This is a genomic window from Runella salmonicolor (assembly GCF_024158025.1).
GTDB lineage: Bacteria > Bacteroidota > Bacteroidia > Cytophagales > Spirosomataceae > Runella > Runella salmonicolor.
Genome location: NZ_JAMZEL010000017.1, coordinates 84,150 through 126,832, shown reverse-complemented (window position 1 = coordinate 126,832; position 42,683 = coordinate 84,150). Strand labels below are relative to the sequence as shown.

Annotated in this window: 39 protein-coding genes (1 of these 39 only partly in view); 23 read left to right on the top strand and 16 right to left on the bottom strand. The window is 44.8% G+C overall.

All coding sequences use genetic code 11. The features are described from left to right. Positions 1-204: 204 nt before the first annotated feature. The 3 genes from NCI00_RS26740 to NCI00_RS26730 form a co-directional block, all read right to left on the bottom strand. Positions 205-1,605, bottom strand: coding sequence for an FGGY-family carbohydrate kinase (locus NCI00_RS26740; protein WP_253532751.1), 1,401 nt, complete (start codon positions 1,603-1,605; stop codon positions 205-207). Position 1,606: 1 nt separating this feature from the next. After that, positions 1,607-2,881 carry a sugar isomerase gene (locus NCI00_RS26735; RefSeq protein WP_166556696.1) on the bottom strand — a complete coding sequence of 425 codons (1,275 nt, stop codon included), beginning with the start codon at positions 2,879-2,881 and terminating at the stop codon, positions 1,607-1,609. A gap of 111 nt (positions 2,882-2,992) precedes the next feature. After that, positions 2,993-5,125: a bifunctional aldolase/short-chain dehydrogenase gene (locus NCI00_RS26730; RefSeq protein WP_253532748.1), complete on the bottom strand. Its 2,133-nt coding sequence runs from the start codon at positions 5,123-5,125 to the stop codon at positions 2,993-2,995. A 149-nt stretch (positions 5,126-5,274) separates the two neighbouring features. Between NCI00_RS26730 and NCI00_RS26725 the strand changes: the two genes are divergently transcribed. Next, the gene (locus tag NCI00_RS26725) at positions 5,275-6,243 is read left to right on the top strand and encodes an NAD(P)H-quinone oxidoreductase (protein ID WP_253532746.1); all 969 of its coding nucleotides are present in this window, start codon (positions 5,275-5,277) and stop codon (positions 6,241-6,243) included. Here NCI00_RS26725 and NCI00_RS26720 read toward each other — a convergent pair. Together NCI00_RS26720 and NCI00_RS26715 are read right to left on the bottom strand one after the other, a co-directional pair. After that, complete coding sequence (locus tag NCI00_RS26720) at positions 6,240-7,553, bottom strand: serine hydrolase domain-containing protein (protein WP_253532745.1); 1,314 nt, start codon at positions 7,551-7,553, stop codon at positions 6,240-6,242. The genes NCI00_RS26725 and NCI00_RS26720 overlap by 4 nt on opposite strands. A gap of 38 nt (positions 7,554-7,591) precedes the next feature. After that, positions 7,592-8,866 carry a glycosyltransferase family protein gene (locus NCI00_RS26715; protein ID WP_253532743.1) on the bottom strand — a complete coding sequence of 425 codons (1,275 nt, stop codon included), beginning with the start codon at positions 8,864-8,866 and terminating at the stop codon, positions 7,592-7,594. 198 nt (positions 8,867-9,064) lie between these two features. Here NCI00_RS26715 and NCI00_RS26710 point away from each other — a divergent pair, with 198 nt between their 5' ends. Further along, entirely contained in the window at positions 9,065-10,513 is a 1,449-nt protein-coding gene (locus NCI00_RS26710) for a TonB family protein (protein ID WP_253532741.1), read from the top strand. Positions 10,514-10,528: 15 nt separating this feature from the next. On the opposite strand, the gene NCI00_RS26705 is transcribed toward NCI00_RS26710, so the two are convergent. Both NCI00_RS26705 and NCI00_RS26700 read right to left on the bottom strand, forming a co-directional pair. Continuing rightward, entirely contained in the window at positions 10,529-10,942 is a 414-nt protein-coding gene (locus NCI00_RS26705; RefSeq protein WP_253532739.1) for a hypothetical protein, read from the bottom strand. Positions 10,943-11,066: 124 nt separating this feature from the next. Continuing rightward, positions 11,067-12,500 carry a mandelate racemase/muconate lactonizing enzyme family protein gene (locus tag NCI00_RS26700; protein ID WP_253532738.1) on the bottom strand — a complete coding sequence of 478 codons (1,434 nt, stop codon included), beginning with the start codon at positions 12,498-12,500 and terminating at the stop codon, positions 11,067-11,069. 264 nt (positions 12,501-12,764) lie between these two features. Here NCI00_RS26700 and NCI00_RS26695 point away from each other — a divergent pair, with 264 nt between their 5' ends. Beyond that, a complete protein-coding gene (locus NCI00_RS26695; protein WP_166556704.1) occupies positions 12,765-13,679 on the top strand; it encodes an RraA family protein in 915 nt (304 codons plus the stop codon). 71 nt (positions 13,680-13,750) lie between these two features. Here the strand turns inward: NCI00_RS26695 and NCI00_RS26690 are convergent, their stop codons facing one another. Continuing rightward, on the bottom strand, positions 13,751-15,010 hold the full coding sequence (locus NCI00_RS26690) for a DUF5690 family protein (RefSeq protein ID WP_253532735.1): 1,260 nt from the start codon (positions 15,008-15,010) through the stop codon (positions 13,751-13,753). An 84-nt stretch (positions 15,011-15,094) separates the two neighbouring features. Further along, the gene (gene nadB / locus NCI00_RS26685; protein WP_253532732.1) at positions 15,095-16,678 is read right to left on the bottom strand and encodes an L-aspartate oxidase; all 1,584 of its coding nucleotides are present in this window, start codon (positions 16,676-16,678) and stop codon (positions 15,095-15,097) included. 241 nt (positions 16,679-16,919) lie between these two features. Here nadB and rplM point away from each other — a divergent pair, with 241 nt between their 5' ends. From rplM to NCI00_RS26635, 10 genes are all read left to right on the top strand, one after another. Next, positions 16,920-17,363 (top strand): 50S ribosomal protein L13, encoded by a 444-nt coding sequence (rplM, locus tag NCI00_RS26680; RefSeq protein WP_253532730.1) that lies wholly within the window; start codon positions 16,920-16,922, stop codon positions 17,361-17,363. Positions 17,364-17,418: 55 nt separating this feature from the next. Then, positions 17,419-17,805 carry a 30S ribosomal protein S9 gene (rpsI, locus tag NCI00_RS26675; protein ID WP_114067714.1) on the top strand — a complete coding sequence of 129 codons (387 nt, stop codon included), beginning with the start codon at positions 17,419-17,421 and terminating at the stop codon, positions 17,803-17,805. A gap of 213 nt (positions 17,806-18,018) precedes the next feature. Continuing rightward, the gene (gene rpsB, locus NCI00_RS26670; RefSeq protein WP_166556707.1) at positions 18,019-18,828 is read left to right on the top strand and encodes a 30S ribosomal protein S2; all 810 of its coding nucleotides are present in this window, start codon (positions 18,019-18,021) and stop codon (positions 18,826-18,828) included. Positions 18,829-19,088: 260 nt separating this feature from the next. Further along, a complete protein-coding gene (gene tsf, locus NCI00_RS26665; protein ID WP_253532727.1) occupies positions 19,089-19,925 on the top strand; it encodes a translation elongation factor Ts in 837 nt (278 codons plus the stop codon). Positions 19,926-20,171: 246 nt separating this feature from the next. Further along, positions 20,172-20,771 carry an RNA polymerase sigma factor gene (locus tag NCI00_RS26660; protein ID WP_253532724.1) on the top strand — a complete coding sequence of 200 codons (600 nt, stop codon included), beginning with the start codon at positions 20,172-20,174 and terminating at the stop codon, positions 20,769-20,771. 23 nt (positions 20,772-20,794) lie between these two features. Beyond that, on the top strand, positions 20,795-20,980 hold the full coding sequence (locus tag NCI00_RS26655) for a hypothetical protein (RefSeq protein WP_253532721.1): 186 nt from the start codon (positions 20,795-20,797) through the stop codon (positions 20,978-20,980). A gap of 11 nt (positions 20,981-20,991) precedes the next feature. After that, a complete protein-coding gene (locus NCI00_RS26650; protein ID WP_253532718.1) occupies positions 20,992-21,825 on the top strand; it encodes a mechanosensitive ion channel family protein in 834 nt (277 codons plus the stop codon). A gap of 26 nt (positions 21,826-21,851) precedes the next feature. Continuing rightward, positions 21,852-22,754, top strand: a complete 903-nt coding sequence (locus tag NCI00_RS26645; protein WP_253532716.1) for a DUF3078 domain-containing protein — start codon at positions 21,852-21,854, stop codon at positions 22,752-22,754. Positions 22,755-22,814: 60 nt separating this feature from the next. Further along, a complete protein-coding gene (gene mscL / locus NCI00_RS26640; RefSeq protein WP_166556713.1) occupies positions 22,815-23,153 on the top strand; it encodes a large conductance mechanosensitive channel protein MscL in 339 nt (112 codons plus the stop codon). 257 nt (positions 23,154-23,410) lie between these two features. Beyond that, a complete protein-coding gene (locus NCI00_RS26635; protein ID WP_253532713.1) occupies positions 23,411-23,806 on the top strand; it encodes a LytR/AlgR family response regulator transcription factor in 396 nt (131 codons plus the stop codon). A 77-nt stretch (positions 23,807-23,883) separates the two neighbouring features. Here the strand turns inward: NCI00_RS26635 and NCI00_RS26630 are convergent, their stop codons facing one another. Next, entirely contained in the window at positions 23,884-24,540 is a 657-nt protein-coding gene (locus NCI00_RS26630) for a porin family protein (protein ID WP_253532711.1), read from the bottom strand. A gap of 473 nt (positions 24,541-25,013) precedes the next feature. On the opposite strand from NCI00_RS26630, the gene NCI00_RS26625 reads away from it, so the two are divergent. Then, positions 25,014-26,162, top strand: coding sequence for a hypothetical protein (locus NCI00_RS26625; protein ID WP_253532708.1), 1,149 nt, complete (start codon positions 25,014-25,016; stop codon positions 26,160-26,162). Positions 26,163-26,236: 74 nt separating this feature from the next. Beyond that, entirely contained in the window at positions 26,237-26,743 is a 507-nt protein-coding gene (locus NCI00_RS26620) for a hypothetical protein (protein ID WP_166556716.1), read from the top strand. 2 nt (positions 26,744-26,745) lie between these two features. Here the strand turns inward: NCI00_RS26620 and NCI00_RS26615 are convergent, their stop codons facing one another. The 4 genes from NCI00_RS26615 to NCI00_RS26600 form a co-directional block, all read right to left on the bottom strand. Then, positions 26,746-27,519 (bottom strand): hypothetical protein, encoded by a 774-nt coding sequence (locus NCI00_RS26615; protein WP_253532705.1) that lies wholly within the window; start codon positions 27,517-27,519, stop codon positions 26,746-26,748. A 274-nt stretch (positions 27,520-27,793) separates the two neighbouring features. Next, positions 27,794-29,188: a dihydrolipoyl dehydrogenase gene (gene lpdA, locus NCI00_RS26610; protein ID WP_253532702.1), complete on the bottom strand. Its 1,395-nt coding sequence runs from the start codon at positions 29,186-29,188 to the stop codon at positions 27,794-27,796. A gap of 142 nt (positions 29,189-29,330) precedes the next feature. Continuing rightward, on the bottom strand, positions 29,331-31,460 hold the full coding sequence (locus NCI00_RS26605) for a xanthine dehydrogenase family protein molybdopterin-binding subunit (protein ID WP_253532701.1): 2,130 nt from the start codon (positions 31,458-31,460) through the stop codon (positions 29,331-29,333). 52 nt (positions 31,461-31,512) lie between these two features. After that, complete coding sequence (locus NCI00_RS26600; protein WP_114070295.1) at positions 31,513-31,977, bottom strand: (2Fe-2S)-binding protein; 465 nt, start codon at positions 31,975-31,977, stop codon at positions 31,513-31,515. Positions 31,978-32,208: 231 nt separating this feature from the next. Between NCI00_RS26600 and NCI00_RS26595 the strand changes: the two genes are divergently transcribed. From NCI00_RS26595 to NCI00_RS26565, 7 genes are all read left to right on the top strand, one after another. Next, complete coding sequence (locus tag NCI00_RS26595; RefSeq protein ID WP_253532700.1) at positions 32,209-33,138, top strand: Rpn family recombination-promoting nuclease/putative transposase; 930 nt, start codon at positions 32,209-32,211, stop codon at positions 33,136-33,138. 157 nt (positions 33,139-33,295) lie between these two features. Continuing rightward, positions 33,296-34,543 (top strand): efflux RND transporter periplasmic adaptor subunit, encoded by a 1,248-nt coding sequence (locus NCI00_RS26590; RefSeq protein WP_253532699.1) that lies wholly within the window; start codon positions 33,296-33,298, stop codon positions 34,541-34,543. 151 nt (positions 34,544-34,694) lie between these two features. Next, complete coding sequence (locus tag NCI00_RS26585) at positions 34,695-36,101, top strand: TolC family protein (RefSeq protein ID WP_253532698.1); 1,407 nt, start codon at positions 34,695-34,697, stop codon at positions 36,099-36,101. 3 nt (positions 36,102-36,104) lie between these two features. Then, the gene (locus tag NCI00_RS26580; protein ID WP_253532697.1) at positions 36,105-36,770 is read left to right on the top strand and encodes an ABC transporter ATP-binding protein; all 666 of its coding nucleotides are present in this window, start codon (positions 36,105-36,107) and stop codon (positions 36,768-36,770) included. A 2-nt stretch (positions 36,771-36,772) separates the two neighbouring features. Beyond that, on the top strand, positions 36,773-38,023 hold the full coding sequence (locus tag NCI00_RS26575; protein WP_253532696.1) for an ABC transporter permease: 1,251 nt from the start codon (positions 36,773-36,775) through the stop codon (positions 38,021-38,023). A gap of 6 nt (positions 38,024-38,029) precedes the next feature. Further along, entirely contained in the window at positions 38,030-39,205 is a 1,176-nt protein-coding gene (locus tag NCI00_RS26570) for an ABC transporter permease (protein WP_253532694.1), read from the top strand. Positions 39,206-39,207: 2 nt separating this feature from the next. Continuing rightward, positions 39,208-40,650 carry a sigma-54-dependent transcriptional regulator gene (locus tag NCI00_RS26565; protein ID WP_253532692.1) on the top strand — a complete coding sequence of 481 codons (1,443 nt, stop codon included), beginning with the start codon at positions 39,208-39,210 and terminating at the stop codon, positions 40,648-40,650. 9 nt (positions 40,651-40,659) lie between these two features. Here NCI00_RS26565 and NCI00_RS26560 read toward each other — a convergent pair whose 3' ends face one another. After that, the gene (locus tag NCI00_RS26560) at positions 40,660-41,343 is read right to left on the bottom strand and encodes a 2'-5' RNA ligase family protein (protein ID WP_253532689.1); all 684 of its coding nucleotides are present in this window, start codon (positions 41,341-41,343) and stop codon (positions 40,660-40,662) included. Positions 41,344-41,375: 32 nt separating this feature from the next. Here NCI00_RS26560 and NCI00_RS26555 point away from each other — a divergent pair, with 32 nt between their 5' ends. Further along, entirely contained in the window at positions 41,376-42,659 is a 1,284-nt protein-coding gene (locus NCI00_RS26555) for a sensor histidine kinase (RefSeq protein ID WP_253532687.1), read from the top strand. Positions 42,660-42,671: 12 nt separating this feature from the next. Here NCI00_RS26555 and NCI00_RS26550 read toward each other — a convergent pair whose 3' ends face one another. Next, positions 42,672-42,683, bottom strand: partial view of an SO2930 family diheme c-type cytochrome gene (locus tag NCI00_RS26550; RefSeq protein WP_253532685.1) — the 3' portion only. 1,041 nt of this gene lie beyond the right edge of the window; 12 of the gene's 1,053 nt are visible here — the last part of the coding sequence; the start codon falls outside the window, past its right edge; its stop codon occupies positions 42,672-42,674.

Sequence of the window (42,683 nt, the reverse complement as noted above, 5' to 3'; positions counted from 1 at the left end):
ATACGATAAAATCAGGTAAGAGGTACTCTAATAAAGGCAGAAAACTTTCCAAAACAGATAGGGTTGATTAAAACACAAACCTAAAAAAATCCAACGCTCTCCACAACTTTTGGTTTTGATCCGCTAGTTCACTGTCGTCAATCAAAAAAATCTCTCTGCAAAAGAGACTATAAGCTCTTACAGAGAGATTTTTGTTTTTAGTTGTTACTGCTGAATATAAGTTGAGCCGCTATTGTAAAATCGTAAATCAATGAGGTCAGGGGGGAGGGGTTGGGTGTTCCAATGACGATGAATACTCAGCGCCGCGCCCAACGACGTGGCTTGCGCTACCGACGCCGCAAATATCTCCATTTCGGGGAATGCGGCCGCGAGCAAATTCATGTAAATAGGGTTTTTACCAAATCCTCCGTCCACAAAAATGCGCTTCACGCTTGAGCCCGTCAGGACCAACCCTGTCGAGATAATCTGTTGATTGACAATGTCTAGTATCAGTTGGTGATACGCCTTTTCGTAGGAATCGTAGCCTGCTAAATCGCGCTGCCCAAAAAGCCCTTCGGTCATGGGGGGCTTAGAAAGACGCTCAAAATCAATACCATCGGTTTTTTTCTCGGCTTTCAATTCATTGATAATGCGCGCATCAAACGCAACGGTTTTGTAATAATTGGCTTCTTTTTGAAAATGTTGGGCCAACCGTTTGGTTTGTTGTTCATGTTCGTAGCCAGCAAACAACCGCGACGCTTTGACGGGCTTGCCGTTGTATTGCATATAACAAAGGCAATCGTATTGAAGCTCTTCGTCGGTTAGGGGCGTATGATTGAACGGATTAAGACTGATGCACCAAGTGCCCGTGGAAATCAAGACAAAAGGCTCATGAAAACTAACCAGATACGGAATCAGCGCCGACGAACTGTCGTGCAGGCCAATACCCACGAGTCGGTCGTGGCCGTTAATGGATTTGGTGACTACTTTATCGCCAGGCTCAATCGGGGCTAATTTTTCCAGAATGCCTTCTTGCGCTACCCAAGCGTGGTAGGTGTTTTGGTCAAAATCCCAGAGGTTGGTATGACAACCAATGCTCGTGATATCAGAAGCGAACAGGTTTGTTACCAATGAACTTACATACTGTGGCAAATGCAATGAATACTTGATTTTGGCAAACAGTTCAGGCTTTTCGTATTTCAGTCGATAAATTATCATCGCTGAATTGAGACTTCCCAAAATAGGTGAAGCCGTTTTGCGGGTGAATTCCTGCTCGCCGCCGTAGGCGCTGTAGAATTGCTTTTGGAGCGTTTCAGGGTAAGGTTTGAGGTAATTATATAAGGGTGCCACGGGTGCCCCCTTTTCGTCTACGTGGACCAAACTGGCTCCGTAGGTCGAAAAATTGATGGCTTTGACGTCGTATTCTTCTAACGCAAATACCTCTTGTAGCGAGTCGCTTACCCAAGAGGTGAGGAGTGCTACGTTCTCACACGGGTCGCCGTCTTCGTCGGTAGTTTCGGGAAATTGCCCCGATTTTTCGAGGACAATTTTATAGTTTTCGTCAAAAAGGAAAAGCTTTTTGTTGGTTTTGCCGATGTCTAATACGGCGCAAACGGGAATTTTCATATTACAAACCGGTCGCTACTGTTTTGAGCCCTCTTTCGGCGATGAGGTTCTCGCGTACTTTTTGGCTGCGGTACAATTCTAAAGGATTCAATGCCCCACCCGCCCGCAGACGAGCTTCGGCAACCAAGGCGCGAACGTCGGTTCTGAACGCGTTTTGCAGAATCTCTTGTGCCCGCACCACGTCGTTATTGTTTTGGGCTTCTTCGAGCGCTTTTCTATCTACCGATAGCGCTTGCGCATACGACATCATGATGCCTTCGACCGATTGCAGCAAATCTTCGAGGGGGTCTTTGACGTTGTGTGAGGCATCAATCATCCAACCCAAATCGGTGGCGTGGTTCATGCCGCGTGCGTCCATTCCTTCTACCAATTCGTTGAAAATCAGGAATAGCTGATACGGCTTTATGGAGCCAGCAGTTAAGTCGTCGTCGCCGTATTTGGAATCGTTGAAGTGGAAGCCGCCTAGTTTTCCTTCCATCAACAGCAACGCAACGATTTGTTCAATGTTGGCGTTAGGCAAATGGTGGCCCAAATCTACGAGTGTATAGGCTTTGTTGCCGAGCTTCTGAACGTACGAATACGATTGTCCCCAATCGCCGACGGTGGTTGAATAAAAATTGGGTTCGAAGGCTTTATATTCCAAAAACAGCTTCCAATTATCTGGCAAAGCCGCGTAAATTTCTTGCAAACTTTCGAGGGTATTTTGGTACGCTTTACGGAAATTCAATTGGCCCGGGAAGCACGAACCATCTGAAAGCCACACCGTCAAAGATTCTGACCCGAGCTCAATACCTTGTTTGATTACCTCGATGTTGTGCTCAATTGCCTGTTTGCGGATGGCTTTATTGACGTTTTGCAGCGAACCGAATTTGTAAGTAAGGGCTTGGTCAGGCTGATCTTGAAAGGTGTTGGAATTGACGGCATCAAATTTCAAACCGTGTTGCGCTGCCAAGGCTTTGATGGCTTTGGCATCTTGTGGAATATCCCACGGTATGTGCAGTGAAATGGCTCCGCTGGATTGATTTAAAGAATGCAGCAGACCCACATCTTCAATTTTTTCTTCCAATGTACGCGGTTCACCGCCGCCCGAAAAACGCCCGAAACGGGTGCCGCCCGTACCCAATGCCCACGAAGGAATGGCAATCTGAAAATCAACGACTTTCTGAATGATGGCTTCCGCGTTTTCGATTTCGGAAGTAATATAGCTCAAACGGCGCTCGTGGCCCTTGAGCAGGTCGTCGTTGTGCTGTTGTATCTTGTATTTTTCGAGTTGCATGGTAATGACCGATTTGAAGTTAGGAAATAAACGATTTAAAAAATCTAACGCCTGAAGTCAGACGTTAGATTCGAGTATTAAACTAACCTATGATGAAAAAACAATCTTTAATTAACGAACAAAAGCCATTGCTACACCGCCGTCTACGTTCAACACGTTACCGGTCGATTTACTGAGCAACCCTCCCACGAAGGCGAAGCAGGCATTGGCAATGTCGTCGGGCAAAATAGCCTCGTTCAACAATGTTCGTTTGGCATAATATGCGGGTAATTCTTCTACTGTAATGCCGTAGGCTTTGGCGCGGCCTTCGGCCCAGCCACCAGCCCAAATATTTGAATCGGCAATAACCGCGTCGGGATTGACGGTATTGACCCGAATCTTATCACCGCCTAATTCGGCGGCATTAAGTCGGCTTAAATGCAATTGAGCAGCTTTGGCCGAACCGTAACCTGCGTTGTTAGGTCCTGATACCAAGGCATTTTTACTCACAATATTGATGACATCTCCGCCAAAGCCCTGCTTGCGCATTACCGCAATACCCGCTTGGGTAACGAGGAATTGACCTTTGACCAAAATGTCATATAACTTATCCCAATCTTCAATCGTATGGGCTTCAATGGGTTTAGAGATACTGATTCCTGCGTTGTTGACAATGATATCCACACCGCCAAAGGCCAAGGCGGCAGCGTCCATTGCCGATAAAATGCTCTGGGCATCGGTCACGTTCAGAAGCGTGGTCGACACGGCATCTTTACCGAATTTCTTCACAAACTCTTCTTTGGCTCCCGCCAGACGCTCTTCATTAATATCGTTCAAGACCACTACCGCACCCTCTTCGGCAAAGCGACGAGCGATGGCCTTTCCGATACCTCCCGCACTTCCCGTAATCAACGCTACGCGTCCAGAAAGCGCCTTGGGCTTGGGCATACGTTGAAGTTTAGCTTCTTCCAACAGCCAATATTCAATGTTGAAAGCCTCCTGACGGGGCAATGAGGTGTATTCTGATACTGCCTCGGCGCCTTTCATCACATTGACGGCGTTGATGTAGTATTCAGAGGCCAAACGGGCCGTTGTTTTATCTTTTGAGAACGTAAACATTCCTACGCCGGGGTATAGAATAACCACCGGATTAGGGTCACGCATGGCGGGCGAGTTGGGATGCTTACAGGTTTCGTAGTAATCCGTATATAATTCGCGGTACGCGACAAAGCCCGGCAGAAGTTTTTCTTTCAACGCCGCCACGTCCGACAAATCTTCGTCAGGGGCCAAGGTTAATACCAGCGGGCTGATTTTGGTGCGAAGGAAGTGGTCAGGACAAGAAGTGCCCAAAGGCGCTAATTTGTCCAAATCATTGGAGTTGATAAATTCCAATACGCGTGCGTCGTCCGTAAAATGGCCAACCATGGTGCGGTATGACGAACAAAAACCGCGCAATACAGGGGCTAATTTAGCCGCTTGTTTTTGACGGTCTTCTGGCGACAGGCTTTCAATTTTCTGACCGCCAAATACAGGACGGGTTTTGCCGTAATTTGCTTCCAAATATTCAGCACACTTTTCGATGACTTCGAGCGTGTTGATGTAACTTTCATAAGAAGTATCACCCCACGTAAACAAGCCGTGTGAGCCGAGCATGATACCACGTAATTTGATGCCTTTGGCGGCGGCTTCTTCCAAACAGGTACGAAGTTGGAGGCCCAATTCAAAGCCTGGGCGTTGCCATTCTACCCAGCCCACTTCGCCGTTGAAGAGTTCGTTCGTAATTTTTTTGCCATCCTTGGCCGCTGCAATCGCAATCGCTGCGTCGGGGTGAAGGTGGTCAATATGGGCAAACGGTAAAAATCCGTGTAAAGGAGTATCAATAGAAGGCGCTTTTGACGCTAAATCGAAGATACAATGGTTGAACAACTCCACCATTTCATCTTCAAATTCTAAGCCGCGATAAACATTCTCCAAACTACGCAAACGATCCAGATACAATGCCGCACAACCCGATTTTTTGAGGGTACCAATATCCCCTCCTGAACCTTTAATCCACATTACTTCCGTATCTTTTGCGGTAAGTGGGTCCTTATCCGTAATTTTGACCGATGTGTTTCCTCCTCCGTAGTTTGTTAGGCGAAGGTCGGCACCAAGGATATTGGAGCGGTAGATAAAGAGAGCTACTTCATCGCCCGCCAACTCGGCGGCTTTGGCGTCATCCCAAAGGTAGCTTACATGCTTAAATTGAATGGTTGTCGCTGACATATTTATGTATTAGTAGTTTGGATCGTTCTAAGGATTGTTATAGTAAATACTTCAAAAGTAATAATACAAAGTTAATGGATGTTTATTTTTGGAGTGTCATGTACCTTCATGGATTGTATTGACAATTGTTTATCTAATTTTCGAATATAATGAAAGCAGTTATTGTTTCCCAAACGGGCGGGCCCGAAGTCCTGAATTTGCAAGAACGTGCCTTGCCCGTACCTGTGCTGCAAGACGTACTGATTCGGGTGTATGCGGCAGGGGTCAACCGGGCCGATTTGTTGATGCGTCAAGGGCGTTACGGGGTTTCGGGTCAGGCGCCTGTCGAGCCGTTGGGCTTAGAAATCGCGGGGGTAGTGGAGCAAATAGGCTCTTCGGTGAGCCGCTGGAAAGTAGGCGACCGGGTATGCGCGCTCATTCGCCACGGTGGTTACGCCGAATATGCCTTGGCCAATGCCCATCATTGTTTCCCCATTCCAGAAGGCCTTTCGTTTGAAGAAGCTGCCTGTTTGCCCGAGACAAGCATGACCGTATGGGACAATGTGTTTCGACGGATGCACTTGCAGCCAGGTGAGAATCTGCTCATACACGGTGGTACAAGCGGTATTGGGGTCACCGCTATTCAATTGGCAAAAGCCTTTGGGGCACAGGTATTTGCTACCGCAGGAACGGATGAAAAATGTCGATTTTGTGAAGAATTGGGGGCGGTAAAATGCGTAAATTACAAAACCCAAAATTTTGAAGACGTCTTTAAACCTTTCGGAATGGATGCTATTTTGGATTACATTGGCGGAGAGTACACCTCCAAAAATATACGTCTGTTGCGAACCGATGGTCGTCTGTGTTTTATTGCCAGCTTGGGCGGCGCGCAAACGCAGTTCAATATTTTGGAAGTGATGAGCAAACGCCTGACCATCACGGGAAGCATGCTTGCCCCCCGTGATGCCGAATTTAAGGCGGCTTTGGCGGCCGAAGTAGAAAAGTACGTTTGGCCCCTCATGGGCACGGGTCAATACAAACCGATTCTCTATAAAACATTTCCACTCAGCGAGGCGGCCGAAGCCCACCGATTGATGGAAAGCTCAGAGCACATCGGAAAAATCGTTCTTGTGCCTTAATCATCCAATGACTGATAAATCATCATTTCAAACTTACGGTCTATTTCGCCACCGTAGCTGGTAGGCCACATTTGTTTCATAATAACGGCGCAAATTTTTTCTTTAGGGTCGGCAAAATAGTTGGTACTGAATGCCCCGCCCCAACTGAAGGTGCCCACGCTGCCCAAACCTTTTGAGCGCCCTGCTTCGCTTACGACGCTGAACCCCAAACTGAAGTAGCTGCGTGGGTCGGGAAACAACGTTCCACTTTGGTTGGTGTTGGTAAAAAGCTCCACGGCTTTGCGGCTCAACAGCCGTTTGCCGTTGTACACGCCGCCATTCAGGAGCATTTGAAGAAAAATGGCATAGTCGTATGCTGTGCTTGATAGGCCACCGCCGCCTGAATAAAAGGCTTTGGCTCCCTCAATCGGGTAATTGGGGTTTGCCGATAACGAGTTGGTGGTGCCTTTGACCAACTTCTTGTCTTTATCTTCGGAATACAGCGGCACCAAACGGTCTTTTTTAGAATCAGGCAGATAAAAGTAAGTATCTTTCATGCCCAGTGGGGCAAAAATCCGTTGCTGAAAAAACTGGTCAAGGGTCATTCCGGACGCAATTTCCACCAAATACCCTAGTACATCAACGCTTAGGCCGTAGGTCCATTTTTCGCCGGGCTGATGATTGAGCGGAAGTTTGGCTAGTTTTCGGATGTTATCCCCGATTTTGAGATTTTCGGTGGTAAAGGCATCCACAATTCCTGCTTTGGTATAAATGGCCCGAAGACGCTCATCGCTGGAAATGACATTGTAATTGATTCCCGACATGTGTGTCAGCAAATGCCGCACCGAAATCTCCCGCTTAGCGGGCAGGGTCGTAAAGCTGCTGTCTTTCGGGTTGAATTGGTCGAGCACAACTGGCTTAGCAAACTCTGGAATGTATTTGCTGATGGGATCATCGAGCATGATTTTGCCTTCTTCGTGGAGCATCATCACGGCCAACGATGTAATGGCTTTGGTCATGGAAGCAATTCGGTAAATGGCATCTTTGGCCAACGGTTTATTGCTTTCAAGGTCTGCTTTTCCGAAGGCTTTGTAGTACACAATTTTACCATTACGAACCACAATGGCCGCCACGCCCGGAAAAGCGCCTTTGTCGATATACGACTGAATCATGCCGTCCAGCCGATTGAGCCGCTCTGAGTACATCCCCACCGACTCGGGCGTAGCCGCCGATAGGAGGGGAGGGGCTTGTCGGGTACCCGTTTGAGAAAAAAGTGGTAATGCTGACAGCAGCATCAAGGTCACGGCACGGCAAAAATGATTCAAGGGCATATCGTTAAGGGTTTGAAAATGACCAAAGTTAAGAGAAACTATGGTGCTAACAAATCCTCCGAGAATTGTTGAAATGACTTGATTTGATATTGTGCTTGTACTTGTTTATTGAGTAGACGATACGTGGGGTTGTTCAATTCTTTTAAAATTTCTGTCAAATGACGTTCGGACCGAACGGCATTCTGGGGCGCAAGGTCAATCAAGTGGCGGTCGTTTTGGTATTGGTGAATAAAACTGTACAAACTCAGACCGTCTTTGTTTTTGTAGCCATAATCTAAGATGAACGAAGGCGTATCTGTGAAACATGCTTCCAAGCCCATGGTGGTGCCTAAATGAAAAAAGGCCTCCGCGTGGGCAATCTTCTCAAATTTTTCCAAAATATGTCCATCTTTTACCGACAAATCAACCGTCCGAAAACCATCGTCCATGATTACATTGGGTAGATTACGGAGGGCTTGATACACTTCCCAATTGCCCTGTACTGGATAAGGGCGAACCACTAATGTGAGCTCAGGGCGGGTTTTTGCTAACACCTGTGCCACTGAAATGGCCACACTGACTTCTTCTTTGACCAAATCATCAATGCCGATGGCGCAGCCGAAGTATATATATCGAAAGGGGTAAGTTCGGGGTAGTTGTGCTTGCCGTTGTTGATACTCATGGATGTAAGCAAATTGGCTTGCGCCAACTACTTTTACGTGGGCTGGTGGAACATGTTGTAGATGAACAATGTCTTCTTTGATGCGCTCATTCCAGCAGATATAATGCGCGCGTTCAGAAAAACAAATGTGCTTGCAGGCGTGGTCCCAACTGTATACATATACTTTTACGGGATACTTTTCGTGGAGAAGGCGGGCCAATAGGAAATCGTCGGCAATGGCCGTAAAGCACACAAATTGGTCGATTTCGCTTAAGTCAGTACCTTTCTGATAGTTCAGACCTTTTAGGTAAGTATCGTATGAAATGAACTTGGGCAGTCGCCGGACCCATTGGATGATTTTATAATTTTTTTTTCGAACTGCTGGGTCGGTGGCATGAGAGGCTTTGAACAGCTCCATCAGGAAAAAATTATGACGACTTTTGGGAATACGTTTGAAGAGTACGAACAATTTCATCCAAACGTTATTCCAAAAACTGTTTTTGCGCTCGTTGATGACCCTGAATTCCAGTCCTTCGGGCAGATGCCGCAGAATTTCGTTGCGATTTTCGGGGCGGCCAAAAATGATTACTTCGTGTTGTTTAGCAACTTCGGCCATTACACGCCGCACGTCGTTGCGGAAATCAAAGAAAGAAACGACAAACCCAATTTTCATATTTAGTGGTACAGACGGCCCGTCTGTCGTAAGTAAGCAGCGACAAAATTGCTAAAATCATCCCATCTACCCAAACATGGCATGTGGGGAATGACGTAACGGATAATTTGCCAAAAAACCTTGGACAATCCGTTACTTTTTGTTTAAATGCAGGTCTTTTGATTTTTACACAATACAACCTCAACTACTTACAGCGCCATGAAATTTACTTTGATTCTATGGGTATCCACCCTGCTCTCGCTTACTGCTTACAGCCAGACCGTTTATCCCGAACGTGACGTAGACAAAGCGGCTCAACCCCAAGGCGGGTTTGCGTATTTGCAGCAATTCGTCAAGGATAATTTGCAGATACCTTTTCAGGCACGGCTTAAATCAGTACAGGGGCGGGTATTTATGAGTGGTATTGTAGAAACCGACGGCAGCGTCTCTGGCCTGAAAATCATCAAAGGCATCCATCCACTTTGTGATGCCGAAGCGCTGAGGGTTGTAGGGCTTTATCGGGCGTGGGAACCTGCCCTTAAAGACACAAAGCCCGTTCGTCAGGATTTCAATTTTTTCGTTGTTTTCCCCGATATGCCCGTCACCAATTATGACAGCACCAGCCAACGACTGGTGGATTATTTTAACGAAAAATTCCAGTTTACGCAAGACCCCACCGAGTACCATTTTCGGAGATACATTCCCGTTGATAAAAACGGCCTTGTAAGGGATGATGTGGTTTTTGAAGAGTTGAAGAAAAAAGAATGGAAGCCTTTTTTGTCGGTGCCGTTTAAGAGAGATTCATTGATGTACAAGATTGTCAATGAAACAATGATCGATTCGATTCCAGCTTATCGGTTGACAGTCAGGGATAAAGATTGGAATTCGTACGTGCCCGAAACGATTGTTCAGAAAAATGGACAACTGTTGTCAACCAAAGAAAAACAGGGCAATAAGGTCGTTTCCTCTGCTGAATATTACGCCAACGGTGCCTTGCAGGAACGGCAGATAGTAGACGGGAAAAACGAAAAGATACAGATGTGGTATGATAACGGCCAACTGAAAGAAGTTCGGTTACAGGAGTTGCCCGACCCGACAAAGCCGGCGGGAATCACTGTCATTGATTTGTGGTCTCGGGAAGGTAACGTCTGGGTTAAAGGTGGGAATGGTTGGGGTGTTTATAGAACTAAGGTTCAAAAAGACCAATGGATCATCGAACAGGGCGCTTTTGAGAATGGCAAAAAAGCAGGGAAGTGGCTTGCCAAGCGTCCCGACAGCACGCTCTATTATGAAGAAACCTACGATAAAGGCAAATTGGTACAGGGACGCCTGTTGTTGGACGGTACAGAACATACCTACACCGAAGTACAGGAACTTCCGCAGTTTTCGGGCGGGCTTTCGGCTTTGGCAATGTTTTTAGGGAGAAATATCAACTACCCCAAAGCGGCGGCCCGAAAAAATATTTCAGGAAAAGTCTTCATCTCTTTTGTGGTATGCGAAGACGGCTCCCTGTGCGACTACGAAGTACTCAAAGGAATCGGCGGCGGTTGCGACGAAGAGGCCCTGCGGGTGGTCAAAGGAATGAGCGGTAAGTGGTTTCCTGGCACGGAGCGCGGTCAAAAAGTGAGAGTAAAGTATAATTTGCCCGTCAGTTTTGTTCTTGAATGATAGCAAAGAAACTCTTTACATTTTCACAAAACGGTTGCGACCGCTTCCCTCGCAGTAACTGACAATCAGCTTATCACCCTGTAAATCCATATTCCACGTATCACAAGCTAAACAACTCACCAATGCACATTGGGGATTGGTGGGAAGACTTTCCTTGGGCACAATGGTAAATGTTTTTCCGTTTACACTGAGGTATTTTGGGGCGCAGCAGGCAGGTAAGCCATTTTGGTCAAGGATGACGCCGTCGTAGCGTATTTCAAATTGATACTGGCCGCTTTGGGTCACATCCTCCCATTCGTTTTTGCCCGCTGGTTGAACCGCGCTTAATCGCCACTTACCTGCCAGAGGCTGTAATTCTTCTGGCGAAAGGGCCTTTTCACGGCACCCTACCATACCCACTAAAAACACCAACAACAGGAGATTTTTCATTGCGTAATTCTTTTTTCTATTGGACGAAAATCAAGCCTAAATGGTTGGAAACAAAAAAGCGCCAGACGGTTTTGAACCGCCCGACGCCTACATCACAGGTACTTATTGATAGGTTAAAAATGAACTAGCTCCAATCCCGGTCCCACGAATCTTTGGTGTTCCATTCGTCGGTCGGGGCAAACCATTTCTGGTCTTTCATCAAGAAGCGTTTTGCTCCTTCTTCGTTTAGCTCCACGCCCAAGCCTGGTTTGTTGGGTACGGGGGCAAATCCATTGACCACGAGTGGCTTACTGCCCGTTACAATGTCTTCCCAGCCGGGTACATCTACGCCGTGGTGCTCAAGTGCTACGAAGTTTTCGGTAGCAGCGGCACAATGAACATTGGCCATGAACGAAATCGGACTACCTGCAAAGTGCATTGCCATCGGAATGCCGTGCTCTTCGGCATAATCGCCAATTTTCTTGGTCTCCAAAATACCCCCAGAAGAGGCCAAATCGGGGTGAATCATGTCAACGGCTTTGGCGTTGATGAGTTTAATAAATTCTTCTTTTAAGTAAATGTCTTCTCCCGTCAGTGTGGGCGTGTCGATAGCGTCCGAAATTTGCTTCCATTGGTCGGTATAAAACCAAGGCACAAGGTCTTCGAGCCAAGCCAATTGGTATTTTTCAACGGCTTTGCCAAGACGAATAGCCGTGTTAACGTCAAAGTGTCCAAAGTGATCGGCTGAAACGGGGATTTCGTACCCCACTCCTTCACGAATTTTGCTTACATACTCGGCAATATAATCCAACCCCTTATCGGTAATTTGAATACGCGTAAAAGGGTGTTTGGTAGCGCCATAGTTACCCACGGTTTTGGTTTTATTGTCGCGTTGGTTGAGTTTCCAAACATTTGCCCCCGTCAGCATTCCAGGTTTATCTGCCAACAGACCAATACCAAAATCCATTTTAAGGAAGGTATAGCCTTTATCCAAACGGGTTTCTTTTAGTTTTTTAGCAAAGTTGGTAGGGTCTGTAATTTCGGGCGTATCGGCATACATCCGGATTTCATCGCGGTATTTTCCACCCAACATTTGATAAACAGGTACGTTGTAGGCTTTGCCGGCCAAATCCCAGAGCGCCATTTCTACGCCGCAAACGCCACCAGCGGCCCGACCGTGTCCGCCAAATTGCTTGATTTCTTTAAAAATCTTCTCAACGTTGCAGGGGTTTTGGCCCAGCAAACGACTTTTGAGCATGAGCGCATAGTTGGGACTTGCCCCATCGCGTACTTCCCCCCAACCTATTAACCCCTGATTGGTATCAATTCTGATGATGGGGCTTTTGAACGGAACTCCCTGCAAATGCGCGATGCGTACATCCGTAATTTTAAGATCGGCAGGTTTAGAATCACGCTTTACTTTTTGCGTAATGTATTCCATTTCTTGCTCATGTTTACCATCCAGCATTAACCCTAACGACAACCCGCCCAACATACCTTTTTTTAGAAAATCGCGGCGCTTGTTTTCGGATTGGGCGTGGTTATCAGGGAGTTTGAATCGGTCTAATAGTTTTTTCATTGGGGTTTAGAATTAAAAATGTGAAAAGAAATAATGAAACCGGGGATAACGAATTTGGGCTCCGAACTACTGCTTCTCTGGCGGTCAACAGTACGGAAACACAAGATTAGGTCAATTTTTTCTGAAAATATTTCAAAATTCACCGTTGGAAAAAGATAGAAGTGTAAATGAGGTAATTGTAGGATTTTTGTAAGCCCCCTATCCCCCAGAGGGGGAGTAAACCAAACTTAACATCCTCCTCGGGGGAGGTGGACTATTTTGATTATGAAAAAGCTAATTATACTTTTCTCACTACTCGCTACTCACTACGCACTACTGGCCCAAATCCAAGCTCCCAAAGAGCTTATCCAATTTTACACCCAAGAATGGAAAGGTGAACGCTTTCCCGATGGCCGTCCGAAAGTGCCCGATGAGATTGTGAAACGCCTAGCCAATGTATCTATCGAAGAAGCTTGGGGGATTATGCGCGGCGATGGGTATAACAACCAATTTGAAGGAGGCTTTCAGATTATTCACCCCGAAAAACCACTCGTCGGGCGCGTGCTTACGGCCCAATACATGCCCTCTCGCCCCGACATGGAAAAGCCAATTAAAGAAAAAGGTAAAGCTGAGGGGCGAAAAGGCGCTTCTAATTCTTGGCCGATTGATGCCCTACAGATCAATGACGTATACGTAGCCGATGGTTTCGGAAAAATCGTGGACGGAACGCTCATCGGTGATAACCTCGGCAATTCTATTTACGCCAAATCTAAAACAGGCGTGGTATTTGACGGCAGCGTACGCGATTTGGAGGGCTTGAGCGCCATTGATGGCTTTGTGGGTTTTACGCGTGGCTACGACCCGTCGGCCATCAAAGACATGACCATGACCTGTATCAACTGCCCCATCCGTATCGGTCGGGCGTCGGTATTGCCGGGAGATTTAGTCTTGGGAAAACCTGAAGGCGTGATTTTTATTCCAGCGCATTTGGCCGAAAAAGTAGTGAACAGAGCAGAGTTTATTGCCCTTCAAGATGAATTTGGCCACAAAATGCTCCGTGAAAATAAATTTACGCCAGGCGAAATAGACATGAAATGGTCAGAGCCTATCAAAGCCGCTTTCCGCGAGCACCTCAAAACCCGTTCTGGAAAAGTGTACCTAACGGCGGAGCAGATTGAAGCGTTTTTGGCGAAGGAGTAATCAGTGACGAAATAAGAGATGATTGCCTTGCGTCCTAATACTGCAACTTTACAGTATTAGGACGCAAGTTTTTAGCTGACAACTTCAGGTTGCATGGTTTTGTACTTTCGCTTAAAATACCCAAACGAAACCACCACCAACACCACATACACCACTGCCAAAATGTAGGCTCCGTAAATAAAGAAATCCAGAAAACTGATGTTGGGTTGGCCGAAGTTTTTGTAGAGCAATACGCCCACGGTTCCCAAATAACCCCACCAATCGGCTAGGGTCACCACAAAACTTACCGTGCTTACGTACTTGAACGAAGCCACAAAACGCTCAAAATAAAGGCCGTTACAAGGCACATACGCTAAATACAACCCCACGCCCGTCAGCGTAAACCACACGCCCGGTGACAGCATTCCCTGCTGAAACAGCCACGTGCTGACACCTACCGTAATTCCTCCGGCAATCAACAGCAGATTGATGAGATAAAACGCCTTCCAATTGTCTTTTACCCAACGCAGCGTAGCCATCAGCAGCAAAATAAAGACCGATACAAAGGTTTCGGTTTGGGTAAAAATCAAGGGATTATCTACCCCAGCGAGTTTTAATATTTCAGGAGCAAAATTGTCTCTGAAGTCACGGAAGGCCGTTAGGAAAACGTAGGAAACAATCAGGGTAATCAGGCCCACCGAAAAGGTTTTGATAAAGCGGCTGCGGTCGGCGGCATTCATGGGGGCACGCTCGGTGCGCTCGGCGCGGTCTTCGGCCGTAGGGGCGGGTAATTTTGCCAATGCCCAAACCGCCAATACCAACGGAACGGCAAACAGCAAACCCGTCGTAAACGGCATCCAAAATTCGGATACGCCCGAATTTAACAGCGTTTTGCCGATGGTTTTGACAAATCCTGAAGCAAAAATAAACGACGCAGTAAGCCCAGCCACCAGCGCATCCGTTTGGCGACGGCCCTCCAAAAAGCCTAACACTGTGCCATACACCATGCCCAACGGAAGCCCATTTAAAAATAGAAAAGGAATATTATAAGGGGCTGGAACGAGTGCAAAACCTAACAAAGCTAATTCTGCAAACCCCACAAAAGATAGCAAATAAATGGCGCGTTGGGCAGGTTTCATTTCTGAAACTACCTTAATACCAATAAGTTTGGAAAAAGCATAGCCCAGTACTTGCAGCGTAATCAACCAGATTTTATAATTGATACCCCAAAAAACCAACCCGTCAAACGTGGCGGCCGTAATCCCCCTTCGAAAAGCGTACATACAGGCATAGGCACAAAAAGCAGCAGTAGACCCCCATACCATGAGGCGAAATTCAGAAGGTTTTTTCATAAAAGGGTTTAGTAAAACTAAAAAAAGGGTGTTTGTTGATAAACACCCAAAAATATTAAATTCTACGTTTCGAGAATGTTATTTTTATTTCTTCACGTGGTCTAAATTAAAGTGAAGTCCCACGTTCTCGCGGCGAGCCATGGCCATTTTCAAGACCAAATACGATACGTTAATCATGTTACGGAGTTCCATAATCGGCACCGAAACCTTTGATTGCCAGTACAATTCTTCGTGTTCTTTAAATATAAGCTCTACGCGGTCGTGGGCGCGTTTTAAACGACGGTTGGTGCGCACAATTCCGACATAATTTGACATGATTGCTTCCAATTCTTTGGTCATTTCGGTAACCAAAATGGCTTCTTCGGGATGCGTAGTCCCTTCGTCGTTCCACTCAGGGATGTTGTCAGGGATGTAGGCGTCGGCTAAATTCTCGATTGTTTTCTCGAAAGCCCGATGTGCAAAAACCACGGCTTCGAGGAGCGAGTTTGAAGCCAAACGATTGGCACCGTGCAGGCCCGTGCAGGCGCACTCTCCCGTTGCGTACAAGTAAAAAATATTCGTCTGTCCAAATTCATTCACCTTGATACCGCCGCACATATAATGTTGCGCGGGCACTACCGGAATGTAATCTTTGCGTATATCAATGCCCAGATTGTCTTTGCAGTAGGCGGTAATATTGGGAAAATGCTCAATAAATTTTTCGTAATCGCAGTGCGTAACGTCGATATAAACGTGCTCATCACCGTATTTTTTCATTTCGGAGTCAATAGAGCGCGCTACAATGTCTCGGGGGGCAAGCGAAAGGCGCGGGTCATAATGCTCCATGAATGTTTCGCCTTTTTTGTTGCGTAAAATCCCCCCAAAACCTCTCACGGCTTCTGAAATCAGGAAGTTGGGCTTTTTGCCAGGCTGATAAAGCGCCGTGGGGTGGAATTGAATAAACTCCATGTTGTCGCAGACGCCTTTGGCGCGGTAAGCCATGGCAATGCCATCGCCAGTAGCGATGCGCGGATTGGTCGTATTTTGATAAATATTGCCGATTCCCCCCGTGGCCAGCATGGTTGTTTTGGCCAAAAATTTCTCTACTTTTCCCGTTTTTGTGTTCAAAACATAGGCTCCAAAACATTTAATATCGTCGCGGTGCCGGTAGACAGTTTCTCCTAGATGGTGTTGGGTAATTAAATCTACGGCAAAATAATGCGTAAAAATCTGAATCGACGAATGGCTCTTGACTTCGCTCAGAAGCGCCCGTTCTATTTCGGCCCCCGTGGCATCTTTGAAGTGCAGAATACGGTGGTCGGAGTGGCCGCCTTCTTTGGCCAAATCATACTCGCCGTCGGCTTCTTTGTCAAAGCGCGTACCGTAAGAAATTAGCTCCATAATGCGCTCAGGCGCTTCTTTAACCACAATCTCTACAATATTTCTTTTGCTGATTCCGCCACCCGCCACCATCGTATCTTCGATGTGTTTTTCGAACGAATCTTCCTCGGCCCACACGGCGGCAATTCCCCCCTGAGCGTATTTGGTGTTGGTTTCGTCGGCTTGTACTTTGGTGATAACCGCAATGGAGACCTTCTCTTTTTGCGCATCAAAATGCCGCGCCAATTTGGCGGCGTAGCTCAAGCCCGCGATGCCAGAGCCAATCACTAAAAAATCAAATTGAGGCATATACAACAATAATTTTCAATGTACGAATTGCGATTTATGATTTTCAGGCCCGAAAATCCCCTTGAAAAGGGGGGAGCCTCTGCCACTGCAAGAATAAAGAATAAATCACTAATAATTTAATTTTCAGAATCATTTTGTGATTCAAAAATCAAACCGCTATATTTGCAGTCCGATTTTCGCCTCAAAATGCCCGTTTATATAGTTAATTAATTGATTTTCAACGAAAAAAGTAATAACTAAAGTGGATACACTCAGTTACAAAACCGTATCGGCTAACTCCGCAACCGTCCAAAAGGACTGGATCGTGGTAGATGCTAACGGCGAAATCTTGGGACGTTTGGCCAGCCAAATTGCCAAAATTTTGCGTGGAAAGCACAAGCCTTATTTTACCCCGCACGTAGATTGCGGAGACAACGTGATTGTTATCAACGCCGACAAAGTTCGTTTGACAGGCAAGAAGATGACAGACAAAGAATACGTTCGTCACACAGGACATCCGGGTGGACAGCGTTTCGCTACTCCTCGTGAGATTATGGAAAAACACCCGCACCGCGTCGTTGAGATGGCCGTGAAAGGAATGCTTCCAAAGAACCGTCTGGGACGTCGTATATTTACGAATTTGTACGTATACGCAGGTGGAGAACATCCGCATTCGGCTCAGCAACCTAAAGAGATCACCTTTTAAAAAACGAGTTCATTAAAAGTTAAACCATTAACTTTTAAGTACTAAAAATAAAAAAATGGAAGTTACTAACACAGTAGGTAGAAGAAAAACTTCAGTGGCTCGTGTCTATGTATCAGCCGGGCAAGGCAACATCAAGGTCAATGGCCGTGAGTTTGCTGAGTATTTCCCTGTTGAGACGCTTCAAATCATTTTGAAGCAACCGTTGACCACCGTTAACGTAGCAACCAACTACGACATTAAAGTAAATGTTCGAGGAGGTGGTATCAGAGGACAAGCAGAAGCCACTCGTATGGCGATTGCTCGTGCTTTGTGCGAAATCAACGGCGAGTTCCGTCCAGCATTGAAAAAAGAAGGGTTCTTGACTCGTGACGCGCGTATGGTTGAACGTAAAAAATACGGTCGCGCCAAAGCCCGTCGTCGGTTCCAGTTCTCTAAACGTTAATATTTTCATTGAACAGTTACCATTAAGTACTAACCATTTGAACAGTAAGTCAAGGAAAGCGCTCCCAAGCTCAATCCAAGGTTATTTAATGATAAATGTTAATTGTTCAATGAAAAGTCCAGGCCGCGCTTATCGTGTCCGATGTGTGGTGCTGCACACTTTTAAAATCCTTCGTTGGTAAGGATTATTTCTAACATTTATCAAATCAAAAAAATGGCACAATTAGAGTACAAAGACCTGTTGGATGCAGGCGTACATTTTGGTCACTTGACCCGTAAGTGGGATCCGCGTATGTCTCCGTATATTTTCATGGAGAAAAACGGGATTCACATCATCGACCTTAACAAAACGATTGCTTCATTGGATGAAGCTTGTCACTATGTCAAAAGCGTAGTACGTTCAGGTCGTAAAGTGATGTTTGTTGCTACCAAAAAGCAAGCCCAAGAAATCGTATCGGAAGAAGCGCGTCGTTTGAAGATGCCGTTTGTGACGGAGCGCTGGTTGGGTGGTATGTTGACCAACTTCGCCACTATTCGTAAGTCATTGAAAAAAATGCAGACGTTGGACAAAATGCTTAGCGACGAGTCCACTGCCAGCAATATCGCAAAACGTGAGCGCCTTATCAAAGGTCGTGAGAAAGATAAATTGGAGCGTTTGTTGGGTGGTGTAGCTGACTTGACTCGTTTGCCTGCTGCTTTGTTTGTTGTTGACGTAAAACGCGAACACATCGCAGTTGCGGAAGCAAAACGTTTGAACATTCCTGTCATTGCCATGTGTGATACGAACTCTAACCCTAACGAGGTAGACTTCGTAATTCCCGCCAATGATGATGCATACAAATCAATTTCGTTGATTACACTAGCGATCGGAAAAGCAATTGAGGAAGGCTTACTTGAGCGCAAGCAAGAGCGTGATGATGCTCGCTTGGCAGAGGAAGAAGATGCAAAACGTGCAGTAGATGAAACTGCAGCAGATGTTGTAGAAGCGCCAAAAGCCGCTATTGAGGCAGACACCGAAGAATAAACAACTTCGATATAATATAGACCCGCTTCGGCGGCGGTCCCGCGACAGCGGCCGTGCCTCAGCCGTCTAATCGGATAGCCCGTAGCCTTCTATAAGCTATGGGCTATTCCGTTTAACGATTTCATAAAGTAGAACTTAATTGATTTTAACGACTTTTGTCTTCAGAATTCTTCTACTCAAGAAAATCCCTTTTCAGAATCGTAGAATCAATTAAAATTCCAAAACTAAAACTAATTAAATCTCAAAACTTAATTCATAAAATGGCTATCACAGCAGCAGATGTTAATAAGCTTCGCCAAATGACTGGTGCAGGTATGATGGATTGTAAAAAAGCCCTTACCGAAGCAGACGGTGATTTTGAGCAAGCAGTTGATATTCTTCGTAAACAAGGTCAGAAAGTCGCCGCTAAACGTGCCGACAACGTAGTTTCAGAAGGTCTTGTTCTTGTACACGTTAGTCCAGATGGTACTAATGGTAAAATTGTAGGTTTGGCGTGTGAAACTGAGCCAGTTTCGAAAGTAGAAAGTTTCCAAAATCTGGCTACCAACATTATGAGCCAAGCAGTAGCTGGCAACGCTCCCGACAAAGAAGCATTGCTTGCCACTCCTCAGGCTGACGGCCGTACGCTCGCTGAGCATATTACAGAACTTATCGGTAAAATCGGTGAGAAATTAGAGCTTATCGCTTACGAAAACGTAACGGGAGATGTTGTTAGCTCGTACGTACACTCAAACAATAAGCGCGGTGTACTGGTTGCTTTCACTGGCGTAAACGGTGCAGATCTATCAGAAGTAGGTCGTGACATTGCAATGCAAGTTGCAGCCATGAAGCCAATTGCAGTTGATAAAGGTGACGTAGATGCTGCTACGATTGAGCGTGAAATTGAAGTGGGTAAAGAGCTTGCCCGTAATGAAGGAAAAGCAGAAGCAATGCTTGAAAAAATTGCTTTGGGTCGCTTGAATAAATTTTACAAAGAGAGCACATTGTTGAATCAAGAATTTATTAAAGATGGTTCTTTAACCATTTCTCAATTACTTGATAAAACACAAAAAGGCTTAACAGTTAAGACCTTTAAGCACATTGCAATCGGTGCATAATTAAATAACATATTAAATGAAAACCCCGAAAATCATTTTCGGGGTTTTTTTTGCCTTTTTTATGACAATTATCATATATCACGAACGAATTTATAAATAAATTAATATAAAAGTTTTATTTTTAGCCAATAAAGAGCATAGTTTGTTTTGCTTGTAAGCTACCTGTGAAATTTTTAGCTGAATTATTTCTTTTTTTCGTTACTTAACCTATTTTTTTTCGTCATAATGAACGTACACTCGATTGGAATGAAGAACTATACTGACGAGCAGTTAGTGCGTTTATACGTTGATACCCAGCGTAATCCTTTTTTTGAAGAAATATATGACCGTTATGCTGATAAAGTGTACCGAAAATGCCTTTCCTTCGTCAAAGACCAAGCAAAAGCCGAAGATTTTACGCATGATATTTTCTTGAAGCTTATCGTTCGTTTAGGTTCATTTAAAGAAAATTCAAAATTTTCAACATGGTTATTCTCAATTACTTACAACTATTGTATGGATCAATTGAGAACAGCTAAGAAAATGGCAGAAGATGAATTAACGGAGGGTATTGATGTAATTGATGACTCAGATGATATCCAAGAAATAGAAATGGATGCTAAAAGACTTCGGGAAGTACTTGATGGAATCGCTCCCGAAGAACGTACGATTCTGCTGATGAAATATCAAGATGACTTTAGTATTAAAGATATAGCGGATACTTTTGGCCTCACTGAAAGCGCCGTTAAAATGAGGCTTAAGCGGACACGAGAGAAACTACGTAAAAAATATGCAGAAAGTTTGCTCTTTTCTATACTGTTACTAAGTAAGATACTTATTTTACTTAAATGGTGGGCAAAACATTAAACCTTTGAGGTCTGCATAAAAATATGAATAATCCTTTTTTTGATATTGACCCAGACGATAGCGTACCTGAATCACTGAAAAAAGCATTGGTTTCTGAAATTGATACACTTCGGAATACTTTTGAAATTGTTACATTGTTTGTTAGCCATTTTTTCAGTGCAGCTGAGGTAATGATTAACCCTGATAAGCCAAATGAGGAATCAAAATAAAATGATTACTGATGAAAGAATTACCTAATTTAAAAGAGATATTAATTAGTACTTTAACAAAGTTAATTAACCAATTTGTTGAATTTGTACCAAGATTTATTTTTGCTTTTTTTATCCTATTTATTGGATATGTGGTGGCCAAGATATTGGCTATCCTTACTAAAAAAGTATTAGAAAAAGTGGGGTTTGATAAGATTGGAGATAAGCTCAATGAAATAAGTATTGTAAAACAATTACAAACAGAAATAAAACTAAGCCAAATTGTTTCTAAGGTACTTTATTATTTTATCATGCTCGGCTTTGTGACCGATGCTACCAAGACTTTGGGTATCGGAGCTATTACAAGTTTGGTGGAAAAATTAGTCAATTTTGTCCCTCAACTAATTGTAGCAGCCATCATGCTTCAAATAGGAGTGTTGGTAGCAGAGGCTATTAAAAATGCTGTTGTTTCTATATGTAAGTCGTTTAATGTGCCTTCAGCTAAATTAATTGGTAATGTAATTTTTGCTTTTTTTTTAGTGATTACCCTTATCAGCGCTTTGGGGCAGGCAGGCATCAATACGGAGTTGCTCGAATCGAGTTTTAACTTAATGATTGGCGGAATTATTTTAGCATTTGCCGTAGGGTATGGATTTGCTTCTAGGGATGTTTTAGCAAATATTCTCTCTTCATTTTACACAAAAAGTCGTTACAAAGAGGGCCAAGTTATCAAAGTAGATGAAACAAAAGGAATCATTACAAGTCTTGATAATACAACCCTAACCCTTCAAACGGGTGAAACAAAAACTGTATTTCCCCTTCAGACTTTGCAAGCTAAAAAAGTTGAAATATTTGAAAATGAATAATTATTTTATCAAGCCAAATTATTCTGATGATGAATAAATATTACTATTGCATTCTTACGTTTTGGGTTTCGTGTTTTTTTTCTTTAGCCTCATTGGCTCAAGAAGCTCCCAAAGATACTAGCTATTGGAAAAAAGCGTCAAAGTTTGGTCTCAATCTTAGCCAAGGAACTTTTAATGACGGGTGGCAAGGAGGAGGGCTTAATAATATCGCGCTGGGTGTGTACCTTAACTCAAAAGGAGAATATACCCGCGACCGCAATAATTGGGTTAATGATTTTCAATTTCAGCTGGGAGCAATCAAAAATAAAGGTGATGCTTTTCGTAAAAGCGTAGACCGGCTGTTTTTTGATTCTAAATACGGGCGTAAATTAGGTGAAGTTTCGAAGTGGTATTTCTTTACAAATCTTAACTTCCTTACCCAAATTGCCAACGGACGGGACTTTGGGAATGAGCGAATGCCGTTTATTTCTGCTTTTTTTACCCCCGCTTATTTAACGGAAGCCATTGGTATAGAATGGAAACCCAATAAGTTTTTTAGTATGCAATTTTCTCCTGGGGCGGTTCGGCAGACTATTTTGGGAAATAAAAATCTATATAAAGCCATTGACCTTTTAGCCCCCGAATATAAGTTTTCTAATTACGGTGTTGAGCGGGGAAAATCAGTTCGTAATGAAGTGGCAATCATGCAGCTAGTAATGAATTTTGACAAGGATATTGTCAAAGACGTAAATTTTAAGTGGAGGTATCAGGCGTTTGCGGGGGCAAAAGACTTAAGAGCAATTGATAACCGTTTGGATGCGCAGTTGACCGCAAAATTTGCTAAATATTTCAATGTAAACTTGGGATTAATTGCAATTTATGACCAGGACCAAGTAGCACAAATGCAGCTGGCACAATCAATCAATTTTGGGTTTTTATACAGTTGGTAGTTATATTTAGTTGTATTATATCTATTTTAGGTCTTTCTTAAACCTCAAAACTGTATTGTTATGCTTAAAGAATTTAAAACATTTATTGCACAAGGCAATGTTCTTGACCTGGCGGTTGGAGTACTTATTGGTGCTGCTTTTGGGAAAGTAGTTACAGCCTTTATGGATGATATTATTAATCCAGTATTAGGCATCGCCATTGGTGGGGTTGATTTTTCAGCACTCAAAATAGTTCTGAAAGCGGCTGATCCCGCCACAGAAGCGGCCGAAGTAGCCATTCGCTACGGAGGATTTTTAAACGTAGTCATTCAGTTCCTAATAACGATGTGGGTGATTTTTCTGATTGTCAAAGCGGCTAATAAAGCTAAATTATCTAATTCTCAGGCACCCAAAGAATAGTATTATAATTATTTATATTCACAAAAAGCCCCTTACATACCATTGTGTAAGGGGCTTTTTGCTATACGTATTTCTACGTGTTTTATCAAGTGGTAGTACTGATTTAGTTCATTTGTCTTGTCTATAAGTTGTTGTCTGTTAGGGTTTTATGTCTTTGTGCGTATTTCTACGTGTTTTTGTGACGGTTTTTTTTGTAGTAAGTTTGTTTTGTCAATTCGACGTCCCTACAACTCCTTAATCATAAAATCAACACGATCATGAATACTCAACCTTTATTCAACAGTTATCTTTCTACTAAGACGGTTAGCTCTCCGGCGATACACAGCATTATTATTCCTAACGGAAACCATCAGGTAGTAATTCAAACCGATCAATTGATGTGCATGGAAGGATGCGGTAATTATACATTTTTATATACTAATGATGGCAAAAGATACTTAGTTTCGAAAACACTTAAAAGCTATGCGGCGATTTTGGATGATCAGATGTTTTTAAGGGTACACAAATCGTGGATAATCAATCTGAAGTATTTGCAGGAATTTTGTGAGTATGAGCGTTCACTAAAATTACGCGGAGGAAGAGAAATAGCCATCTCACGTCGTCGTATCCGTGAAGTTTGTGAAGTGCTTACGCCAATTGTCAAGTGCGCTTAGTCAAAAATATTATATTTTAGTGGGTTAATTGGTCATACAGCCGCTCCGACATCGGAGCGGCTTGTTTATTTTAGGCGCTAAAACAACACAAAACCAGCCGTTAATTGCCAAAGAGAGACTTTGCTGTTAAACTGTGCGTTGTTTTGCAGGTTTAGTTGTGAAATATTAGATAAACCACTTTCGTAGCGAAGGTCAATGTTGAAAGAGCGGATGTCCAACCCCACACCTGCCTGAAAACCGAAAGTAGCCTGCTCAATGGTCTTGTTAACATTTTGACTCGTATATACTTTGAGGGCATCGCCAAGCTGACTTCCCTGTGCGATGTTAAGTGATGCCATCGGGCCCGCATTAAACCGCAGAGGGCCGAGTTTAAGCCCGATTAAAACAGGAATATCAATCTGACTGAACTTGACATCTACATTGACAGGCGTAGTGCTGCCGTCCTTGAATATTTCGAATGTGCCCCCTTTGGAGGACAAAAGAACTTCGGGCTGAATAAATAATTTCCGTCCGATGCGCGCATAGGCACCCACTACGTAGCCTGTTCTGTTGGTAGAATTGGTTTTGAAAAAATCAAGGGTTGATGCGCCCGGACGTTTTATACTAAGGTCTTGGGTCTCTAGCCGAGAAAAATTTGCACCACCCCTGACACCGATAAAAATCAATTTGCGATTAAACTGGGCCGTTGCCTGAAATGCCACCAAAAAAGCCAGCGCAAAAAATATTTTTTTCATGGTTGTAAGAGAGAGTTAATTATGAAATAAAAACATGGTAATGACGGATTAACGCCTGTGGCGGGTGGGAGATTGTTTCAGTTTTTTTTTAATTTGGAAAATTCCGCCAATCTTAATTAAAATTTACACTTCTTAAAGCTACGCAACCATTCATACCAATACCCTAAAACGATTTCAGAGAACACTATACCTTTGGTGTATTAAATCTCCGAAAGCAATCCTACCCATGTAGAAACTTGATTTTCAACCTACTGTCGCGTTAAAGGCCGTTAACTAACTGCTTCGCTTTTGACTGAAAGGATTTCTTTAACTTGCACCTAAGTTACTGTTTTCATCTTTGTAATCAATAAATCATCGTTAACAATCATTAACCATTTATCACTTTCTCACTTTGAGTAAGTTTAGGATACCGACGACGAAGATTTCAAACTTAAATAACTATTTTTGAACGCATCAAAACCACTTTTTCGCTCATGGAAAATAACCAAGCTCTAACCAAACTCTCTGATTTGCCGATTCTGAAACATTTGGAAGGCGGCGAAAATAAATTGAAAGTCCTTCCCGAAAATATGGCCAATTGGAAAAAAGGCGAAAAATCCATTGCGTGGTTGGTAGGACTGGTCCTGATCCTTGCCGTGGGCTACGGCTTTATCACGGTGTTGTTGCCGCTGATTACTTCGTTGCTGGTGGGGGTCATTACGCTGGGTTTCAAAATGATTGAAGCCATGGTCGTGGTGGGCGCAGTCCTTTTAGGTTTTATGCTCTCTCCGCTCATTTTCAAAGTCTTCCGTCGCATTGTTCGGAGTTTACACAAGCTTCTCATCAGAATTGACCCATTTGCCGAATTGGATGACCAGCTCGGCAAAATGAAAGACTCTCGGCGAGAATTTGAAACTGTCAAAGCGGAAATAAACGCCTGCAAAATTCAAATGAAGCAAGAGGCCGTAAAAGCAGAAAAATTGGCCAAAGATGCCAGTCAGAAGGTTGTTTACTGCCAAGAAGAAGCTAAGGTGCTGAAAGCAAAATTGGACAAAATGATCGAAAAAGGCGGCGATGCCGCGCGTGAAACCGACGATTTTGTGGAGTTGGAGGGAAAACTAAATGCCGCTATTGGCGATGGCAACCGGTCGGTTTCGGAAGCAGAAACCTATCGGAGGCTGGTCGATACCTTTGGCTCACGGGCCAACGTGTTTGCAAAACTTGACCGTAAATTGGTGGGGTATGGTCATGCGTTTGACGAGAAACTCAAAGACTTTGCCACCAGTATTAACTTATTAAAAACAGAATCACGGGCGATGGCTGCCGCCAACAACGCCACTACTCGTGCTCGTAAGGTACTCGGACAAAATCAGGATTGGCAGTTGGATTATGCGCTGGAAGTGATTTCGGGACAAATTGCCAGCGATATTGCCAATACCCAAGCCAATATCCGCGATTTGGACAGCATCGTCAAAGATTTCAATCCGAACGACGAGCGCGCTTATGCTCGCCTTGAAACTTTTGCGAATCAAATCAAAGGAGGGGAATTTGAAGTGAGCGACCCCAATCGCGTTTCTAACCCCAATTATAAACTTACCCCAGATCAAAAAAATGCGGGTGGTGGAATTACGGATATTTTTTAATTAGAAGTGAGCATTGAGGGGCGAATTCTGAGAATGAAATTCGCTCCTCGTTTCTATCTCATGACTCCTAAACCATGACATTACAACAATTCTTTGATCGTGTAGGTGAACGGCCCGACTGGGTGCTTATTTACTTCGCCTTACTGCCTTTGATGGCCCTTTTGGCAAATCTACTGGGCAAAAACGAAGGGCATCTGTCACCTTGGAATTACTTCTACGCTTTCTTGATTTATTTGGCTTGTATACCAGGTATTTTTGCCGTGGCGCTCAATGTTTACCTTTTTCTGTTTGAACGTCGGAGCATTTTTGATTTTAACATTTATACGCAGATTCTTCCCTTTTTTGCCATGTTGCTAACGCTTTGGCTGATTCGTCGGAATGTCATTTCGTTTGATTATATTCCTGGATTTCAGAAATTAAGCGGGTTGGTACTGATGATTTTTGCAGTCATCTCCCTGATGTGGATTGTAGACCGTACGCGTATTGTGGTCTTCTCTTACCTCAAATTTGAATACGTACTGGTGATTTTTGCCGTTTTACTCGTCCTCCTTTTGTGGGGATGGCGAAAATTATTTAACTGAAGTTACAATTCATCCACCGTACCAGCTCCCAGCTCCTGCAATAAAGTACTCCAATAATGGGTTACGGTAGGGTTATTTTCTTTGGTGCTGCTTGTAGGTTCAAAAGGTAATGCAATTTTGATTTCGGCCGCGTTTAGGGCGTATTGCTGCATGGCTTGGGCATCAGTTTTGGCCCAACTTTCAGCTTGGGTATTGTCCTGAGGAGGAGTTGAATGAAAATCGCGGCGATTGGCGCCTTTCATACTCTCGATCATGTCGCTTAGATAGTATACTTTTACTTCAGCACCCGTTTCGGTGGCTTTGTTGATAACGGGCAGGCTCGCCCAAATATCGGTTTGGCGCTGAGAATTTCCCACGTTTTGGATACCTAACTTGGCCATTAACTGCCGCAGAAATATCATACGTTCGCGCTGAAGGGTGAGGTCGGCGGTGGTTTGAGCCGCTTCGCGGTCGGTCGCGTTCATGTGACTGATATCTTCTACTTCGGTACGGCAGGTAAGTGATAAAGCACGTGCTTTTTGGGTATTTTCATGAATAAAATACACTTCCAATTTGTCGCCTTTTTGACGGATATTTTGCTCAATCAAATCACTTAATATTTGCTGATATTTCTGGGCGACAAACGCTTTATTGATATTGACACTCTGGGTTTTGTCCATAAAAACCAAGGTATAAACTGGCCCAGTAGTAACGGTGGCTTTTTTCTCTTCCGAAAAACAGGAAACTAAGAGGCAACAAACGGAGATAAGTATACTATAATTGAGAATGCGAATCATGGCATTGAGTGAGATTTGACGCGAAGATGGCATTTGATAAATAAATACGCAATCCAAAACGGATAAAAGGCTTGTCTATTGTGACGAAAAGCAATTAAATGGGTTGAATCAGTAGAAATTAGCTTTTTAACTTTGGTAAAAATGTATGCCAGTCCTGAAATAGTATACCGAGCGATGTTTTTGGGGAAAACTGGGTATTTCCAGCGGGGCCTTTAAAAAAAGGCCCGTATCAGTGATTGACGGATACGGGCCTGCAACTATTTTACTAAAAATTTTATAGGTGAATCACCTCACCGTAAGCAGCGGCGGCCGCTTCCATAATCGCTTCAGACATGGTAGGGTGTGGGTGAACCGACTTCACGATTTCGTGGCCAGTGGTTTCCAAATTACGGGCAACAACTACTTCGGCAATCATTTCGGTGACGTTGGTGCCAATCATGTGCGCACCGAGCCATTCGCCGTACTTGGCGTCAAAAATTACTTTCACAAAACCTTCTGGCGTACCAGCGGCTTTGGCTTTTCCTGATGCGGAGAAGGGGAATTTACCTACTTTAATCTCGTATCCGGCTTCCTTGGCGGCTTTTTCGGTATAGCCTACCGAAGCAATTTCGGGGGTGCAATAGGTACAGCCAGGGATGTTGTTGTAATTGAGCGGATGAACGTGCGGCTGGCCCGCGATTTTTTCAACGCAGATAATTCCTTCGGCCGAGGCTACGTGTGCCAAGGCTTGGCCTTTAGTCACATCACCGATGGCGTAATATCCGGGAACATTGGTTTGGTAAAAATCATCAGTTGTAATTTTTCCTTTTTCAACTTTGATACCCGTTTCTTCCAAACCGATGTTTTCGATGTTGGCTACCACACCAGCCGCCGAAAGTACAATGTCGGTTTCGATTTTGATTTCACCAGAAGGGGTTTTTACAGTCGACACACAACCTGCACCGCTTGTATCTACTTTTTCCACGCTTGAATTGAGGTGGATTTCGATACCCATTTTTTTGTATTGTTTTGCCAGTTCTTTTGAGACGTCTTCGTCTTCTACGGGAACCACGTTAGGCATAAACTCCACAATCGTTACTTTGGTGCCCATGCTGGCGTATACGTACGCAAACTCAACGCCGATTGCTCCAGAACCAATGACGAGCAATGACTTAGGTTGTTTTTCCAACGACATTGCTTTGCGGTACTCGATTACTTTCTGACCGTCGATGGGAACGTTGGGGAGCTGACGAGCGCGGCCTCCCGTGGCAATGATGATGCTCGTGGCCGTGTATTCGGTTTTTTTACCGTCTTTTTCAACTTCTACTTTTTTGCCAGGTTTTACGCGACCTGCGCCTTCAATGATGTCGATTTTGTTTTTCTTCATCAGAAAGTTCACGCCTTTGCTCATGCCATTGGCTACGTCGCGGCTACGCTTAATAACCGCGCCGAAATCAGCTTCAGCATTGCCAACCGTGATACCGTAATCTTTGGCGTGGTTGATGTACTGAAATACCTGAGCGCTTTTCAATAACGCTTTGGTAGGGATACAGCCCCAGTTAAGGCAAATACCTCCGAGGCTTTCTTTTTCTACAATAGCGGTTTTTAATCCCAATTGGGAAGCGCGGATGGCGGCTACGTAGCCACCGGGCCCGCTGCCAATAATTATCAAATCGTACTGTGAAGCCATGTATTTATGTGTATTGAGTAGTGAATTTCAAAACGCCGGCAAGGTTTTGAGTGGGGAACCCAATCCTTGCCGACGTTACCGTATTGGCGTCACAAAAATAGACGGAAAAGTTGGTTTGACAATAGTCTTCCTTCGCTGTCTATTAACCCAATGTAGCTCCTTGTTCAGAAAAAGGCTGATTGTAGAGTCGCTTGCCCGTTGTTTTGAAAATAGCATTGGCAATGGCTCCGCCCGTTGGAGGCAATGCAGGTTCTCCAAGGCCAGTAGGGTCGATGCCATTTTTGACAAAATGTACTTCAATGTCAGGAACTTCGTTGTAGCGAATCAGGCGGTATTTGTTGAAATTATCCTGCTGAGGTGCGCCGTCTTTGAAAGTAAGATTTCCGTACATGGCATGACCAAGCCCATCCACGATAGCGCCGTAGACTTGGTTTTGGGCGCTGCTTTCGTTGATGACGATGCCGCAATCAACGGCTGCGTATACCTTTTTCAAAACGGGTTTTCCTTTAACATTGGCCATTTCGGCAATTTGGGCCACGTAGGAAGCGTGTGAGAAGTACACGCTGAAACCTTGGTAAACTCCTTTTTTCTTCTTGCCCCAACCCGCTTTATCAGCCGCTAACTTAATGACCTCGCGGAAACGTTCGGGCTCGTAAGTGAGTTTTCCGACGGGGCTTTTCTGTGCTTTTTCCAACAGCTCCATCCGTAACTGAATGGGGTCTTTGCCGCCCGCCATGGCTACTTCATCCAAAAACGCCTGTTCGGCATAGGCCAAAAAGTTGGTAATCGGTGCCCGCCAAGGGCCAGTAGTTATGGGCGACTTGTGGTCGTTGGATTGAATTAGTGTATTTTCAATAGCACCTACTGGAAAGTTGTCGGGGCGGGTGGCGTTTCCAGCGTTCATTCCTGCACCGTGGAGCATATAGCCAGTGATATTGCCGGCTTTGTCGATAGACGCTTTGAAGCGATAACGCACGGCAGGGCGGTAAATTCCCCCAGCGGTGTCATCCTCGCGTGACCAAGTTACTTTGACGGGTGCTTTGATGATGCTCGATAGCTCGGCAGCTTCCACGGCGTAGTCGGTGTTGAGACGGCGTCCAAATCCTCCGCCCATACGGGTCAGTTCTATGGTGACTTTTTCGGGAGCGATGTTGAACATTTTCGCAATTTGATTTTGCGCATTTTGGGGCGTCTGGCTGGGGCCAGCCATCTCGATGCTGTCGCCTTTGAAATGGGCAAAAAAGTTCATCGGCTCCATCGGGCTATGCGGCAAGAATGGGCATTGATATTCGGCTTCGATGACCTTGTAGGCATTTTTGAAAGCCGCTTCTATGTCGCCGTCTTTGCGGTGAACGGTGGCAGTGGTGCTGTTGAGCATTTCTTTGAAAATGCGGTCGTGGTCGGCGGAGCTTTCGAGGTCTTTTTCTTTTTCCCACTCAATTTTCACGGCTTTGCGGGCCTGCATCACTTCCCAAGTGGTTTTTCCGACGATGGCTACTTTATTGCCAAAGGAAACAACATGCGTGATACCGGGCATTTTCTTGGCCTCGGTCGCGTCAAATGATTTCAATTTGAGACCAAAAGCTGGTGGGCGTTGAATCATGGCGTTGAGCATACCTTCGCGCTTGTAGTCAATGCCAAAAAGGTTTTTCCCCGTCAAAATGTCTTTGCTATCAACGCCTTTTACGGAAGTCCCAATCAAGGTGAAGTTGCTTTTGTCTTTGAGCTTTACCGTTGTTGGAGGCGTAATTTGGGCAGCATCCGTTGCCAACTCGCCGTAGCTTAGTTTTTTGCCAGAGCTGTGCATTACGAAGCCTTTGCTGGTGCTACACTCGCTGACGGGTACGCTCCATTTCTTGGCGGCGGCTTCCATCAACATGGCGCGGGCAGTGGCTCCAGCTTTGCGTAGGCGTTCCCATGAGTGGCGGATAGCGCCGCTTCCTCCGGTGAGTTGACGTTCAAATTTTTTGGTATCCAACGGCGACTGCTCTACCTTTACTTTGCTCCAATCGGCGTCCAATTCTTCGGCCACAATGATTGGGAAAGCCGTTTTGATGCCTTGCCCGATTTCAGGATTAGGCGAATATATGGTAATGATGCCCGAAGGCGCGATGGCCAGATAAGCGTTAAAGTCGATGGTATCGGCGGCGGCTTTGGTCAATACGCCAGGCTCAAAGGCCTCCGACGAAAACCAGCCAAATCCGAGTACTAAGCCACCAGCCGCGGTGGCAGATGTTTTGAAGAAATCTCTTCTGGATTGATTAGTGCTCATGCTATGTGGTACGGACGGACCCGCCCGTGGTTAGAATGGTTCAGGAAAGGAATTATTTTTTCATTTTGGCGGCGGCCAACTTCACCGCATCGTGAATCCGGTGGTACGTGCCACAACGGCAGATGTTACCCACCATCGCTTCCTCAATTTCTTTGTCGGAAGGGTTGGCATTTTTGGCGAGCAATGCCGATGCCGTCATCATTTGACCTGCCTGACAGTAGCCACACTGCGGTACGTCTACTTCATCCCACGCTTCCTGCACTGGGTGGGTTCCGGTTTCGGATAGCCCCTCCACCGTCGTAATGGTTGCGTTTGATACGTTAGATACAGGCACCACGCATGAGCGGGTAGCCTCGCCGTTTACGTGTACGGTACAGGCACCGCACATTGCCATTCCGCAGCCGTATTTGGTACCTACTAAATCGAGGTGGTCGCGCAATACCCAGAGCAGAGGCGTATTGGCATCAACGTCGGCTTTGTACGTTTTTCCGTTGATTTTCAGGTTAAATAATGCCATGTTTGAAAAGGTTAAATTTTGGTATATAACATAAAATTGAATATAAAAGTTAGGTTTTGCAAACCTTTAACCGCCCTCTTATCGACGAACGGCCTACTGGTGACGACGAAACTGTAATTGAATTGCCTATTGAGTAAATATAGGCACATTTGGAGGATTGTTACTTACTAAGAATTTTAAAAGTGGCATTTACTTAAAAATCGTAAATTTGTTTCAAAACTGCATAACCACGTGATTATTAAAGAGAAATATGTTAATCCATTTACGGATTTTGGCTTTAAAAAATTGTTTGGCACAGAGCTCAACAAAGATTTATTGATTGATTTTTTAAACCAGGTAGTGCTGCCTAACCGTCATAAAATTGCGGAATTGTCCTACGCAAAGAATGAACAAATCGGGAATACGGAAATTGATCGAAAGGCCATTTTTGATTTGTATTGTGTAGGCACAAACGGCGAACGTTTCATTGTAGAAATGCAAAAGGCCAAGCAAAACTACTTTAAAGACCGTAGCATTTTTTATTCTTCTTTTCCCATACAAGAACAGGCAAAGCGGGGTGATTGGGATTTTAAATTGTCGGAAATATACACCGTTGGCATTCTGGATTTTGTATTTACAGAAGATAGCAATGAAAAAGAAGTACGTCATGAAGTGCAATTGAAAGACCAAAACTGCCGGGTATTCTATGATAAATTGACTTTTATTTATCTGGAAATGCCTCATTTTACAAAAACCGAGGAAGAGCTAGAAACCACCTATGACAAATGGCTGTATGTTTTGAAACATCTCCCTTATTTAGACAATCGTCCGAAAGCATTGCAGGAGAAGATTTTTGCTCGATTGTTTGAGGCCGCCGAAATCGCCAAATTTACCCCTGACGAACGCGACAGTTATGAAGCCAGTCTTAAATATTACAGAGATTTGAAAAATGTCATTGATACGGCCATTGCCGAAGGCAAAACGGAAGGTCGAATGATAGGGCTTATTGAAGGTAAAATTGAAGGCAAGATTGAAGGTAAAATAGAAGGATTAATAGAAGGCAAAATAGAAGGCAAGATTGAGATAGCTCGTAATGCCATTGCCGAAAATATTCCCATGGATATTATTATTCGCTTGACAGGGCTAACCGTCGAAGAACTGGAAAAATTGAAAAACGAATAAAATAACCTTTTTTATCCTTTCCCAATTTCAAACAAAGTGTTCGATACCGAACACTTTTTGTTTTTTGAAAATGCAATAAATTTCTGATAATCAATTGGTTGGTTGGTGGCACGCCTTTGGATGCCCTTTTGTATATACAGCCAATTTATTTTCAAAAATGGACAGAGATATACCCGAAGAAAACCAAAAAGAACAATCCCGCCGCCGTTGGCTTTGGATTGGTGTATTTGCCCTTGTTGTCGCAGGGGCCGTGTGGGGCTTACGCACCTCCTTGAGCAATTCCGTAAACAAAAGTGACCTTCGACTCGCAACCGCCGAAATCGGAAATGTTGAGAATACACTTACTGCCTCGGGCGAGATTCAACCTGATTTTGAAGCCGTGATTACCAGTCCGATTACGGCGGTAATCCAACAAATCTACCTTGATGCGGGGGCTTCAGTCAAAAATGGCGATAAGATTCTGGAGTTGGATAAGGAGTTTACGCAGTTGAATTTTGAAAAAATGAAAGACGAGCTTGAACTCAAACGCAATGGTATCGTTAAACTGCGTTGGGAGTTGGAGAAGAGCTTTTATGATTTAAAAATAAATGACTCTATTAAGGTTCTAAAAATCAATAGCTTACGCGCCGATATTGAAAATGCCAAACGATTGTTTAAAGCAGGTGGCGGCACGCGCGAAAGTGTCGACCAAGCCGAGCAGAATCTGCGTATTGCACAATTGGAAAAGCGACAGCTCGAAAACGATATTCGCATCAAACAACAAACGATGCGGGCCGACATTCGCGAGTCTGAAATTGGCGCGCAAATCAAAGAAAAAGACCTTCAAGAACTCCAACGCAAACTCCAGCAAGCCAACATCATTGCCAACCGCGCCGGAGTGCTTACTTACGTCAACAAAAACATCGGCTCCAAGGTCGCAGAAGGTGAAGTATTGGCTCGTTTGGCGGACTTGGGCGGGTTTAAAGTAATTGGCTCTATATCTGATAATTATGCTGACCTGATTCGGGTTGGAATGCCTGTGGTAGTACGCATCAACGATACGCAATTGCGCGGTACACTTACGAATATCCTGCCTTCTGTTCAGAACAATATCGTCAATTTTGACGTGCAACTTGATGATAAAGCTAATAAACTGCTGCGCCCGAAGATGAAAGTAGAAGTGTATCCTGTGACAGATGCCCATAACCAAGTGGTAAGAGTGGCCAACGGCGCAGGCTTTACGGGTACACCTGTGCAAGATGTTTTTGTCCTTCGTCCCGACGGAAAAGCAGAGCGCAGAACCGTAAAAATCGGGTTGGCTAATTTTGACTTTGTTGAAGTCAAAGAGGGCATTCGAGCTGGAGAACGCGTAATCATTTCAGACATGAGCAAGTATAAGAATGTCAAGGAGTTGGAGATAAAATAAAGCCACATTATGTATGGGCATGCCCTGCCGTGCCCATCTGAACGAAACAGCCATGAATAAAATATGTTTATGTAGAACCCGTCACTGGCGAATAGTACAGGTGCAAGAGGTCTGTCGCTTGGGTGTACAATTACTTGTCTTTTGCTTTTTTTTGTCAATATCGGTACATAGCCAAACAACCCAACTAACGCTTTCAGAAGTGGTAGAAATGGCCAAAAATCAATCTATTTCAGCGCGTCAAGCGTCTACTACCAAAGAAACAAAGTATTGGGAATACCGCACTTTCTTGTCAAACTACAAGCCGCAATTAACGTTAAGCGGGAATCTGCCCGCGTTTAGCCGGTCGTTTATTGAGGTACGTCAGCCTGACGGGACGATTCAGTTTCAGCCCATTCGTAATAACAATTCGTCGCTAAATCTTTCGCTGAGTCAGAGCATCGCCGCCACGGGTGGAAGTATTTATGCCACCTCACAATTGCAGCGATTTGATGATTTTGACCGAAAAAATACCCTCTACAACGGGACTCCCTTCGCTGTTGGGTATTTGCAGCCGTTGCTGCGTTTCAATTCATTTAAATGGGATAAGAAAATCGAGCCACTTAAGTTCAACGAAAGTCAACAAACTTACATCGAATCGTTGGAGCAGATTGCGTTGCGGGCCAGTGGGTTATTCTTTGATTTGCTGTTGGCACAGGTCAATTTACAGATTGCCGAAACCAATTTGACCAATACCCAAAACATTCTGAAAGTGGCCAATGAAAAGTATGAATTGGGTAAGAACACGCGCAACGAAATACTGCAATTACAACTCGAATTGCTCAAAGCGCGAAAGGCGGTAGGTGTCTCAAAACGTGACTTGGAAGTGGCTTCGTTGAACTTAAAAGCCTACATTGGCCTACAGGCAGAAGGAAAAATAGAGTTACAAACACCCACCCAACCCGCCGCGCTGACGCTTTCGTCTGAGAGGGCCATTGAGCAAGCGTTTGCTAACCGTTCCGATGCGATTGCGTTTGGCCGAAGAACACTGGAAGCCGAACGGGCTGTGGCAAAAGCTAAAGGCGATAATGGCCTCAATGCCACCCTCACCGCTACCTTGGGTTTTTCAAACCGTGGTATTACGGTGCCCGAATTGTACCGTAAACCCCAAGACCAACAAACGGTAGAATTACAATTGGACATTCCGATTTTGGACTGGGGGCGTTCTAAATCCCGTACCAAAACCGCCGAAGCCCAGCGCCAACTAACTCAGTACACAGTTGAGCAGGACAAACAGAATTTTCAACAGGAAATTTATACCCAAGTTACGCTGTTTGAAATGCTCCGCGACCAACTTTCACTCACCGTTCAGGCCGATAGCATTGCGTCGGAAAAGTACCGAATTGCGCAAGACAGGTACGTGTTGGGAAACCTGAGCATCACCGATTTAAGTATTTCGTTTACCGAAAAAGACCAAGCCAAACGCGATTATATTTATGCCCTACGCGACTATTGGGGGGCTTACTACAAGCTGCGGCAATTGACATTGTATGATTTTGAAACAGAAAGCAAATTGAAATAAACCATGATACATTTAAAGAACATCGAAAAGGTCTATCGGACAGCCACGGTAGAAACAGTTGCGCTCAATAACATCAATTTGAGCGTTGAAAAAGGAGAATTTGTTTCCATTATGGGCCCTTCGGGTTGCGGCAAAAGTACGTTGCTCAACATCATCGGGCTATTGGATGAGCCGTCGAATGGTAAAGTAGAAATTGGTGGAAAACACACCAATGGCTTGCCCGACAGTCAGTTGGCGCAATTTCGCAATCAAACATTGGGCTTTATTTTTCAGAGTTTTCACCTGATTAATGATTTACCAGTATTGGATAACGTAGAGTTGCCACTTTTGTACCGCAAGGTTTCGAGCAGCGAGCGCCGCCGCTTGGCGAGCGAAGCGCTGGAAAAAGTGGGACTCAGTAACCGAATGAAGCATTATCCCAATCAACTTTCGGGGGGGCAAAAACAGCGGGTGGCGATTGCAAGGGCCATTGTGGGGCAGCCGCAGATTATTTTGGCCGATGAGCCTACGGGCAATTTGGACAGCAACATGGGCAACGAAATCATGGACATCTTGACTACGCTCAATCAACGCGACAAAGCCACCATCATCATGGTAACCCACGATGAAAACATGGCCAAACGTACGCATCGCTTAATCAGATTATTTGACGGTTCACAAGTTTCCTAATCATGCTGCTCAACTACCTCAAAATCACCCTTGCCGTGCTGCAACGTCGAAAGTTTTTCACGTTTATCAGCCTGTTCGGCATCAGTTTGACGCTCACTATTTTGGTGGTGGCTACGGCCTTTATTGACCACTTGATTGCGGCTGGCTACCCTGAAATCAACCGCGACCGCTCTTTGTATATCTGGAATGTAAAGGAGAAAGATACCAAAAACCAAGGCCAAAGCTCGGGCCCCGTCAGCTTTTCGTTCATCAATACTTACGTTCGGTCGCTCAAAACACCCGCTAAGATTGCTGCCGTTTCGATGCCAAGTACCATCAATATTTACCTCAATAACCATAAGCTGAATGTCCGCTATCGGCATACCGACAGTAATTTTTGGGAGGTTACTTCCTTTGATTTTTTGGAAGGGAAAAATTATACCGAACAAAACATCGCCAACAACGATTATGTAGTGGTTATCAACGATTACGTCCGCGACGAATACGTGGGTAAAGGCCAGCCGGCGGTGGGAAAAATGATTGAAATCGACAACGTCAATTACCGCATTATCGGGGTAGTACGTGGCTGTCCGATTACCCGGATTCACGTTTCATCGGATTTGTATTTTCCGTACAATACCTCCAAGGCTGATTTAAAAAAGGTAGAATTACGGGGTAACTTTGCCGCGATAATCCTGCCCAATAATCCATCGGATATTCCTAAAATACAGACCGAATTCAACGTTATAGCTTCAAAAATTAAATTGACCGACACGGGCGATAAGTGGTTTAGGCCCGATAAACTGTATGTTTCTGCCGATTCTTACATTACCAGTTTTACCCGTCAGTTTAAGGGCGATGGTGAAAACGACGGTGTGGGGTATTTTTTTACCATTATGCTCGGAATCGCCTTGTTATTCATGTCTTTGCCGGCCATCAACTTGGTCAACATCAATATGAGTCGTATCATGGAGCGGGCTTCGGAGATTGGCATTCGGAAGGCTTTCGGGGCCTCGTCCAAAACCTTGGTGATGCAGTTTGTGATTGAAAATATTATTCTCACGCTCATTGGTGGAGTGATTGCGGTTTTTCTGTCGCTGGGAATTATTTATTATCTAAACAACAGCAACTTAATCGCCTACATTGATTTGAGTTTCAACTGGAAAGTTTTTTCTATTGCCATTTTTGTCAGCTTGCTGTTTGGGCTTTTGTCGGGGGTTTACCCTGCCTGGCGGATGTCAAAATTACAAGTTGTGGAAGCCCTTAAAAATTAAAAAGCCATGTTAAAACACTTATTTAAACTCATCTGGAAACGGAAAAAGATGAACTCTTTGATGATGTTCGAAATATTCTTTTCCTTTCTTATTTTGTTTGCGGTCTGGACGCTCGGTATCTATAACTACCGAAACTACGCCCAGCCTTCGGGCCTCGAAACCGACAATGTTTGGGTTGCTTTTTTTAACTTTAATGCACCCAACGACACCATCAAAGCCGAATACAAAGAATTGGTTCGGCAGCAATTGACGCGCTATCGGGCGGTGCATAGCTTTTCTTTTACCAGCGCTAACGCTCCGTTTACCTTCAGTTCTATGAACAACAATGTGGAGTACAACAAAAAGACCACGATGAGCGAAATCATGAGGGTTGAGCCTGATTTTCCGAAGGTGATGAACATGCAGATTTCTGAAGGGCGTTGGTTTAATGAGGCAGATAAAGCGGGTAATTATCGTCCTATCGTCATTACGCGTCGCTTGAAGGAAGAACTGTTTGGCAATGAAAGTGCGATAGGGAAAACGTTGGGCAATGGTGAGGGGGCAGGCGCAAACGACCCCAAAATGAAAGTAGTCGGTGTGGTGGATTATTTTAAACACAAAGATGACTTTCAGAAGCTTTCCAGCTGCATATTTCAGCCCTCTGAGCGATGGGATGATACCATGGTGATGAAGGTACAAGCAGGCAGTGGGGCGGAATTGGAAGCCCAAATCTCGAAGGAAGTGGCGCGCTTGGGCAAGGATTGGTCAATCGAAATTCAGCAGATGAACAACATGAAATCCAACCGCAACAACCTTGTGCTAGTGCCCGTCCTGATTTTATTGATTGTGTGCAGTTTCTTGGTCTTCAACGTCGCCTTAGGACTGTTTGGGGTGCTATTTCAAACCATCAGCCGCCGCAAGCAAGAAATCGGCGTACGCCGTGCCATGGGGGCTACGCAGGGAGCTATCTTATGGCATTTTATTGGCGAAACCGCCGTTATTGCTACTTTTGGGCTTATTTTAGGCGTCTTTTTTGCGGTTCAATTTCCCTTGCTGAATGTGTTTGATGTAGAGGCAGGGGTATATTTATTAGGGATTTTAATGGCCGTCATTTCGGTTTATGTGTTAGTCAGCATTTGCGCTTTTTATCCGAGTCGTCAGGCTTCTGTGATGCAGCCAGCGACCGTTTTGCACGAAGAATAAGTATGATTTTAATCGTTGATGATGATATTGCCGTTCGAACTTCTCTTTCGCTGCTGATGCGCAAAGAGAAGTTCGACGTGGCAACGGCCCAAACACCCGAAGAAGCTCTCATTCATTTGACTGAGAATGTGATTGAATTGGTGTTGCTCGACATGAATTTTTCTAACGACACCTCTGGAAATGACGGCTTGAATCTGCTCGCTCAAATCAGACAACAAGATGCACACGTACCCGTGATTCTCATTACGGGTTGGGCCACGATTGATTTGGCCGTCAAAGGGATGAAAATCGGGGCGGCTGATTTTATCAGTAAACCTTGGCAAAATACGCATTTGATGCAGTCGGTCCGTACCGCATTGGCGTTGCGTGAGGCAAAAGGCAAAGATTTAGCGGCAAATGACCAAGCACCTAAAGAGGTGAATTCAGGGCAACGGGCGGCCAATCAGTCGGTCAGTCGTCGCCAACTAGACCGGCAGTACGATTTTGGGCAAATTATTGGGCAGTCGGAATCCATGTTGCAAATATTGGGCACCATCGGTCGGATAGCCGCGACCGATGCCTCCGTATTGATTATGGGTGAAAGTGGTACAGGAAAAGAGCTTATTGCGGAAGCCATCCACCAAAATAGCCAACGCGCCAAGCGCCCCTTCGTCAAGGTGAATTTGGGCGGGATTTCAACCAGTTTGTTTGAATCGGAGATGTTTGGGCACATTCGCGGGGCGTTTACCGATGCGCGCTACGACCGCACGGGTCGCTTTGAATTGGCCAATCGCGGCACCATTTTCTTGGATGAAATCGGCGAACTGGATTTGAGCAGTCAGGTGAAATTGCTGCGTGTGTTGCAGGACCGAACCTTCGAAATATTGGGTAGTAGCAAGACCAAAACGCTGGACGTGCGCGTGGTGTGTGCTACCAATCGAAATCTGGAAGAAATGGTGGCGAAAGGTACGTTTCGGGAGGACCTGCTGTACCGAATCAACCTCATCACGATTCAGTTGCCGTCTTTGCGCCAGCGTCCCGATGACATTCCGCTGTTGGTCGATTTTTTTGTCAACAACCTACGCAGTATATACAGCCGCCCGCACTTAGAAGTAAGCCGCGACGCGCTAAAATGGCTCAAACAACTCAACTTGCCGGGCAATATTCGCCAGCTCAAAAACTTGGTTGAACGGACGATTTTGGTCAGCAACAATGACATACTAGAAGTGGCCGATTTTGAGCAAAATTATCAGCCGCAATCTCGCCCCTCCGACCTCATATCTACGAAATCCCCCCTTCCTGATGTAGGCAGCATGACGCTCGAAGAAATGGAAATTCAGATGATTCGGCGTGCGATGGAATTTCACCGGGGCAAAGTGGCCCGCGTAGCCAAAGCCCTAGGCCTAACGCGCTCGGCGTTGTACCGGCGATTGGAAAAGTACAGTATTCCGTTTGATGAAGAATAGCAGATTCCGTTATTTTAAAGGATACTTCGCAAGCACGCCTGTAATCCCCGTTTTTTGATACCAATCATTAAAAACGAGCTCTAATTCGTTGACATCGAACGTCCCGAAATCTACATCTCGGTAGGTTTTTACTTTTTGGAGCAACGCCTCAGGCTGTATAAAGGGTTTTCTGAAACGAACCACCGTCGAATGGGCCGTCTGAATGGCGTAGCGTTTATCGATGGAATGTTGCAGCCCAGCGTTCTGAAAGCGTTGACGCAGGCCGTTGCGTATTTTTTTCAATGCATTGTCCAACGGAAAACCTTGGATAAGTAAACAACTCGGCGAAGCCGTAATGCCCCTAAACTGTATTTTAAACGACTTTTGGGCTTTTATCACTTCCTGAACCAATGCCACGTACTGGGCCGCATCAATGAGGGAAAGGCTAAAATTTTCGTAACAAGAAATAATTGACAAAACGGTCAGATGAATATCCGTAATTGGATAGTAATATTGCTCAGGTTCTGACGCTTTGAGGTCACTGAGCATGGTTTCAATGGCCGTTCTGACGTTTAGCGGTGGGCGGGCCAATAAAGTAATACCCCGGCGGGAGTCTACGGGCGCGTCAATCATGGGGTCATATTCAAAGTGCCCTGACTCAAACTGCTGAACCGAACGTGTCCATAACTGATGATAATGTTGTTCTAAATCCATTGGGTTTTGTGTTGTAACGCATGGCTAAATATATGAAACTAAGCACCAAATTCATTTCTTTCATCGTCATTATTCACTTGGTGGCGGTGGGATTGTCGTTGTATATTTTCCAAAAAGAGCCACTTTTTTTCATTGCTTCTGAGGTGTTTATTCTGCTTTCGCTGTTTATCGCTTGGCAATTGTACAACGAAATGATTCAGCCCCTCAATCTGCTCATGACGGGCGTAGAAGCTATCAAAGACCGTGATTTTAACGTTAAATTTCTGAAAACGGGAAAGTACGAAATGGACCGGCTCATTGAAATTTACAATCAGATGATTGACCAGTTGCGTACCGAGCGCACCCGGCAAGAGGAACAGCATTTTTTTCTTGAAAAACTGATTCATACCTCCCCCACGGGTATTTTGATGATGGATTTTGACGAAAATATCACCGCCATCAATCCTAAAGCGCAGGCCATGCTGAGCATTCAGGCCGACGCCGTGCTGCACAGCGCGCTGTCGTCGATTGAGCATCCTGTTTTGCAGGCCTTGAGTCACTTAAAAACGGGGGAGTCACGGACCATAAATTTCAACGGGTTGGAGACTTATAAATGCCAAAAGGCGCATTTTATGGATCGGGGTTTTCCACGTTATTTTATCATGCTCGAAGAACTGACGACCGAAATTCTGGCCGCCGAAAAGAACGCTTACGGCAAGGTAATACGGATGATGGCGCACGAAGTCAACAACTCGGTGGGGGCCGTAAATTCGATTTTGGATACGACCATTTCGTTGGAACAAAACCAACCCGACGTAACGGAAGCCCTGCAAGTAGCCCGCGACCGCAACGAAAACCTCAACCAATTTATGCGACGTTTTGCCGACGTGGTTCGCTTGCCCATTCCGCACAAAGAGCCACTGAATATCAGTGATTTAGTAATGAAAACAGCAAGCCTGATGTCGTCGGTGGCCAAACGCCAACAGATTCGTTTTGAATTTAATTTCAGTGACAATGATGTGATTATTGCGGCCGACGTTTCACAGATGGAACAAGTACTCATCAATGTCATCAAAAACGCTATTGAGTCCATCGAAAATGACGGGACCATTACGTTTGAAACAACTCATCAGCCTCCTCAATTGCTAGTCATAGATACGGGGAAAGGTATCCAGAAAGGTATTGAAGAGCAGTTGTTTAGCCCTTTTTTCTCTACCAAACGCAACGGACAGGGTGTTGGGCTCACGCTCATTCGGGAGATTCTGGTCAACCACGGGTTCGGGCTTTCGCTCCACACCGAGCACGAAGGAAAGACGGTGTTTCGGGTGCGGTTTTGAGGTGGGGAAACCTCACTTCAAAGA

Bases quoted from the DNA above. Each gene is read 5' to 3' on its own strand.
- NCI00_RS26740 (WP_253532751.1), bottom strand. From the start codon at position 1,605: ATGAAAATTCCCGTTTGCGCCGTATTAGACATCGGCAAAACCAACAAA.
- NCI00_RS26735 (WP_166556696.1), bottom strand. From the start codon at position 2,881: ATGCAACTCGAAAAATACAAGATACAACAGCACAACGACGACCTGCTC.
- NCI00_RS26730 (WP_253532748.1), bottom strand. From the start codon at position 5,125: ATGTCAGCGACAACCATTCAATTTAAGCATGTAAGCTACCTTTGGGAT.
- NCI00_RS26725 (WP_253532746.1), top strand. From the start codon at position 5,275: ATGAAAGCAGTTATTGTTTCCCAAACGGGCGGGCCCGAAGTCCTGAAT.
- NCI00_RS26720 (WP_253532745.1), bottom strand. From the start codon at position 7,553: ATGCCCTTGAATCATTTTTGCCGTGCCGTGACCTTGATGCTGCTGTCA.
- NCI00_RS26715 (WP_253532743.1), bottom strand. From the start codon at position 8,866: ATGAAAATTGGGTTTGTCGTTTCTTTCTTTGATTTCCGCAACGACGTG.
- NCI00_RS26710 (WP_253532741.1), top strand. From the start codon at position 9,065: ATGAAATTTACTTTGATTCTATGGGTATCCACCCTGCTCTCGCTTACT.
- NCI00_RS26705 (WP_253532739.1), bottom strand. From the start codon at position 10,942: ATGAAAAATCTCCTGTTGTTGGTGTTTTTAGTGGGTATGGTAGGGTGC.
- NCI00_RS26700 (WP_253532738.1), bottom strand. From the start codon at position 12,500: ATGAAAAAACTATTAGACCGATTCAAACTCCCTGATAACCACGCCCAA.
- NCI00_RS26695 (WP_166556704.1), top strand. From the start codon at position 12,765: ATGAAAAAGCTAATTATACTTTTCTCACTACTCGCTACTCACTACGCA.
- NCI00_RS26690 (WP_253532735.1), bottom strand. From the start codon at position 15,010: ATGAAAAAACCTTCTGAATTTCGCCTCATGGTATGGGGGTCTACTGCT.
- nadB (WP_253532732.1), bottom strand. From the start codon at position 16,678: ATGCCTCAATTTGATTTTTTAGTGATTGGCTCTGGCATCGCGGGCTTG.
- rpsI (WP_114067714.1), top strand. From the start codon at position 17,419: ATGGAAGTTACTAACACAGTAGGTAGAAGAAAAACTTCAGTGGCTCGT.
- rpsB (WP_166556707.1), top strand. From the start codon at position 18,019: ATGGCACAATTAGAGTACAAAGACCTGTTGGATGCAGGCGTACATTTT.
- tsf (WP_253532727.1), top strand. From the start codon at position 19,089: ATGGCTATCACAGCAGCAGATGTTAATAAGCTTCGCCAAATGACTGGT.
- NCI00_RS26660 (WP_253532724.1), top strand. From the start codon at position 20,172: ATGAAGAACTATACTGACGAGCAGTTAGTGCGTTTATACGTTGATACC.
- NCI00_RS26655 (WP_253532721.1), top strand. From the start codon at position 20,795: ATGAATAATCCTTTTTTTGATATTGACCCAGACGATAGCGTACCTGAA.
- NCI00_RS26650 (WP_253532718.1), top strand. From the start codon at position 20,992: ATGAAAGAATTACCTAATTTAAAAGAGATATTAATTAGTACTTTAACA.
- NCI00_RS26645 (WP_253532716.1), top strand. From the start codon at position 21,852: ATGATGAATAAATATTACTATTGCATTCTTACGTTTTGGGTTTCGTGT.
- mscL (WP_166556713.1), top strand. From the start codon at position 22,815: ATGCTTAAAGAATTTAAAACATTTATTGCACAAGGCAATGTTCTTGAC.
- NCI00_RS26635 (WP_253532713.1), top strand. From the start codon at position 23,411: ATGAATACTCAACCTTTATTCAACAGTTATCTTTCTACTAAGACGGTT.
- NCI00_RS26630 (WP_253532711.1), bottom strand. From the start codon at position 24,540: ATGAAAAAAATATTTTTTGCGCTGGCTTTTTTGGTGGCATTTCAGGCA.
- NCI00_RS26625 (WP_253532708.1), top strand. From the start codon at position 25,014: ATGGAAAATAACCAAGCTCTAACCAAACTCTCTGATTTGCCGATTCTG.
- NCI00_RS26620 (WP_166556716.1), top strand. From the start codon at position 26,237: ATGACATTACAACAATTCTTTGATCGTGTAGGTGAACGGCCCGACTGG.
- NCI00_RS26615 (WP_253532705.1), bottom strand. From the start codon at position 27,519: ATGATTCGCATTCTCAATTATAGTATACTTATCTCCGTTTGTTGCCTC.
- lpdA (WP_253532702.1), bottom strand. From the start codon at position 29,188: ATGGCTTCACAGTACGATTTGATAATTATTGGCAGCGGGCCCGGTGGC.
- NCI00_RS26605 (WP_253532701.1), bottom strand. From the start codon at position 31,460: ATGAGCACTAATCAATCCAGAAGAGATTTCTTCAAAACATCTGCCACC.
- NCI00_RS26600 (WP_114070295.1), bottom strand. From the start codon at position 31,977: ATGGCATTATTTAACCTGAAAATCAACGGAAAAACGTACAAAGCCGAC.
- NCI00_RS26590 (WP_253532699.1), top strand. From the start codon at position 33,296: ATGGACAGAGATATACCCGAAGAAAACCAAAAAGAACAATCCCGCCGC.
- NCI00_RS26580 (WP_253532697.1), top strand. From the start codon at position 36,105: ATGATACATTTAAAGAACATCGAAAAGGTCTATCGGACAGCCACGGTA.
- NCI00_RS26575 (WP_253532696.1), top strand. From the start codon at position 36,773: ATGCTGCTCAACTACCTCAAAATCACCCTTGCCGTGCTGCAACGTCGA.
- NCI00_RS26570 (WP_253532694.1), top strand. From the start codon at position 38,030: ATGTTAAAACACTTATTTAAACTCATCTGGAAACGGAAAAAGATGAAC.
- NCI00_RS26565 (WP_253532692.1), top strand. From the start codon at position 39,208: ATGATTTTAATCGTTGATGATGATATTGCCGTTCGAACTTCTCTTTCG.
- NCI00_RS26560 (WP_253532689.1), bottom strand. From the start codon at position 41,343: ATGGATTTAGAACAACATTATCATCAGTTATGGACACGTTCGGTTCAG.
- NCI00_RS26555 (WP_253532687.1), top strand. From the start codon at position 41,376: ATGAAACTAAGCACCAAATTCATTTCTTTCATCGTCATTATTCACTTG.